Origin of the sequence: Bradyrhizobium sp. CCBAU 65884, assembly GCF_028128835.1 — a bacterium.
Taxonomy (GTDB): Bacteria; Pseudomonadota; Alphaproteobacteria; order Rhizobiales; family Xanthobacteraceae; genus Bradyrhizobium; species Bradyrhizobium ottawaense.
Genome location: NZ_LBJU01000125.1, coordinates 115,344 through 169,826, shown reverse-complemented (window position 1 = coordinate 169,826; position 54,483 = coordinate 115,344). Strand labels below are relative to the sequence as shown.

The window sequence follows — 54,483 nt, the reverse complement described above, 5'->3', positions numbered from 1 at the left end:
GCGGCAAGCCGCAGTCCGAGGCCACCCGTCCGTTCTGCTCGTCGCGCTGCCGCGACGTCGACCTGAACCGCTGGCTGAAAGGCTCCTACGTCATCCCCGGCCGCGACGACGATTTGGATGACGTGGAATAAGAAGTGATATCAATAATTTAGCGGGTCGCGCGCGCCGCCGCGCGCCAACCGCGGCAGCTTGTGCACAGCCGGGCCGCGCCCGGCGAAGCCACTTGGCGAAGCCGGGTGGACAGGCCGCCCCTAGCCCACTATAAACCGCCCGCTCGATGGGCTTTGGCCCCTCTCTTGGAGCACGCCCAGGTAGCTCAGTTGGTAGAGCATGCGACTGAAAATCGCAGTGTCGGTGGTTCGATTCCGCCCCTGGGCACCATTTTTTGGCGTTGAAACAATACCTTAGACCCGTCGTTCGGCCTGACGTGACGACCCCAACCGCCCTGGGGACGCGCGGGGGACGTATCGCGTGCAGCTGCTCGCTATGGTCCGTAGTCGCCTGGTCGTTCGAGCTTCTTTCGGCATGGGGGTACCCACGCCAAACGTGGCGGCTCGCTGACGCCTTTTTCCCAGACGATCCAAGCATATCCCGTGGCGGTCGACGCCTTCGCGTCGAGGCGCCCCTTCACCATCGGAACGCGCTCGGTGAACTGAGCGAACTTGGTAGGCGGGGTGTGCTCGAATATCTCGCGGTATCGTCCAACGCTTTCGATGAACACAGTACGGGCTAGGATCGCCACGCCGCAGCGAGCCGCAATGAGCGCCCGCTTGATGAAGTCTTCGGCAAGCCTGAAAGGCGGATTGGTGATGACCCAATCGACCGAGCCCGCCTGCAATGGCGTGCTGAGGAAGTCGGCGACAGAACCATAACCGTATGGATGGATGTCGGAGGCCTTTACCTTCCCGAAGTATTCTCTGAGAGGCTTGGCCATGTGCCCAGCCCCACACGCCGGCTCAAGGCAACTCAGCTTCCGAAAAGGACCGGCATCCGCAATCACATGCTCTAGGAGGGCCCTTGTCGCCCAGGGCGGTGTCGGAAAATTATCGAGACTGTCCGCCGCCTCGACCCGCTGAGCCATCACAGCATGCGACGTGTTTTGCATTTCGCCCCTCAGATCCGCTCTAGTAGGTCATGTAACTTCTGGCGGAAGTAAGCATTTGCCGTCTCAACCAGATCGTACACTCCGAAGCCGAAGTGATCGTTAAGCTCGGCCCCAATCAAAGAGTACGGGCGCGGCAGAGACCGAATCCCATAGTAGAAGATAACACGCGCCTCTGCCTTTACGGGGTTCAACTTGAAGGTTTCCCCGTAGCTTTTCAGGAGCATCTGCGTAACTGTGAGGTCGCGGCGGATCGATCGAATCTTCCCGGCGTCGAACGCGCCGTTTCCTCGCTTGATTTCATAGGCCCGTAACGTCTTGTCGGCCTCATCAAATGCGATCATGTCAATCTGCAGCGTGCGAACTGCCTCGCCGTACGGAAGCGTTGTGGAGGAATATGCCTCGTCGGATTGCTGGCCAACAATCTGGTCAGCAGCGCGAGAGACTTTGAAGGCATCCTCCCGCCAAACCTGATGCCTGTTGCTCTCCCGCAGGCTTTCTCTGATGGCCACCTCTAGGATGGCGCCATGTCGCTTGTAGGCTGATGAGATTATGCTCGTCTGTCGGGAGAATTTCTCGCCGGAGATCGGGTCAACTAAGAAGCGCTGCGATGCCAACCTCGAGATTGTCAGGTCGACGACTGGCGTAACTCTATCGAGATATGTCATGGGTAATGAGCAATGGAAATAACGCCACGATACAACGGAAGGTGGCTACCCGCCTCGATTTCTTAAGCGATGGTTAACGCCGTGCCGCCTGGGCGCTTCACCTCCTATGGCTCAGGCCAAGGGCCCTAGGATCACAGGCAACGTCTCCTTGGGCGTTAGACGTTCGTACAACCCTCGATCCGCGCTGGGTGGACTCCTCCCGCTTCTATCGGTCATGATCGCGGCCCTTGGGGGGGCTAATGCTGGGAAGTGTGATTGCATTGGAGTACGTGCGCCAAATGGGCGCCGGTCGCACTTGTCCGCTCCTGCTCAATTGCGAGAAGCCAGACGGATCGATCGTCTCCGTCGTCGCCAAGTTCTCAGATTTTTGTGATCAACGCGAAACCCACCTGGCGCGGGAAATTGTTGGGGCGTGCTTGGCCAGTGACCTCGGCTTGCCGGTGCCCGAACCCGTGCTGATTGACGTCCCAGCCGGCTGGAGCGATGTCATCCCGGACGCCACCATACGGGCACGGGTGGCAGCAAGCAGCCCTATAGCTTTCGGCTCCACGCTGATGACGGGCGGCTTTTCAACTTGGACCCCGGATACCCGGGTCAGAGAAGCAATGTACGACACGGCCACCGCCATCTTTGCCTTTGATGCAATCATTCAAAACCCGGATCGCCGTGCCACTAACCCTAATTGCCTTGTTCGAGGCGAGGACATCCGGATTATTGACCATGAACTGGCCTTCGCCCACCGAGTTGTACTAGGGTGGAGACCTCCTTGGCTCCCGGGAGGGCTTAACTGGTTGGAGAAGAAGGGAAGTCATATTTTCCTAGCCGATTTGAAGCGTTCTGCCTTGGATTTCGCCCCGGTTCGGCAGAGTTGGAGTACGCTTGCTGATAGTCGGCTAGTCGAGTACCGAGCAGCTATTCCCGCTCCATGGGCTCACGTAGCGGCCGACGTAGATTCTGCGGTGACGCTCATACGAGATGCCCGGGACAACATCGACGCCTGTATAACGGAAATTCGACGGGTACTGTCATGAAGGACAAGCAGCAATATGGCTTCGTAATCCTTCGCTACGTTCACGACGTGCTGACGGCTGAGTTTATCAACGTTGGCGTTGTTATGTACGTACCGTCCGAAGGTCGCGTTTTAGCCAAGACCAGAAACACTATGGGCCGCCTTCGGGGGGTTTTCCCTGATCTGGATCGCGCCGCGTTTAATTCGGCAATGTCGAGCGTCAGACGCGGCTTTCAAAAGATTGCCAAGCGCAAATCCACCGCCGGTTTATTCAAGTCGCATGACTCGGTTTTGGCAATCGCAAAAGAAGCAGTGCCTCACGACGATAGTTCGCTGCAATGGTCGCCCGTCGGCGGCGGTCTTACAGGAAACACTCAAGAGACCTTCGATCGTCTCTACAATCAGTTTGTAGCTCGGTATGACCATAAGTCTTCCCACCGCAGAACCGACGATGAAATTTGGCGTCCCGTGCTTGCCAAGCTCGAAGAGCGAAATTTGGCGACAAAACTGCACGAAAAGGTAATAGCAGGATCTTTAGATGACGTGACTTTCAAGCACGCTTGGAAGAACGGCCAGTGGCACGTCTATGAGCCGGTTTCGTTCGATCTCGCCGAAGCGGACAGCATTAAGGGGAAGGCTCGGGAGTGGCTCGGGCATCTCGCGGCCGTCGTGGCCGATGGCAAAACTGAACCGTTCAAGCCGCACTTCTTTGTCGGAGCTCCGTCCGACCCTCGCCTGAACTCAGCTTATGAGGTGGCGAAGAAGATACTGAGCCAGGCCCCCAACAGTCCTGAGGTGTTCGAGGAGGCGCAACTGGACGAATTTGTTGCTCAGATAGAAGACGAGGTTCGAGCACACGACGCTCAGCAGTCCCCAGGACCGAGGGCATAAAACTCTCGGGTCGTCTAACTACTCTATCCCCGCCCACTGCGCTCAGGCGAAGTCCGATTCTTGCGCAGTTAGATTTCCACATCCACGATGCGCAGTGCCTAGCTCATGATCCGAGCCACTAGGGATTGATAATTTGACTCTCGCCCGTCTCGCGCTTCGATGGAGCCATGACGAAGGCAGAGAACCGAGCGGCCGCAAAGGTATGGCGTGAGTATCGCCGGCAACAACGCCGCGATGCCGAACGCGCTGCTGACGTTGCAGCAGATCTCGCCGAGCTGGACCGGTTGCGGCGCTACCTGATTTTCGGTCGCCGCGCCCCCGGGGCCGACGCCGAGAAGCTTTGTAGCGCGATCGACGACTATGTCGAACAGCTGACCGGAGACCGAAGTGCGCTGCACGCCAGGTCATCGAGTATCGGATAAACGGAGGATGATTGTGACAACTGATATCACTTGCCGGGTTGCTGCTTCCAATGATCTCGTCGGGATTCTCAAGGTCTTCGAGGAGGTGGCCCCCGAGGTCCCCACTAGAGTTTATCCTGAAACGAAGGGATATATCGACGCATGGGTCGGAACGGGCAAGTCGTGGGTTGCGACTGATGCCAACGGCACCATCGTTGGGTATGCGCTTGCTGAGGGGGACGACAAGGCGCTTTCGCTTATCTACCTTGGCGTCTCCAAAGCGGCGCGAGGTCAGGGCGTCTGTTCTTCGCTCATTTCAAAATTGAAGGGGGCTCGTGTCTCCATAAACACCGACGTCCGTTCCGACAATAAGAGTTCGATGGTCGATCGCTTCCTGCACTTTGGGTTTGTAAAAGGCAATATCGACAAGGACCGCACAAAGCTGCACTGGATAAGCCAATAGCCCCGCAAGGTTGAGTTGAGCTTCAGGAGAGCGGGACATACGTGAGACTTCTGACGAGAGAGTGATGCAATTAAGCCTACCCGATTATGCGACCCGCTTTGATCCGCTGTCGCTATCCGCATGCTTTCTCAAGCTGAAAGGAGTTGGCAACGAGCCACGACAGGCGACCGGCTTCTTCTGGCGCCTGGACGGCAAAGTGTTTCTGTTTACGAACTGGCACGTTGTAACCGGCATCAACATGATGGATGGCAAGCCGATCGGCAACGGGTGGGTACCTGAGCGAATTGAGCTGAGCTACTTCGAGCGCCCCGTAGCCAACAATCCTGACATCCCTGCTGACCCTTCGATGCGGACCGCACTAGCTCCGACGGTGACCGTCCCGCTCTATGAGGATTTTCACAGCCCATTCTGGATTCAGCACCAGATGGCGTTCGAATGGAACGTTGATCTTATCGCACTGGAACTCACCAATCTACGCGAACCGAGCCGGGCATTCTGTGTAAACGACATGACCTATGAGAAGCACCTGCATTTTGCAGGTAGCGATGTGTTTGTCCTGGGTCACGCCCTGCCGGAAAGCATCAGTGCATATCCTGTACCGTTTCCGATCTGGAAGCGTGGAAGCATTGCCAGTGAAGTTATTGTACCTTGGAATATGAGGCCCGCTTTCTTAATCGACAGTCGAACCTCAAAAGGGATGTCAGGCTCGCCTGTGTTTGCGCGAATATTTGGGCCTGCGGCAATGGCGGATACGACGATTCGAACCGAAAATATCCTCACATCGGAATTTTTGGGCATCTACTCTGGCCGCCTCTTCGACGACGAGAACAACGCCAGTATTGGGCTCGTCTGGCATCGCCATCTCATCGACGAGTGCTTGCGGTCTCCAGCGCAGGGTTCGAGAGATTGGATTCCGAGCCACTCCATCAAACTTTTTGCTCCTCTCAAGAAATCAGAGGAGGGCGGCCCGCCAGCGTGAGCCGGCAGGCCTTTCGCGTTCTCGAACCATCGTCAGGCGAGATCGAGCTTTTTTTGGAGAGCCCTGATCATATCAACTACGTGCTCAACGGCGAACAGAGCCCGCGCGACGCCATCCGGCGTCAGGTCGTGTTGGATGACCTCGAACACTTGGCCATCCTCACCGCTGCGGCTGAATTCCGTATCTCCCACGACTTCGAACACCGTCAAGGATGCAATGCGCGCCATTTGCGCGATTTCTGAGAGGTCGTTCTCGAGATCGAGCGGGCTGATCGGCCGGCGTCGATCCTCGACTATGGGCGTCGAGCTGGCCAAATCTGCGCTCTTCAGCATCATATTCATGGTCGCACTCCCGTTCATTTGATTCCTGGCAAGTGATAGTTCGGCTTGAGGTCAGCTGGGGTCGCCAGCTTGCACCCGCGACCCGCTTGTGCTCACGAGAAAGAAGGCTCATCGAGTCCCATCGTCAGGGCAACGGTGATGTTCTCGAGGAGAAACGTCTGCCACGAGCGCGTCCGCTTCCCGTCATCGCTGAACAAGTCCTGCGGCCAGCCTTGGCCATCGGTATCGTAAACCAGCGCATGATTGAGGAGGGCCAGCAGGCCAGCCATTGTGGTTGGCCGGACATTCACAAGGTCGCACGCGGCCTCTTCTTCGGCATCTGAGGTGCGGCTCAGTTCGCGCTCGGCTTCAATCCATCGTGGGTCATCGCTCGATACAATTTCATTGTCCCAGACGTTGACGCTAGACTTGCGCTTGTCCTTGGGCAACTCCGCCTCAAGAGCCATGTGGCGATCGACCCAACCTATCCAGGTTGCTCGCGCGGCTTTGTGCGCTTCAATGGCTGCGAATATTGGATCTACGACCGGATCTGCTGCGATGGCTTCCTGCGGGATTGCTTCCCCGGCGAGAGCGGCGCCGACTAGCATATTCATAACTGACCTCCTGCTGATCTGTGCCCCGGGCTCAGGAATGTTTGAGTGGGCGATTAGTTCTGACCTCGCTTGTCCGGGCTGACATGCGCTTGGCCCGCTTTCCTGCTTCCGGGAAGATGTTGAAAATAGTCCGGCGCCTGTGGCGCCAATAGCTACCGCGTTGCTCATGTCGTTCTCTCAAGTTTGAGATTTGCTATTGTCCGAGCGTGGTCCGCCCTTGCTCGGCTGGTTGTGCAGGTAAGCCTTAAATTGCTTCACCCCCTCTCCGGCTTGCTGAGCGCTCCGTCAAGTCAACGCGACGGCTCGCTGGACTGAAGACATGTGTTGCGAGGCTGATTGCCTCCGTCAGGGCCGCCTGCTCCCGCGCATGCAGCCGTCCGGACTGCGCGGCGGTTTCGGCCGCCGTCAGCAAGTTCGAGACCGCCAGCAATTGGGTGAGTGTCGGTGCCATGGTCAGAATGCGGAGCGGCGTACACCATCACGCGCGGTGCCGAAGGGGGTGACAAGAGTGGTTGCTACCGGCAGACCGTGACGCTGGCGCCAGGCGCACTGCATCTCGGGGATCATGTCGGCAACTTGGCGGAGGGCTGAGCGCAGGGACCGCGGGGTGATTTCACCCCAGGTGCGCATCGCCTCCCGGCGTGCGAGGCCCTTGAGGACCCAGACTTTCACTTCGCCGGTTTCCTCGTCGATCAGGTTGCGAACCGTGAGGGTGGCTGCAGGCATAGCTCCGCCGCTCACCGGGAAGGTGCTCTTGCTCATCTGGGTTGCCTTCAGGAGTCAGTCTTGATACAAAAGGATCATACACGATGATCTAAAAGGATCAAGAGGCTTGGTGGATTTTTCTCAACTTCGGGCCGCGCGCGCCCTGACTGGCTTGTCTCAGCCCGAAGTCGCTGAGGCGGCGGGCGTATCTGTGCCGACGTTGAAACGCGCAGAAGCTGGCGGTCCGATCAAGGTCGCAGACGAGACCATCGATGCGATAGCCAAAGCCCTGGAAAGAGCCGGCGTCGAGTTCATTCCAGAGAATGGCGGCGGCGCCGGTGTGAGGATGAAGAAGCGGAAGCGCTGATTTTTTATTCAGAAGTACCCACCCCTTTTGGGGCCCCAGCCAGCCTGCTTGCGAGCACCAAAAAGAGCCTTTTCTCGCCAGGCGCGGATGGGAAATCGGATGAACTTACACACTCCATAAAAGGGCGAATATTTTCGCGCCGAAGATGCTCAATCCACCTGTTTCCATAGGTCAGAAAATCATCTCGAAAATCGAAATAAATGGAACTTTCGGGTTCGTGTTGGCCATTTGCCTTCTTCCGGCTCTCCCAGTCCGTGCAGACGACCTGGTTGGCCAAGCCAGTGTAATTGATGGAGATACGATCGAGATCCACGGTACTCGCATCAGGCTCTGGGGGATCGACGCTCCCGAAAGCACACAGCTCTGCAGGAACGACGACAGTAACCTCTATCAGTGCGGACGAGCCGCCGCGACGGCACTGGCCGGACTGCTATGGGCCATCAAGAGGCCCGTCCAATGCACCCCCGTTGATAGAGATCAATTCGGGCGGACCGTGGCAACGTGCCAGCTCGGGATGCTGGGACCTGACATTGGGCATTGGTTGGTCACTAATGGTCATGCGCTCGACTGGCCGCGGTACTCAAAAGGCAAGTATGAGGACGCCCAGCGGGGAGCAGAAAAGGCCAACCGTGGCATGTGGGCCGGCAGTTTCGTCGAACCGAGTCTGTGTGAAAAACGGCGGCAGGCCGTCCGCGTGCTCCGACGACGCGGACGCGCAGCGCTAATCCGAATTGCTGGAACTCCGCAACTAGCCAGCGTCAATGTTGGCTTGAGTGACGTAGATCTGATGGTACTCGCGCTTGATGCCAGTGTGCTTGCGCTCCCACACGCAGATTCTGCGATGCCAAGAAAAGTAGGTCAGAGCACACTAATCACGCATTGCAGTAGGCTCACGACAACGGCCTTCGCAGCGGGAAGCCGGTAATAAATTTCATCGCGTGTCGCCTTGTCCAGCGTGGGTGCATCGCGACGCCCGTCAGCGTCCATAAATGCAAGCATCCGTTCGTTCATCTCCCCAAGCCTCGACAGCACCACGACAAGGTAACGCGCCAAATCCTTGCCCGAGGCATTCTTGGCCGCATCGAGATTATCCAGCGCGACTTGTGCATCGTCGTGAAACTGCAGGGCGCGAAAGTATCGGCGGTTGGCCACCGCGTTGTAACGGGCGGAATTGCGCTGATCCAAGGCCTTTTGGGCTTCCGAGCGAATGTAGGCCGCCTCGTCGGGAGGAACCATTTCCACAAAATCGCGCAAGGCCACGACATTTTTGCGGATCGCCTCGACGCGCTGCGAGGTATGAGTCTGATCTCGACATTTGGGATCCCCGATCATCTGCGAAAAACCGGCTTTACAGCTCAGGCAGAGTATGCCCGTGACGGCAAGCAGCCGACAAACGATCAGTGTGACTCCAGAGCTGCGTAACATCGTCATTTTATTCTCTCACTTCACCGGCAACGCCACGCTTCCGTTTCCACAATGCCGAATCCTTAGGTGCCATAGCAATGGCGCTCCTCGACTTTCCCTTGCCGACTAGGCTTGTGGCAGGTTAGTCCTCGGATCTAGGCTTTCCAATCTTCGCCGTCAGTTCGGCTATTCGCTTGTCGTCCTTCGCCTTGATCGCTTTGCGAAGCTCTTTCAGATCGGCCTGGTTAAATCCAGTACTCCGGCTTGCCGCGCTTCGGTGGGAAGCATCAATTGCTGCAGCAAGCCGCTCCCCCAATCTCCGTTGCGGGGTCTTCGGTGGCCCTACCACGTCGTCCCAACTGGCCGCCAATTCTTTCTTCGGTTGACGAGGTGGCGGCGGAGGACGCTTCGATTCCTCGATCGACTTAATTCCTCGCTCGATTACCCTTTCAGAATGCATGCCGCCAAACGCTGGCTCCTCGCCGAGAATCTTATGTGCCGCCAGGCGGAGCGCGCCTTTCACAATATCGTCGATGCCGTCCTCGCGGCGCCAGCGGCGGTAGCGCCAATCATCGCCCGCCGAATAATCCATTTCGGCCTGAGGCAGGTGCAGCGCTTCCTGCAGCTCTGCAGCCGACATCCCCCGATCCGCCTGTTTCTCGAATTTGTTAATCGCCTCCACGACGAGAGCCAGTCGACGGATGAGGTAGGCCGCTTCTGTGTCGTTGCCTGTCATTGTACGAAGCAGGGCGGCGGCGAATTGGGATAGTGCGCGCTGCGCCTCGTCCTTGGCCCATTCGATTTGTCGATCGGCCCGAGCATTCGGGTTTTCGCTAACGACCCTCAGCTTAGGAGGCTTCTCGTCGTCTTCCCCGTCATCGTCGCGGCCCGCCATTCTTAGACCTAATGCACCTTGGAAGCGTGGATCGGGCCATGCGTCCTCACCAGACCCTCCATAGGATCAGGCCAAGAAGCACAGTTTGCAGGACGAGAACTGCAAGAATTACCCCGAACCTGGCACCCGCCTCGGATTCGATCTCATCAAGGTTCTCGCATACGTACCGACGGAAGTTCTCCTCGCTTTGGAGCACCGCATATTGATCGTTGAAGGACCAGCGCAGGAAATTCGATCGTGTCATAGCTTCAAAACCGTAGATGTGAGACGCTCCTGGACCTCCACGGACCCGGGCCAAGACCCAGGATTCGCTAGTCATCGTCGCCCTGAATAGACAGGCCGTTGCCATATGGGTTCGTCGGACTGTCCGCCGAATACGGGTTACCGGCTCCGTATGGATTGTTGATGCTGTCCGGTGAGTAGCGGCTGCCATATCGGCCGTAGGGGTTTGAAACGGAGTCCGGGTCGTAAGGATTGCTGCTCAGGCGCCCTCGATAATTGCCATCGGAATCGTATAGCTTCGGCGCGTTCGTAGCATACGGGTTGGTTGCCGAGTCGTTGCTGTACTGACTGCCATAGCGCCCGTAGGGATTGTTGATGCTGTTTTGACCATACGGGCTTCCAACACCGTAAGGATTACCTGTTGAGTTAGGAGCGTACGGATTGGCGGAGTAATTCCCCAGTTGTTGGGCGCTTGCGTCTGAAATGGCAAAGGCCACCAAACAGGCAAGTATCCATTTGACCATTCGCCCCTCCCTTGGTTTAGTCGACACTTTCATACAACCACGGGCAGGTTTGCCTGTCCATTGCTTGAACAATGGTTTGAGAAAACATGAGCAAATTGCCTGTCCGCGAGCCTCCGGCGCAGAAGAAATCGCCAATCCTCCAGTTCGTACAAGATTGGCTTCCAATTGCCGCGGTTTTGGCCGGAGCTGTATGGACGCTTTACGACTACTCGACCAAGAGGGTGGAGGCAGAGAAAGCGGCAGAGGCAACCCGGAGGATAGAGGCACAACGTCCCTTCCTCACCAAGAAGCTCGACTTGTACTTTGAGACCGCGCAGACCACGGGGCGCCTTCAGAATCTCAAGCCTGGTACTGATGACTGGAAAAAAGAGACGGCGAGGTTTTGGGCGCTTCGTTGGAGTGAGATGGAAATGGTTGGTAACCGGCGCATTCGAGAAACAATGCGCTTGGTCGGGGACCGCCTTGCTCAAGTCGAAGCCGCTGACAACGAGACAACAAGGCACGGCCTTCGGTGGATGACCGAATGCCTCGCTGATGAACTTCGGTTCTCTCTGGAGGAGTCGTGGGGGAACGCGGTGGCGTTCGAATTTGGTCCATTCAAGGGGAGTGCGTCAATTGGTGGCCTACCTTCCGGCTGTTATGCTGGGACGGCGCCCCCTAAGTTGAGTCTGCCTACCTCCGGAGATTCAGCGGCCCCGCCCGGAGAGGCGACATCTAGTGGGAGCAAACCTCGCACGTGAGGCTTCTGGCTCAGCTTTACCTGCCCATCGTAAGTACTGTCGGGCGCCAGGCCTGGAATGAAGGCCCGAACGTTTATCGCGTTATCCATCCTCAAACGGAAATAGTGGGCGCGGCTCTTGTGCGACCCCGAAAAAGCTGTCGATCAACGGCTGGTTTCCCGACCGGGATCTGGTGTACGCGAAGCGTCTCGCTTGGCTGACGACCTTCTTGTTCACCTCCCCGACAACCCTCGTCTGATCGGCCGACATTAGTCTCTGAAACACATGATCGGTATTGGCAGCTACGAAGAGCTTTCTTGGGCCAATAGGAAGAGAAATGAAGCCGTCATGGTCCTTTATTCTCCAATAGTGAGCCGGGCGATCGGATGTAAGGAACTCGTGCCTTGATTTTGGTAGGTCGAAAACCTTCCACTTCATACCATTGATATGCGTGCCGACCTCGACGACCTCAATGGCCCGCATGATCATGTTGATTGTGATCTTGTGCACAATATTCGGATCGCGGCGCGTCAAGAACGCCTCAAAGCTCTCTGGATCGCCGGGCTTTCGCAGCTTCTCGTATTCAACCTGAGACGGAGCATAGCTCCGTCCCCATAGCCGCGGGATTGCCCGCCGAAGCTCTTCCATGGCGTCTGGGTGCCGAACCTTTAAGCTGAGAAGGAAACGAGACCATCCGCTTCGTGCTTCCGCGGTCCAAGGGGAGGGATCTCGCATCAGAAATCGATGAAGCGCCTTAGCCCCTTCATCGTCGACGATCTGAAAGAATTTGCTCTCTAGGTGCTGATCGAAGCCCTCGGGCCCCAACTCGGGAAAGGCATAGAGGTCACGTTGAAAGCCGGTCGCTATGGCACTGACCGGCTTCCGAACTATTCTATTACCGTAAACTTTCTTATGCTCATAGAGCTGCCCCGCTCCGTCGTGCCACTGCCGAAGGTAGAAGACGGGAATGAAATGATGGTCTCTAGGCTGTCCCACCTATGTTGCCGCTCTTCCCATTAACGACGAAAGTCGACCCGCGGCCCGCCTACGCTTCCAGCCACTCAGGCCGGCGCTCTTTTGCTCTATCCATCACTTTAAAAACATATGAGTTACCGCGTCACTCGTACTGAACATTCCAATGAGAAACAGGACCAACGAAGTGATTGCAGCCAAGATTGCAGCGACGTGAAAAATGAGATTTACGCGGCGCCAAATCCCCGATTTGGGTGTGTCTACAAGATATGGATGTTCCCACGTACGCATCATTGAGCCGGCGTTTTCACCGTTGGCATAATGGGTCAGATAGGCGAGCGCCATCCCAGCAACGGCCAGGGCCACGCCGAACGCGAACCACTTGATCGTTGAAGCGACATCGCCGACCCGGGCGAAGTCAACGGAAGTTTTTGACGCTACCCCGCCAAGGAAGGTGAGCACGCCAATCGCAGCACCGCCGTTTATAAGCACGAGCGTGCGTAGCGTGAGGTTCGACGCCGAAACGGTCTCTTTGTTTATCTCGGTCCTGAAATCCTGATTCGCGTCGTGAGCCCGCTTAGCATCATCCCGCTTCAGCTCATGGGTCCACTTCCGCTCCTCAATTTGCTGCTCATGAGCCCATTTGACCTGCTCGAAGGGCGGCTCTTGCGGCTGATCAGGCATGTTTGCGCGAATCCAAATAGTAGAAACTATTGTCTCACAGCCTCGGGCCGAGGCAAGATGCCTGCGCAAGATGCTTGGGGAAGAGAAATGGCAGAGCTAAAAGGCGATATCGACTACACCGTAGAGGGCGACCAAGTCATCTTTCGCGCGAACACTCCGAAGGGTGAGGAATACCTTGAAGGCCCCGAATTGGCCGTACCCACTACCGATGCCAAGGAGTTTATCGAGGAGGCGCGCGCCGCTGGAATTGAGATAGTTTCATTCTTCTGACGGTTTCAGCATCCTGATTGTTTGCCGGTGAGGCAAAGAAACCCGTCACGACCGAGAACCGCACCCGCTGCGACAAGATTAGCCATCTGCCGGTGGGCGTCGTCCTGATCGGCCGCGATGACGATATGCACGCTCCTGGCTGTGTTATTTTTGCGGGCCTCTAATACTGCAAGGCGGCGAGAAATTGCTGCTTTCATGTCTGCACTCCGAGCAGCGCGTGGATCAGCTCCGCATCGCTCATCTGCCTCGTGCGATCCTCGGCGAAGCCTGGGACGACGGGCTCAAAGCCTCCCGTCCTGCCCGCAGCCCGGCTGGCGATGCAATCTACCGAGCGGTTCAGTTGTTCATATTCCGCGGCCGGCATGGCCTGACTCAGCTGTTCACCGTACCAACGCGGCTCTGGCAATGGACCATCCTCGAACCACTCGGCGCAGACCACCTTATCGCCGGGAGCGAAAGTTGCGCCTCTCAGCGCCGTGGCAACTTGCTCGCCCGATCGACGCCACACCACCAAGATTTCGTGAGGCCTCGCCGTGCGCACCTCGAGCTTGACGATACGGGATTCCAGACCGCGTCCCATCATTGCAGCACCTCCGGGCGACCATGAACCGCCAGCCACTCCTCTACAGTCGTGCACGGCCAAGGAGCGACGATGAAACTTTGCCCGCCGGACTTAGCCGCTTCGATCGCGGCCAGCTCTCCCGGGGTAGCCGGTTCGCTCACATGATAGACGTAAGACTGCCCGGCGTTCGCGTTCCGCCTTTCTTCCAGCCTGGTCACGCGAGACTTCAGATTCCGCCCCCTCATTGGTTCGTCATCCTCTCCAGGCGCTCCAAGCGCTCGCTGAGTTCGGCAGTCTCGAATGCCTTCACCCAAGTATCGATCAGCTTGCTGATCTCGCCAGCATCGGCCGGCGTGAGTTCACCATTGGCCACTGCTGCGAGCACAGCGGATGAAACCTGAGCTGCGTCTTGAGCGCTGCTGATCTTGGGAAGCTCGAACGTGACAGGCCGGTCCTTCCGAGCCGGCATGATCCGGTCGAGGCATAGACGAAGGGCGCCCATGTCGCCTGTAAGGGCAAGGTCGATCGCCTTCTGTGTCAGCGCCTCCGCCTGCCCGTCGAGGAGAGCTTCCATAGCCACGGTGGTGACGTTTCGGGCTCCCTTTGGACGGCCGCTAGGGTTGCCGGACTGTCCCTTGCGAAATGGCCTGCCGCGCTGTTTCTCGGCTGTTTTTTCAGGCATGGTAATCAGTTTAGCGAGCCCGGGTAGTCCGGAAACGGATCCATGGCCTTGTGGATAGCCTCGATCCGTCCCTGCAAAACCTTCATTTGATCCGGCAGCACGCGACCGCTGTCGACGATAGCTTCCAATCGTTGGACATAAGGTCCCGGTTCGTATCCGGGCGGGATCAATCCGCTCAAAGTCGGGTCTACGGGCTGTGTCGAATTTGCGTCTATCCTGCCGCTATTAGCGATCAAGTACGGCATGTACTCGGATTCAGCCATTGGCATTCTCGGGCGACGCTTCAACGATCAGTCGGAAGCTCTCGTCTAGGCCATAGCGCTGCGACTGTCCGACCTCGGTAGTGACAGCGCTGTCGGTCCATACGATCGAACCGTCAGCGTTGATGCCGGCCTTGCTCTGAAAGCGGACGACAAAGCGCTGTCCGGCGTCCGACGAGATGGTCAAGGTGATCATGCGGGCCTCACATTTTTATGTAGGTGGTGGCGAGGATGGTCGGCTGAACGATAGGGTGAGCGCCGCCACCACCGGTGCTGTAGGTCGTGTCCAGACCGTTAGAGCTATTCACCCGCACACCGGTCGCTGCAGCGCTAGTGCTGCTGCTAATTGGGGTGTTGCCAAATGCACCGCCGCCGCCCGTGTTGCCGCTGTTGCCCGGGATGGTGACTGGATGTGCGTGCGTTGGGTCGTAGATGCCAGCAGAGTGAAAATGCGATGGCATCTGCGCGATGGTCAGCGTTTGGCTTTCAGAACCGCCGGTGGCACCAAGCGTTGTCGCAGTCGCACCGAAATAGGACGACGTGAGACGTCCTGCTGCGCTGCTGCCCATGTCGTCGAGGTTGGCGACGACGCGGCCTCGACAATCTGGCAGCGCCAGCGTTTTGTTTGCACCGAAGTCAGCGGCTGCAGATGCCCCTCGACCTCCGGCGACTGCGAGGTTGCTGTCGGCGCCCCAGAGATAAGAATACAGTGCTTGGGTATCGGAATTGGCCCGCTCCGTCGCACCAGATGAGGCGTTGCCGATAGTGCGGCCATTGCAGCGAACCCAACCGGATAGAATGCCGGTGCCGTAGAATTGCATAAAGGCGCCGGTCTGGAAGATAGTCGTCGGGTCGATAACGCCGCCGCCGCCCCCACCGCCGCCGCTCGGACCGATGACCAGCAGATTGTCGCCGATAAAAATTTGAGCACCGTTCCTGTCGGTCAGGCGAAGCTTGATAAGCCCATCGGATACGAACCACTGGGGCAAGCGAGCCGCCGCGTCGCACGTCAACGGGTTCGGCAGAACCTGCGTCAATCCCGAGTCCGAATAGGCGTTCTGCGGCGTCGCGACCGTGCCAGCCGCAATCACGAAGAGCCGGCAACCCGGGGCGGGCTTCCCGGTCAGATCGAACTGCGGAACAAGGGAGAATCCTGGGACGGTGCCAGCGCCCGGCGCCAAGGACGTAGAGAGGAACAGCGAAGCAGCCGCAACAGCGACCAGCCCCATCAGCCGAGCCAATTTAATGCGCATTCCTCTCCTCACATGCATCTAACGTGCTGCGAGCCTAAGAGGCCGAGGCTTTGCCGGTCCACGCGAGGTCTGCGCCTTCTGCGATGATTGTTCGTCCTGGGAGGTTTGTTCATTTTGCTGATTTTGCGAGATGAGGCATTTGAGGCCAGCGCGCCCGAAATACATCGCCACAACTGGATGAACGCGGTTGCCTGTGTGGTACTCAAACAAGGCCTCAGCCTCTCCATCGAGCAGCATCTGCAGGGCGACACGGGATACGACCCAATTACCGCCAGCTATTCGCCGGCCGATGCCATGGACCTCGCACCAATTGCGCATCGTCGAGGGGGACCGGCCGGCGTGCTTGGCCGCGGCACTGAGGCTCATGCCCTCGCGTTTGTCGTAGGGCCGGAGAATGAAACGGGGATCATTCTCCATCGGTCACCACCTTCTTTAGAAGTGTCGCCAAGGGACCGGCGGAGCCGCCCGAGCGCGCCAAGGCGTGCTGGATGGTCTCAGCCGGGCAACCGTGTTGCAGCGCCAAGGACGCGACGATTGCCGCGTCCTGAGCGTTGGTCTCGGCAGCGGTGCCAACCTTCGTCCCGTTTATGAATACCTCGGCGATCCGTCCATCTTCGAACCGGCCGATGCCGCCGGTATAGGACTGGCCGTCGCATTCGAACCGGAAGAGCCAATGTGCTCTCCGGTCGTTCAGGCGAGTTCGGACGCCCGTCATTGCGGACCTCCAACCTCTCCATGGGCGCCCAAATCATCCATAGGCGCCCTTGTTTGGGAGGGGGCGCCCATGGGGTTTTTGGGCGCCCATGGTGCGTCCGGTAACTCCAACACGTACCGGGAGCCGGGGCCAAAGCCATCCCTGGTGGACTTGATGCCCAGCTCGGTCCTGGCATCGCGGAAGGCCTTGCTCTTGCTCAGCCGCTTGTCATCCTCCAGCAGCGCCGCCGCCCGCGCCTGACGCTCGACCTCCAGAACGTCTACCGGGCCGGCCGAGAGGATGTCCCTGAGGAAGTGCATGACGTCATCCTTGCCGCCGCCCGACTGGCCTTTCTTGGCTCCGCGGTTCTCCGACGCAGAGAGCGCTTCGTCGATCGATTCGCTGACGTGGTCGCCCTCGAACATGACATTCGATGACATGACGTCGTCGCCGACCAGGCGCTGCTCGAGCCGGAAGGCCAACCCCTTGCACTTCTTACCGAGGTTATTCTTAGCCTGGAGCAAGAACCGCCGCTCGTCGTCCTCCGGATCTTCGATCACAGCGAACGCAGCTCGGGCCGCAGCCACGAAAGCGATCGATCCGGCGAACCGGTTCAAGGCACTCTGGTTGCCGCCACCTCCGCCCTTGTTGAGGTGCGTCACGGCGACCACGGCGATGCGCAGGCGGTTAGCCATGTCGGCCAACGGCTCCAGGACTTCCCGGGTCTCCACGTTCCCGTTGCCGTCGCTGCCGCCCATGTACGCCGAGATCGGATCGACGATGATCAGCCTGACCGTGCCGATTTTCCTCGCCATCTCTTCCAGCAGATCGACGTCGGTTTTCAAGCTGAACGTCTTCCGACCGGTCCCGTCCGGCTTGGTCGCAGCCGAGACGATGTGAACACGGTCACAATCAGCTCCCGCCGCCATGAGGCGCGGGATGATGGTGTCCTGAACGCCATCCTCAGCGGACATGAAGATGACGTCGCCCGGAAGCGTCGAGCCCTCGCCACATGGCCAGTGACCACCGTTCGAAACGGTGGCCGACATGTATGCGGTGAGCTGGCTCTTGCCGAGCCCAGGCGGCCCACCCAACAGGACGAGCTTGCCTTCCGGAATGCGGCCGGGCCAGACCCACACCAACTTCTCCGGCGGGAGGTCGCTGGCGCGATGCGCGATCAATCGACGCTTTGGCGGCTTTGAGCCAGACCCTGCTTGTTCCGGCTTGTCCGTCCAGGCGGAAGCCCTGTCGGCATACTGACCGATCAGCTCTTCGATCTCACGTCGATCACGACCAAAGTGCCCGTGAGCGACGGCGATTTCAAACAGGCGATCGACCATCACGTTTTTGGGCACCCACTGGCTCGCCACGGCATCGGCCAGCGTCGCCGCCGCTTCAGTGAACACGGCCAGCTTGGCATCCTGAGATGCCAATGCCACGCTGCGCTTTACCTCGCGCAAGATTTTGGCGGCCGTGGGTCCATATTGCCGCTCGTCGCTCTCGGACGTGCCAGCAGCCTCGTCACCGGGCCGACCTTGATGGTCATCCAAGGCCTCGGCGTTCGCTGACAAAGCTTCGGCGCGGCGCTTCAATTCGTCCGGGGTCAGCGGGGCCCGTTGATGGAAATTCATCATGCAGCCTCCGCAACGACGACGACGGAAGTCTCGAGCCGGTAGCGGCCATGCATGCCCGGAAATGCTCCCGCATGCGGTTCGCTCGTGGTTGAGATGTTCAAGCCGGCCTTCCTGAGCATGTAGATGTAGTGTGAACACCTGGGGCCGGGGGTTTCCAGCAGGGTGATCCCGGCCGACCCGGCGTCGATCAGCCTTCGCAACATCCAAGCCTGGCGACCCGTGAAGGTGCGACGCGATCCGTCCGACTTCTGGATGGTGATGCTGCTCATTGCTCCACCCCCGATCCGATGCCGGCGAGGTTTGCGATCAGATCAGCAACCGCCGGGTGGACGCAATATCGACGGGCGACGTAGCTGCCGGCCCTCGTGCTGGGATGCACCACGACGATGCGCCAATTGAACAAGGGCAGATCGGAAACCGATTGTGCTTTGAGACGTCGTTTGCTACAGGTTTTCAAGTCTAGAGACTCCTAGAGAGCCCGGTGCGCACGACCTGATCCCCGCAAAGAGAGGATCGTGCCAGCCGGGTTTCGTTTGGGGGAAGGTAGGTTTAAGCCGCGCGCCGTTCGTCGTTCACCCGAGGCAGGCTTGATGCCCAGGCATTCAGATCGTCGGCGTTGATGAGGGTCCGCTTGCCGAGCTTCCTCGCAACGAGGCGCTTGGCTCTGATTTCCTCGCGAAGCTTGGTCAGGCCGATGCCGGCCGCTTTTGCAGCTTCGTGGACGCTGTAGGAGATTCGATCGACCATCTAGGTTCCTTTCGCTGTCGCCGCCCGCCGTCACGTTCATCGTGGTGCTGGACGTTCGATAGCGAAGAGATGCCCGGATTCTCTTCGGTCAATGAGATAGCCTTCGACAAATCCTCGTTCGGCCTAAGGTGCAGCTTAGGCTGAACGCCTGCCGACACTCACCAGCAAACGGAGGTCTTTCTCGGCGATCCCGATTGTTTCGTTGGCAAGCTGCTTCGCCTGTTCGCGCAAGGCTTCTTCGTCGCCGCCGGCGCTCTTGCGCGCCTCCTCGTATTCTTCCAACCCCGTTTTCCAAACGAACATCGCGGTTGGGTTCTTAGCTTTCCCACTGCTGATGTCGTTCCGCCAATTCTTTATCGATTTAACCGGATCTGCTCCTTGCTTGAGCAGCTTCTTAATTCCCTTGGTCTTAGCAACACGCTTCGCCGCTTCATTGAGCGGAACTCTCGCTCGTACTAAAAAGTCGAGAGCCACAGCCAAGGCGGCTCGAACTCGCCAAACATCGGTGCTTGCAGGAGCCGCATTCTTCAGTGGCGAGGGCTTCAAAATCGGATGAACTGTTCCGTCACTTAGGTCCATCAGAGCGGCAAAATACATCGTCACCTTATTGACCGCGTCCTCGGTGTCCTCAAATTTTCCCAGCATCCATGAAGTCAATCCGAGAAACTCCATAAATCGCTCTCGCTCTGCGAGCGGGCTGTCGTCCGGTGCGCCCTTGAGCAACAGTATCCTTTTAGCTTCAAGAACGTATTTGTTCGTGACCGCCTCTAGATGCTCAAGGTGCTCCAGACGCAAAGACTTGATTGAGCGAGTGTAGTCTCCTGCGGAGTTCTCATCTGGCATTTTCAACGGCATATCAGGATGGCTCCCTCAGTATTTGGTCCAAGGTCTTCGCCCAGGCGTCGAGGGCCCTTCGCTTCTCGGTGGCTCGATCGTACTGGTCGTAATGCCGCTTCCCCACGTCCGTTGGCGTGTGGTTGAAGATGGCATCTCGATCCTCTTTTGGAATGCCAAGCGCGGACAGCCGTGTTGAGACCGTGCGGCGCAAATCGTGAGGAGAGGGCGGGTCTGCCTTCCAGGTCTGAAGAGCTTCGCCTTTGATCTTCTCCTTCATCCGTCGCATGGCCACGGTCAGAGCGTGCCCAGTGATGGGCCCGGCAGCCTCGACCGGGGAAGGGAAAACAAAGTCGTCGTCGTCGGAGATCAGATCTATCGCTGATAAAAGAGTGGAGCGCGCTAGTTCCGAAAGGGGCACATAATGCGCTCGTCCGTTTTTCGACCGCTCCGACGGAAGGAGCCATCCCGCACCGTCGGCAACATTCAGATCTGTCAGTTCCTTCCTGTTGATTCCCGCGGCTTCCCCCGGACGGCAACCGGTCAGCAGTGTGAGCCTTAGGGCCAGTCCTACGCGCCGGGTCACGGGAGGCAGGACCGCCTGCCGCCAGAACTCTCGGATCTCGCTATCTGACAAAACCCTGGTTTCCCGGTTTTCGGCACCACGTTTTCTGAGGCGAGAGCAGGGATTGAACTCCATAAGGCCGGCGTCGATGGCGAAGCTGAACACCATCGAAATCAGAGCCTGCACTCGATTGGCCTGAACTGGAGAGCCGGCCTTGACGATGCTCTCGACCAATTCGATCACGTCCGCCCGTTCTATGTGGTCGTAGCGGCGCTTCGCCCACTTAGGCAGGACGTGGAGACGGAGGTTCCTCTCGTCGGCATCCGCCGAGCGCTTAAACCGCCTGGCGTGCTCCTCGAGATATCGGTCGGCGAGGGCCTGGAAAGTCTTGCTGCTGGCATCGCTTCGGTTCCGCCGCTTCTCCACGATCGGATTGACGCCCTCTGCGACCTTGCCCCGGAGCCCGTCCGCGGCTTTCCGTGCGTCGCCTAGCGAAATGTCTGGGTAGTGCCCGATTGTCGATCGCGCGTCCCGCCCGGACACCGGATCCCTGAACCGAAAGCTCCAGGACCTGACGCCTGCCGCCGTAATGCGAAAAGAAAGGCCAGCGCAACGGAGGTCGGCTATCTCGACCCGTCCGGACGCTGGGGCCTTTATGCCCTTGATTGTGGAATCGGTAAGAGCGCGGGCCAATGACAAGTCCGATTGCGTCCCCGGAAGCGGGCCGCTGTCCCTCAAAAGGCCGGGGACGCGCTGGGGACGGTGAAAGAGCCGATACATGACGACCGCAGGCGACCATGAGCGACCGTAAAAACCCTTATAAACGTAGGGTTTCGAGTAGCAAGAAGTTATCGCGTACGGTCGCTGAGAAACGCCCAAGACTTTAGTCAAACGACTGAAAATCGCAGTGTCGGTGGTTCGATTCCGCCCCTGGGCACCATTCCCCTGACGTCGGACATCCCCGAGATGTGGCTGCTCCCGAGGCACTACCCTCGTTCGCTATACGTGGCCGGCGGCCGCTGATATGATCGTTGGACGGTAAACGGCAGCTCGCCACCACACTTTTTCTGCGATGCCGGCCTTCTGATCGTACCTCGATCCCGCTCGCGCCTTTTCGCGTTGCCTCGACAAGAACGCTGAACAAATCGTCAATGGCTGCCGCGTCCCCGCTCACATTGGGAGATGTGCCATGGCTGCATCGGACTGGCGTCTCGAAGGCGAATGGATGAAGAACTGCACCTGCGCGTTTGGCTGTCCCTGCGATTTCAACGCACGGCCGACCCAAGGCTATTGCAAGGGAATGGTCGCCATGCGGATCGCCAGGGGACATTTCGAAGGGACCAGGCTCGATGGTCTCTGCTTTGCGATCACGGTCGACTTCCCTGGGCCGCTTCATGAGGGCAACGGGACAATCCAGCCCATCATCGACGAACGCGCCACGGCGGAGCAGCGTCAGGCGTTGTTCGATATCTTTTCCGGCAAGCATTCGGCCGAAGGCACGCTTTTCCAGATCGTCAGCATGATCGTTACCAGGATCCACGATCCGGTGTTTGCGCCGTTCGAGTTTTCCTTCGACAAGGAAGGACGCGTCGCAAAACTCGTCGCCAGGGGCGTGCTCGAGACCGATGTCGAGCCGATCAAGAACCCGGTCACCGGTGATCCGCACCGCATCCAGGTGGTCATGCCCGAGGGGTTCGAACATCGGGCGGCCGAGGTCGCATCCGCCAACATCCGCTCGACCGGGGCGATCCCGTTCGAGACCCGGGGTACGCATAGCTCGCTCGCCAATGTCGTGCAGACGCCCGAGGGGGTTGTCGCATGATGCGGCGCTGACACCGACATAAAACCTCGGTGTCAGCTCCTCATCGCTATGGACAAGTCGATGCAGGGGCGCTCGATACTGGAACACCTGCTCCACCGCGACCGGCTGATCGTCGCGATCGGGACTGCCGCAGTGGTGGCGCTCGCCTGGGCCTATCTCGCCGCGGGCGCCGGCATGGACACCGAGATGATGACCGACATGCCGGACATGGCGCCGATGCCGTGGACGCCATTCTATGGCGTGCTGCTGTTCGTGATGTGGTGGGTGATGATGGTCGCGATGATGGCGCCGAGCGCGGTGCCCACCGTTCTCTTGTATGCGACCGTCAAGCGCAAGCAGGAGACCGCCTCCCGCGCTGCAATCGATACCTGGATCTTTCTCGCCGGCTATCTCGTGACGTGGGCGGGGTTCAGTCTCGCTGCGGTCCTGGTGCAAGGAGCGTTCGAACGTTTCGGATTGCTGTCGATGGCGATGGCAAGCACCAGCGCGATTTTGGGCGGCGGCGTTCTGATTGCAGCAGGGCTTTATCAGTTCACGCCTCTCAAACAGGCGTGCCTGCGGTACTGCGAGAGCCCGCTGTTGTTTCTCAGCCGACATTGGCGGCCCGGCACACGCGGCGCATTGCGAATGGGACTTCGCCACGGCAGCTACTGCGTCGGCTGCTGCTGGTTTCTGATGGTATTGCTGTTCGTCGGCGGCGTGATGAACCTGGCCTGGATCATCGGCATCGCGCTCTATGTCGCCGGCGAGAAGCTGCTGCCGTTCGGCCGAAGATTGAGCTATGCGGCAGGCGGGGTCCTCATCCTGTCCGGCACGATCGTTCTTGCGCGGGCAATCTGAAAAGCAGGTCCAAAGGCGGCTGAAAATGTGCGGCTTTCGACATGCCCGTGTACCTGATTGCTCAAGGCCAGCCGACCTCCGTGATGATACGGATGCTTTAAGCTGAAGAATTGAGCTTTGCCCAAACACAAACTTAAGGCTGTTTCAGCTACCTTTGCGCTATGAGCAGCACCCGCGCGCCGCTTTCGGCCGCGGGTGTCCCTGTGCAGTCGAGGCGGAGACACGGCGATGCCAATACTGCGGGCGAGCGCAGTTCTGCCCTGGCGGCCGAAGCGGGGGTGCGCGTCGTGATTCCCGCAGGGGCAGTCCGCAAAGCCGGAAGAACGATCCTGCGGAATGGTCCGCTGCAGATCGCATTGTTCTTTCTGCCCCTGGCCTGGATCGGCTATTTCGCAATCACCGCGTCGGAGCGGATGGATGCGGTCGAGCAGGCGCGGTCGCACGGCGACAGCGTCGCCGAACTGTTCGAGGAAAACACCGAACGCATCTTCGAGCGCGTCGATCAGTCATTACTGGTGGTGCGAGCGCTCTACGCCCAGGATCCGCTCACCTTCAGCTTGAAGTCATGGTCGGACACGGCCCGCATTGCGACCGGCGACGTGGTTCAGTTCGCACTGATCGGATCGGACGGATACATGATCGACACGACCGCGGGCTATTCCGGTCCGCCGCTTTATCTTGGCGATCGCGAACACTTCATCAATGTCATGGCGCAAGCCGACGATCGCCTCTACGTTGCCAAGCCGGTGCTGGGACGGGCCTCGAACAAATGGACGATCCAGCTGGCAAGAAAGTTGTTCGACCTCGCGCGGAATCCGGCCGGGGTGATCGTCGGCTCGATCAGCGTCGACGTGGTCGGCAGGTTCTACGACACGGCAAAGCTCGGCGTCGGAGGAACGCTGGTGCTCAGAAATGCGAATTACGTCGTGCTCGCCGCCCGGGGCGTGGACCAGGGCTCCGTGCTGCGACAACGCACACCCAGCCGCGTCGAGGGCGAGCTCGGTGACGGCTTCTATGTGCAATATTGGAACGAGAACCGGCCGAACCGCAGCGACCGGCTGATCACGGCGCGCAGGTCGCGGGCGTTTCCGCTCATCTTCACCGTCGGCATTTCGGAGCAGGAGATTTATTCCCGCTCCGCCTTCAGGCAGAAGGTCTATCTCGGCGGCGCGCTGCTGCTGACGTTCATTATCCTCGCCGCGACGACATTCCATTGGCGACGGCAGCAGGCGCTGGATCGCGCTCACCGCGAGCGGCGCGATTTTGCCAGCAAGTTCGAGGATGCGCTCCGGAACCTTCCCCAGGGCTTGAGCATGTTCGATGGCCGTGACCGCCTGATCGCATTCAACCCGCAATGGCTCGAACTCTATGGCCTCCTGCCGGAAGACATTCGGATCGGCATGCATTTCCGGGATATATTCGCAAAACAGACCGCCGTTCTCGACGTCGAGGCCTATCTCGTCGATTTGAAGAACCGGCTCGCCCGGTCGGAGCAGATCTCGAACACCGTGCAGTTTCCCGATGGACGGGTCGTCTACATCTCCTACGGCCGGCGCGAGGGTGGCGGCTGGGTCGCTACTCATGAGGACATCACCGAGCGCAAGGCGTCGGCGGACCGCATCGAGCGGCTGGCGCATTACGACAGCCTGACCGGCCTTGCCAACCGCAACCTGTTCAAGGAGCGCATCGACGAGGCGCTAGCCAGCTCGCGCCGGCTGGAGCCTGCGTTCGCCGTCCTCCTGCTCGATCTCGACAAGTTCAAGTCCGTCAATGATGCGCTCGGCCATCAATGCGGCGACGCGTTGCTGAAGCAGGTTGCCGACCGGATCAAGGCGCAGATTCGTGATGCCGATACGGCGGCGCGAATTGGCGGCGACGAGTTTGCCGTGATCGTGGCCGCGATGCGCGACGGCGCTGCAAGCCTGGCCGAGCGGCTGGTCCAGGCCATTGCCGAGCCCTATCACATCGATGGCCATCCCGTCGTGATCGGCTGTAGCATTGGCCTTGCGCTCGTGCCCGAGCACGGCACGCGGGTCGATGAGATCCTCCGCAACGCCGATCTTGCGCTCTACAGGTCGAAGAATGCCGGCCGAAGCTGCTTCCACCTCTATTCAGCGGAGCTCAAGGCGGAAGCGGATCAGCGCAACGTGCTCGAGATCGAGCTGCGCGAAGCGATCTGGCGCGAGGAGATGGAGGTATTCTATCAGCCCGTGATCGAGCTCGGCACCGGCCGGGTAAAATCGGTCGAAGCGCTGGCGCGCTGGCATCACGGCACCAGGGGCTACATTCCTCCGGCTGAGTTCATTGCGGTTGCGGAGGCGGGGGGCTTGATCGTCGAGCTCGGCAATCAGGTGCTTGCCCGGGCCTGTCGCGATGCGATGAGCATGCCGGCCGACGTTAAGGTCGCCGTCAATCTCTCCGCCCTGCAATTTGCCGGCACCAATCTCGTCGACACCGTGACGTTTGCGTTGGCGCAAAGCGGCCTTCCGCAAACCCGGCTCGAGCTCGAGATCACCGAGAGCGTATTTCTCGCCGACACCGAGGAGAACCTCAAGACGCTCCAGCGCCTCAAGGCGCTCGGCGTCTCCATTGCCCTCGACGATTTCGGTGTCGGATACTCGTCTTTGTCCTATTTGACGGCCTTTCCTTTCGACAAGGTCAAGATCGACAAATCGTTCATCGACAGGATCGATCGCTGCGAGACCGTCGCCGTGCTGAAGTCCATCGTGCAGCTCGCGAAGACGTTGAAGCTCTCGATCGTCGCCGAGGGGGTCGAGTCCTTCGAGCAGGTTAAACGGCTCCAGTCACTCGGCATCCCGCTCGGCCAGGGATTTCACTTCAGCAAGCCCGTGCCGCTCGCCGGCCTCTCGTGGCAGGCCCCACCGGCGCGACGGAAACGGCGGGCGGCGTGAGCTGAATGCCTCCGGCGTTTGTCATTATCGCCCGCCGCCCAAGAGCAGGAAAGCTGAGCAGGTGAAGCCTCCCTAGGAATAGCTTGGAAGGGGGCAAGACCTGGTGGTCCCCTGGCAACGTTCAGCTTCCGCTGAGAGCCGAAGGACTGCACCGCGGAGCCAATTCCCGAGCCAAATCGCACCCGCCGATCCTGGCACTCCATTTGCTCAGTCTTGACCAAAGCCGGGCCTCGTCAGGGAGGCCCGTTTCAGGTTGAGGCAAGCGATGCAAGAAATGTCCCGTTCTGGTACTGCCGGAGAACTCCGGCTCGATGCGCTGATCGCCGATTTGTGGTGGCGCGTCCGGCTGTTGAATACCGACATTCTTGAGGAGGAAGCAAAAGCCGGCGTGTTCGACGTGCTTCAGCCGACATATCCGCTGCTTGCACTGAACCTCCGAGCGCGGCGCGACAATCTGGTCTCGACGATCGGCGTGCTCGAGGAGCGTGCGAAATCGGTGTCGGAAGCGGCTTGAGAGCGGCCTCCGGTGACACCGGAAGACGTCAGCGAGGTGGCTCTTCACGGTGCTGACGGACACGCCGAGCGTCGCGAAGATCGCTTCGCGCGTCTGTCCTTCGCAGGGGGGCTCGACGGACAAGCCGCCATGCGCTTCGTGCTGCGGATGACGCGTGGTTGCCGACGTCTCGATCGTCGCCGCGTGATCGCCGACACATATCATTCCAGCGGGTCGATCTAGCTTGGCGTCAGGTGGCTCGCAATGATCCACCGGGAAGAGGACAAGACTTATGCGCAATACCATCCTTGTGGCCTTCGCAGCGATCACCCTGGCAAGCGCGGTGACGCCCGCGAGCGCGCTGACCATCGTCCGCGATCATCGCGACCCGCCCATCGTGCGCGACCATCGCAATCAGACCATCGTCAGGGACCACCGCACGCAGCCCGAGGTCCGCGATCATCGCCACTAAACGTCCCGGCGGCGGAGCCGAACCGAACGGGTTCGGCTTCGTCGTCTTGTCGAAAAGCCCGACAATCGTCCCGCGCGCAACGCCGGTGTCCATTCGCGATTGTGAGGCCTGAGCACGCGCCACGCCCGCGCCGCCATGCTATTGCTGCCTCCGCAACTTTCCCGCGAGGTCGCCATGCTCCCCATTCCCGCCGATATCTTCACCGAGCCCGAGGACGTCTCGCCCGACGGCCTTGCCAATCTCGGCCCGCTTCGCCGTCTCGCAGGGCATTGGCAGGCGGACAAGGGCATCGACATCAATCCGAAGGCGGAGGGGCCGGAGCGGCGGACCTTCATCGAGCGCATCCGCATGGACCCGATCGATCCGCAGGCCAACGGGCCGCAGCTGCTGTACGGGCTGCGCTATCACATCCACATCAACACGCCCGAGGAAGACATCACCTTCCACGACCAGGTCGGCTATTGGCTGTGGGAGCCCGCGACCGGGTTGATCATGCAGACGCTGGCGATTCCGCGCGGGCAGGTGCTGCTGGCTTCGGGCAAGGCCGGGCCCGACGACAGGACGATCTCCGTCACCGCAAAGCGTGGCGATACCGCCTACGGGATCTGCTCGACCGACTTTCTGGAACAGGCGTTTCGCACCGACTCCTATCGCTGCGACATCACCTTCAACGACGACGGCAGCTGGACCTATCTGATCCAGACCGAGTTGTTCGTGCGCGGTGCGCCGTTCGACCATCGCGACACCAACACGCTGCAGCTGGTCGCGCCACCAAAGCTCAATCCGCTCGCGGTGATCGTCAACGATCGCGCCAGAAGCGATGAGAAGGGCGATGGGCCGGCAGCCTCGGCCTGAGTGATGCTCGGAGACTTTGCATGAAGCCCTATGTCATCTGTCTGATGCACTCCAGCCTCGATGGCCGCACGCATCCCAGCCGCTGGCGCCCGAAGGGGGCGGGCACGGACTGGTTCGAGAAGATTCATGACGAGCTCGGCGGCGATGCCTGGGTGATCGGCCGCGTCACCGGCTCGGAGTTCGCCAGGGGCCAGCCTTATCCTGCGACGACCAATGCGAAGCTGCCGCGTGAAAACTGGTTCGCGCGGCGGGACGCCAAGACCTATGGAATCGTGCTCGATGCGCAGGGCAAGATCGGCTGGGGCCGCTCGGACATCGGCGGCGATCCGATCGTCGTCGTGCTGACCGAGAGCGTGCCGGATTCGCATCTCGCAGGGCTCCGGGGCGAGAGCGTGTCCTACATCTTCGCGGGCAAGTCCGAGCTCGATCTGGCGCTGGTGCTGGACATTCTCAGCCGCGAGTTAGGGGTGAAGCGCCTGCTGGTGGAAGGCGGCGGCGTCGCCAACGGCGCGTTCCTGCGTGCCGGTCTGATCGACGAGTTCAACCTGATTCTCAGCCCCGCGATCGATGGCGCAGAGGGCGCGCCCTTCGTGTTCTCTTCAACGGAGGCGGACAGCGACAAGCGCGCGCCGATCACCGCGATGACGCTGGAGAGTACGCGCCAGCTCGGCGGCGGTGTCCTGCTGCTGCGCTATCTGATCAAGAACGATCCGCAAGCCGCGAGCCGGTAACGCGCGGCCATGCCCGAGACAACGGAACATATCGTCATCGTCGGCGCCGGCGCGGCCGGCCTGATGGCGGCGCGCGAGCTGGCGCGGTCCGGCCGCAAGGTGACGGTGCTGGAGGCGCGCGAGCGCTGCGGCGGCCGCATCCTTCCGCTGCCGGTTGAGGAGTTCGGCTACCCCGCCGCGGGCGGCGCCGAATTCGTCCATGGCGAGGCGCCGGTCACGCGCGAACTGCTGCGCGAGGCCGGGCTGTCCCTTCACGAGATCGCGGGCGAGCAGTGGAGCTTTGACGGAATGACGCTCTCGCGCGAGGAGCGCGACGATCCGCACGAGGCGGAGCTTCAGGCCGTGCTGAGGGACTTGAAGGACGATCTCTCCGTCGCCGAGTTCCTGCGCCGGCATTTCGCCGGGGATGACTATGCGCCGATGCGCCAATCGATCGAGCGGATGGTCGAGGGCTATGACGCGGCCGACCCCGAGCGCGCCTCGACGCTGGCGCTGCGTGAGGAATGGATGGATGGCGGGCACGCGCCGCAGGCGCGCATCGATGGCGGCTATGGCGCGCTGATCGACTTTCTGGCCGCCCATTGCCGCAGGTTCGGCGTGACCATCCATCTCGGCTGCGTGGTGTCGGCGATCGAGGAGGGCGGCGACACGGCGGCCGTTCGCTGCGCCGGCGGCGATGTCCACGTCTGTGATCGCGTGATCCTCACCGTGCCGCTGCCGCTGCTGCGCGAGATGGCCCTGCCGGCGAGCGCGCGCGCGAGGCTTGCTGCTGCGGGCGACATCGGCTTCGGCAACGTCATCAAGATCCTGCTGCGGTTTGCGCGGCCGTGGTGGCGCGAGCGGCACCAGGATCTCGCAGCCATGACCTTCCTGTTGTCCGACCGGACCATCCCGGTGTGGTGGACGCAATACCCGGGCGGGCAGGCCGTGCTCACCGGCTGGTTCGGCGGCCCGCGCACGGCGGAGCTGGACAACCTCGATCCGCGGGGACTGATCGAAGCCGGGCTCGATTCGCTCGCCGCCATTTTCAAGCTGTCGCGCGAGGACATCGCGCGCGAGCTCGTCGCGGCGGCGGCGACCAACTGGGCACACGATCCCTTTGCCCGCGGTGCCTATTCCTGGGCGACGCCGCGGACGCGTGCGGCACAAGCGATCCTCGCGCGTGCCGATGGCCTGGTGCTGTTTTCCGGCGAGGCTCTCTATCGCGGCCGTGACATGGGCACGGTAGAGGCGGCGCTGGCGAGCGGCCAGGAGACGGCAGGGATGATTTTGCGGGGGTAAGAAAAAGGCCCGCATCGCGGGCCTTTCCTTTTACCAGCGGCTGCCGCCGAAGCCGAACGTCACCGAGGGACCGCCGCCGCCGTAATACCCGTACGGCCCGCCGCCGTAATAGCCGTGATGCCGCGGGTAGTAACCGTAGCTCCGGTGGTGCGGACGATAGTAGCCATGATGGTGGTGATGATGACGCCAGTGATGATGGTGGCGATGGCCGTGGTGCCGGTGCTGCGCGCTGATGTCGGTCGATTGGCCGGCCTGCGCGTTCTGCTTCGCGCTTGAATTATTGGCCGCGTTCGCCGCCGATCCGCCGGCAAGCGCCGCAGCACCGACCGCCATCGCGACAATGAGATACTTCATGGTGTCATCACTCCAGTTGAATGTCGTGTGACAACAGATGGGCGCTTCCCGCGTTCCGGCCAGTGCGGGCGTCGAAACGACGCAGTATTGCGACGTCCGATTCGCTTCGCGCGCATGAGTGGGCTCGTGAGATTTATTGTCGCATCATCGGCATTGATCGCATTGCTGCCATCACTTGGCCGCGAACGAGGCGACCACGTCGTCGCTGGTGACGATGCGCGCGAACTCGCCGTTGAGGTTCGACAGCGTCATCGCATGGATCTCCTCGGCGGAATGCTTGTCGCCGTCGGGACCGATGCGGTCGAAGGTCCATGTCGCATCGCGCACGAGCTGCGCGTCGAAGCCGAGATTGCCGGCCATCCGCGTCGTCGTCTCCACGCAATGATTGGTGGTGGCACCGCAGATCACGAGGTTGCCGATGCCGGCCGCGCGCAGGCGCTGTTCCAGGTCGGTGCCGATGAAGGCGCTGTTGACGCGCTTGACGATGATCGTCTCGCCCGGCTGCTCGCGCGCCTCGTCCTTGACGGCGTAGCCGGAGCGCGACGGCAGGAACGATGAACTCGGCTTCGTACCCTCGTGGCGGATATGAAAGATCGGCGCGCCGCGCGCCCTGAACGTCTTCAGCAGACCCGCGATCCGCGCCACCGCATCCGGATTGTTGCGCCGCTGTCCCGCCGCCTCCCACTCGTCGAACGCGCGCTGGACGTCGACGACGATGAGGGCGGGGAGGGGGGCGGGCATGATCGGACCTTTCGCACGGGTTGTAAAAGCGAATATGCGAGGCGACTGGGACAGCGCGCAATGCCGATCTTCCCTCGTTTCGCGACAGCTTTCGTGCCCCGGACGCAGCGCAGCGTCTCTTCCCTGCATGGCCGCCTTGCTGAGGATCAAAGCGGCAAGGACTGGCCGGCCTAGTGTCGCGGCACCAAATTGCTGGGAATCGATGAGATGCGAGAGGATGCCATGCAGGGGCTGAGTCAACCGGACGGACTTGCCGGAATCAAGACGCTGCCGGAGCTGCTGCGCTGGCGCGTCAAGGCGACGCCGGCGGCGGAGGCCTATCGTCATTTCGATGCGACCGCGCAGCGCTGGGTCAGCCAGTCCTGGCGCGAGATCGATGCGGGATTCGAGCTGTGGCGGCGCGCGCTCGCCGCGGAGGAGTTCGCGCCGGGCGAACGCGTCGCCATCCTGATGCCGAACGGCATTGCGCATATCGCCATGGACCAGGCAGCGCTGTCGCGCGGCCTCGTGCCGGTGCCGATGCATGCCGTCGACAATCCCGACAGCATCGCCTACGTCCTTGTCGATTCCGGCGCGCTGCTCTTGTTCGTCGATACGCTGGAGCGCTGGCAGGCGATCGTGGCGACCGGCCAGCCGCTCGACCATCTCAAGCGCGTCGTCTGCGCGGATGCAAGCGGGCTCATCACGCCGAATGCCCGCATCGTCGGGCTCGACCATTGGCTCGCGCAAGCCCCCGGCGCGACCGCGCCGCTGCCAGATGTCGCGATCGAGCCGCACGATCTCGCCGCCATCGTCTACACCTCGGGCACCACCGGGCGGCCGAAGGGCGTGATGCTCTCGCATGGCAATGTCGTCGCCAATGTGAAGGCGATCGCGCACCGCATCGCCGCCGAACCCCATGACGTCTTCCTGTCCTTCCTGCCGCTCTCGCACACCTTCGAGCGCACCGGCGGCTACTACTATCCGATCGCGGCCGGCGCGTGCGTCGCCTATGCCCGCTCGGTGCCACAACTCTCGGAGGACCTGAAGCGTGTGCAGCCGACGGTGCTGGTCTCGGTACCGCGGATCTACGAGCGCATTTTCGCGCTGATCATGCAGCATCGCGCATCAGCAAGTTACATCGAGCGCTTGCTGCTCGACCTCACCATCGCCGTCGGCGGGCGGCGTTTCGATGCACGGCAGCGGCATGGCGTGCCGTCGCTGTTGGACCGGCTGGCCTGGCCGTTGCTCAAACGGCTCGTCGCCGACAAAGTGCTGGCGCGGCTCGGCGGCCGCCTGCGCGTCGCGATCTCCGGCGGCGCGCCGATCGCGGAGCCCGTCATTCGCCTGTTTCTCGCGCTCGGGCTGGACGTGCTCCAGGGCTACGGCATGACGGAGACCTCGCCGGTGGTCTCCGTCAACACCATCGAGGACAATGATCCGCACTCGGTCGGCCATGTCCTCGACGGCGTCGAGGTGAGGCTAGGCGAGAACGACGAATTGCTGGTGCGCGGCCCCAGCGTGATGCTCGGCTATTGGCACAAGCCGGAGGAGACACGCCGCGTCAAGGACGCCGACGGCTGGCTGCATACCGGCGATCAGGCCCGCATCGAGAACGGGCGCATCACCATCACCGGCCGCATCAAGGACATTCTGGTCACGTCCACCGGCGAGAAGATCGCGCCGGTGGATCTGGAGACCGCGATCCTCGCCGATCCCCTGTTCGAGCAGGCGCTGGTGGTCGGCGAACAGCGGCCGTTCCTCACTGCGCTGGTCGTGCTGAACGCCAAAGCCTGGGTGCAGGAGAAGGAAAGACTGGCGGCGAGCGGCAAGCAAGGCGGCGCGGCGGAACGGGCTGCGCTGCTGGCCAGGATCGCGGCGGCCGTGAAGGCCTATCCGTCCTACGCGACGCCGCGCGCGGTGTGGTGGACGCTGGACCCGTGGACCATCGCGAGCGGCCTGCTCACGCCGACGCTGAAGAACAAGCGACCCGCGCTCGAACGCCGCTTCGCAGACGAGATCGAGCACGTCTATGCGAAGAAGCCCGCGCCGATAACGCCGACGTGATTTCGCCTCTCCCCGCGGTTGATCCAGCGCAACTTCGGCCGCTGCCTCGCGATGCAATGTCGCCCGCGAATTCGAACGGCAATCGAGGCAAGTCATGAAGGCGTATTTCATCGGCGGTGGCATTGGATCGCTCGCGGGCGCGGCGTTCCTGATCCGCGATGCGCAGCAGGCCGGGCGCGACATCGTGATCTACGAGGCGCAGCCGCTGGTCGGCGGCAGCCTCGACGGCACGCTGCTCGCGAACGGCGCCTATTCGCTGCGCGGCGGGCGAATGCTGACCACCGATCACTACGAATGCACCTGGGATCTGCTCTCCAGCATCCCTTCGCTCGAGCATCCCGGCCTCAGCGTGCGCGAGGAGACCATCGCATTCAACCTGGAGAACCCGGCGCACTCGAAGGCGCGGCTGGTCGATCGCAACCGTTTCAAGGTCGACGTCTCGCATATGGGTTTCTCCGCGCGCGACCGGCTCGAGCTGCTGCGGCTCACCGAGGCCTCGGAGGAGACGCTCGGCAATAGCCGCATCACCGACTGGCTCTCGCCGAAATTCTTCGAGTCCAATTTCTGGTACATGTGGCAGACCACCTTCGCGTTCCAGCCCTGGCACAGCGCGGTCGAGCTGAAGCGCTATCTGCACCGCTTCATGAACGAGTTTCCGCGCATCGAGACGCTCGCCGGCGTCAAGCGCACCGTCTACAATCAGTACGATGCGATCGTGCGGCCGCTCGCCGACTGGCTGAAGCGGCAGGGCGTGCAATTCGTGCGCGGCACGCGCGTCACGGACATGGCGATCGAGCGCGAGGACGGACGCTTGCGGGTGCGCCAGCTCGTGCTCGATCGCGACGGCCGCATCGCCAATGTCCGGCTCGAGGACGGCGATCTCGTATTCTTCCAGAACGGCTCGATGACGGACGCCTCGAGCCTCGGCACCATGACCGAGCCGCCACCGCATCTGACCAAGAAAGACAGCCAGGGCTGGGCGCTGTGGGAGACGATCGCGAAGGAGCGTCCCGAATTCGGCAATCCCGCCGCCTTCAACAGCTCGATCCCCGAATCCTATTGGCTGTCCTTCACCGTCACCTGCCGCGATCCACTCTTCTTCGACCGGATGGAGGCGTTCTCCGGCAACCGTGCGGGCACCGGCGGCCTCGTCACGTTCAAGGATTCCAACTGGCTGATGTCGGTCGTGCTCTATCACCAGCCGCATTTCGCCGGACAGCCGAAGAATGTGCAGGTGTTCTGGGGCTATGCGCTGCATCCCGACCGCGTCGGCAATTTCGTTGCCAAGCCGATGTCCGATTGCGGCGGCGCGGAGATACTGAAGGAGCTGTGTGGCCATTTGAATTTCGATGCGGGCGTGTTCGAGGACGCAATCTGCGTGCCCTGCCGCATGCCCTACATCACCAGCATGTTCATGCCGCGCAACCTGACGGATCGGCCGCTGCCGGTGCCGAACAATTCGGTCAACCTCGCTTTCGTCAGCCAGTTCGTCGAAATCCCCGACGACGTCGTGTTCACCGTCGAATATTCGGTGCGCGCGGCGCAGATGGCGGTCTATCGACTGATGAAGATCGATCGCCCGGTGCCGCCGGTGACGCGGCACGACAAGTCGCTCGCGGTCATCTTCGCGACGCTGGAGAAGGCATTCGCGTGATCGCTACTTGAACGGGTTACTTGAAGGGATCTTGGATCGACGGCGCCGATTGCCGGATGCGGCGCACGCTGACTGGGGTGCCGTCGGAGACGAACAGCAATTCGTAGCGCCGGCCCTCACTGTCGGTGGCGGAGCAGGTGACGTCAGTCACCTTCCTGGCGGCGAAATTGCCGGTCTGGCGGCAGAGGCCGGTGGAGGTCTGCTCGGCCGGCACCGGAAGGCCGTCGACCCTGGGGCGGTCCTTGGAGTTGAGCAGCATGCGGTCGATCGGCAGCTCGTAGGAATTGTCGTCGGCGCGCTTGCCGTTTTCGCCGGAGAACGACACGACGTGGCTGTCGTCGGAGGGATCGTCGACCGCGACCGCGAAATTGACGCGGCCCTTGTCGCCATGGGCGTAGGCCACCGTCTTGCAGGCGAAGGTGCGCCCGGCGACCTTGAAGGTCTTGCAGTGGCCGGACATCAGCGCGAGCAGATCGATGAAGGCATTCTGCAGCGCCGGCGGATTGTTGACCGGGATCGGCTTGGAAGTCTCGGCAAAACAAGGACTTGCCAAAGCGGCAAGGGTGGCCGTGAAAACAAGGGTCGCGGCCAGCAGCGATCGGCAGAGGCGCATTGGAAGGCTCACGTGCCAGGGAACCACGGTCAGGTTCCGCACCATAACCATCGAACCGCAAATTGGTTGCGATCCCGTTTGTCCTGCAAGTCCCGCCTGGAATACCACCGCGCCACCCCGACGGCGTTTTGTCCAAATCGTCCAAACCGTCCGCCGCCACTTGCCGTCAGGCCGGTGTTTTTTTCGTGGCGGAACTCAGGCCATCGCCGCCTGCCAGCGCGTGTCGCGAAGTGAGGGCCGGCGGTGCAGGCGGGCGCCCAGCAGGGTGCGGGCGCGGGCGAGCTCGCCGCTGCGCATGAGTGCGACGATATAGGTGTCCTCGACCAATTCGCGCTGGGCGTGGCTGCCGCCGATCCGCACGACCTCGGCGAGCACGGGCGCCAGCGTTTGCGCGCATGACGCGTAATTCTCATCCGCAAAGGCCGCCAGCGCGCGGAAGATCGCCGGCACCACGGGGCCGGCCGGCAGCTTGCCCTCGGCGAGGCGCTGCTCGATGGCCGCAAGGCGCGTGGTGAGCGCCGGGTAGTTTTGCGTCGCCGCCGCGAACAGCGCCATGTGGATGTCGGCGAAGGACAGGCTCGACTTCGGAAACAGTTTTTGCGCGCTGGCGTCGGCTTCCAGCCACAGCGCCTTCGGCACGGAATGGCCATAAGCCGAGAGGCGCCACAGCAGCGAGGCGGCGTCGGTGATGACGTTGAGTGGTGGCGCCTGCGTGACTGACGGCTGGAGCACGTCGGCATAGATTGCGAGCGCGCGTGCCGCATCGCCTTGCTCGAGCGCGCCGAGCGCCTGGTGCCAGCGGATATGGCCGTGCAGGATTCCGGCGCGGTCGTAAGTCGGAATCCAGTCGTCGACGAGGCGGTCGGCAGCGTCGATCGAGCCGTCCTCGAACATCGCGTGCAGCACCGCATGCGCAGCGTGAGCATTGGCCCGGCGGAGGTCAAAACCGCGCTCGGTCATGGCGCGGCCGCGCGCGACGTCGCCATTCTCCGTCATCGCCCAGCCGGCCATGGTCAGGAACCACCAGTCTTCGTCATAGTGCTGCGCCACACGTCCGCACAGCTCGTGCCGTGCGCGGTCGTGGTCGGCCATGCCGGAGAAGGCGAACAGGCCGAACGCGCCGAGCGGCAGCGACAGCACCAATGCATCGCGCGGCCATGTGTCGATGTGCCTCAGCGTGGATGCGATGGCCTCGGCTAGCCGGCCCTCGATCGCCAGCGCCAGCGTCTCGACATGCGAGCGCTCGCGCTCGGTGCCGCGCCTGGCGACCAGCTCGCGTGCGAGCGCCGCCTTGCTTCGGGCGAGATCGCCCTGCTGGTAGAAAGCGTGCACGCGCGCGCGGGCGATATGGGGAAGCGCGAAGTCCGGATCGGCTGCGATGGCGCGCTCCAGCATCTCCGCCATGCCGGTCCAGCCCGCAAGCATGAGGTCGACACCCTCGCGATAGGCGCCAGCGGCCGCATCGGATATGGTGGAGAGCGGCAGGCCGTAGCGATCTTGATGCGCCATCGTGATCTCCCGATCTCACGCCGTCCGCGCGCGCCGGCCTTCGATCGGGTAGGCGGGATCGTTGTAGCCTGGCGTCGAGGGATGCCCCGGCACGACCAGTCGGTCGATCAGCGCCTCGTCATCCCCAGTGAAGCGGTAGTCGAGCGCGCTGATGTAGCCGTCCCATTGCTCCTCGGTGCGGGGCCCCGCGACGATCGAGGAAACGAAGGCGGAGTTGAGCACCCAGGCGACTGCGAACTGGCCGGCGGTGATGCCCTTTTTCCCGGCGTGAGTCTTGATCTCCTGCGCGAGCTGCAGCGATTCCGGTCGCCATTCGGTCTGCATCATGCGGGTGTCATTGCGGCCCGCGCGCGTCTCCTTGTCGGGGGCGGCATCGGGCTTGTACTTGCCGGTGAGCACGCCGCGCGCCAGCGGGCTGTAGGGCACGATGCCGAGTCCGTAATAGGAGCAGGCCGGAAAATGCTCGACCTCGGGCATGCGGTTCATCGCGTTGTAATAGGGCTGGCTCACCGCGGGCCGGTCGATGCCGAGCCGGTCGCAGATGTTGCAAATCTCGGCAACGCGCCAGGCGCGATAGTTCGAGACGCCGAAATAGCGCACCTTGCCCGATCGGATCAAATCGCCCATCGCGCGCACCGTCTCTTCCAGCGGTGTCGAATGGTCTTCCTTGTGCAGATAGTAGATGTCGATGTGGTCGGTGCCGAGCCGCCTCAGGCTGTCGTCGGCGGCCTGCAGCACCCAGCGCCGAGACAGGCCGCCGCAATTGGGATCGTCGCCCATGGGGTTGGCGAGTTTTGTGGCGAGCACCCAGGCGTTACGGTTGCTGGCAATGGCGCGGCCGACCACCTCCTCGGAGGCGCCTTTCGAATAGGCGTCCGCCGTGTCGATGAAGTTGATGCCGGCATCACGCGCTTTGTCGATGATCCGTTTTGACGTGGCTTCATCGGTCGGCCCGCCGAACATCATGGTGCCCAGACAAATCGGCGACACTTTCAGGCCGTTGCGGCCGAGCTGACGGTATTGCATGGGCGGGTCCTCGATATCTTTATGGAGCGCAGCATAGCCAGCTCCCGCCGTCATTGCGAGCGCAGCGAAGCAATCCAGCAATGCCGCTTCTCTCGTCGTCCCGGACAAGCGCGCCCCAAGCGCGCGCAGATCCGGGCCCATAACCACAGGGTTGCGTTCGGCGAAGACTCGGAGTTACGAGCTTCGTGCCACAACTGCTCCCTGTGGTTATGGGTCCCGGCCTGCGCCGGGACGACAGCGGAGTGTGTGGTTGCGGCAGTGGCAACCTGACCGAACAGCTACCCCGGGCCCTTCAGAATCTTGAACACGCCGTTCGCCATCACGATGCAGCGGCCATCTACGGTCACCTCCGTGCTCATGAAGATCAGGCTGCGCGTCGAGCGCACCACGCGCGGGCGGGAGATCAGGATGTCGCCGATCTGGCCGGCCTCGACGAAATGGGTGTCGAGCTGCACGGTTGCCATGAACTCCTTGCCGGAGACGTAACGGGCGGTCATGCCGCAGGTGCGGTCGGCAAAGGTCATCATCACGCCGCCCTGGACCATGCCGCGGCGGTTGTGGTGCTTGTCCTCGGTCGCGAGCGCGAATTCGTAATGGCCGTCGACCTTGCGCTCCCACAGGGGACCGATCAGGTGCATGAAGCCCGTGGTCTCCAGGATGCTCCAGCCGTCTGATTTGAGCCTTGCGGCGGCCTTGTTGGTCATCTCGTCGTCCATTCCGTGCGGGCCTTGCGATCCCGTTTCATCGGGGCCGGACGTGGTGTAGTCAAGCATCATGAGACCGTTCGATGATGCCACACGGCGGAATATCGCGAATGCCTGCGCGGCCTTCATGCGGCTGCCGGCGGGTGAAGTGCCGACGACGCTGAAGCGTGCCGCGGTGGCGGTCGCGCTGACCGCGAGCGAGGACGACGACACCGCATTCCTGCTCACGCTGCGCGCATCGCATCTGCGCGCCCATCGCGGCCAATGGGCGCTGCCGGGCGGCCGCTGCGACGCCGGCGAGACGCCGGTCGAGGCGGCGTTGCGCGAGCTCGACGAGGAGCTTGGCCTTCGCCTCACCGGCGCGCAGGTGCTCGGCACGCTCGACGATTATCCGACCCGCTCCGGATATCTGATCACGCCCGTCGTGGTCTGGGCCGCCGACAGTGCCGCGATCAGGCCGAACCCGGACGAGGTGGCTTCGGTCCATCGCATTGCGCTCGACACCATCGAGCGCGACGACGCCTTCGATTTCGTCGCGATCCCCGAGAGCGCGCGCCGCGTCATTCGCTTCCATCATCAGGAAAGCCTGATCCACGCGCCGACGGCGGCGCTGATCTACCAGTTCCGCGAGGTGCTCGCGGGCCGGCACACCCGCGTCACCGAGCTGGAACAGCCGGTGTTCGCCTGGAAGTGACGCAAGAGACGAAAAAAGAGGTAAACGGCGCGTTAACGTGACGGTTACCGGATGCCTGCTAAGAGGGCAGGATGCATCATTCGATTCGCAATAGCTTCGCGCTGGTTCCACTTGCGCTTGTCCTGCTCGCGCCCGCCGCGCGTGGCGGCGAGATCGACGCGCTGCCGCCCGCCGTTCGCGATGCCAACGCCCAGCTGCTGTCGCAGTTTTTTGCGCAGGGTGGCGCTTCGCCGGCGGTGCTCGAATATCGCCGCAAGCTCGCGGAGTATCAGGCGGCGCGCGCGGCCTTCGACGCTGAGGCCGGCGCCTATTGGAGCCAGATCTCGGAGAAGCGGAAAGGCCGCAACGCCAAGCGGCGCAGCGGGCAGCAGGTGACGCTCGATGATTACGTGCTGGAGCATCCGCCGCTCTATAACGGGCCGAAGAAGCCGGTGAATCCGGAGCCGGAGGAAACGCCGGACCGTCCCGCCAAAAAGCCGATCCCGGTGGTCGCCGATTTCCTGCGCGCGGCGCAGGAGCTCTACCAGTTCACGCCGCAGCGCCCGGCGAGCGAGATCGAGTTCAAGCGCGCCTATGCGCGCTATGCGCTGGCCTCCGGGCTGACGCGCGAGCAGGCCGTGCGGGTCTATTCGTTCGAGACCGGCGGCACCGGCAGCCACGACGTGCAGGCGGGAATCGAGCATGGCGGCAAGCGCGCGATCTCGACCGCGATGGGCTACAACCAGCTACTGACCACCAACAGTGTCGAGCTGCTCGCCGAGCAGGGGCACGAACTCATTCGCGCGCTCTCCGAGAAGGTCGCGCGGACATCAGGACCGGCGCGTCAGTCGCTCGAGCACAAGCTCGTCGTGCTGAAGAAAATGGTGGCGCATGCGAAGTCGGTGCCCGACACCTGGTCGGAGCACGAGAAGATCGGCAACACCGCGCAGGGCTGGGCCATGCATGCGATGGTGCTCGACATCGATGTCGGTCCGATGCTGCAGACCCACAAGCTCCTGACCTCGGTGCTGTTCGCCCGCGCCAAGGGCTACAGCCGTCCGCTGACCGCGGCCGAGCTCGAGATGATGAACCTCACCGGCGACGGCACCGGGCTCGACATGGTGACGATGCCGCAGGCGATGCGCGAGCAGGTGCCGACCTCGAACTTCTTCCAGCGCGGCGGCTACGAGCGCAACCCGGTCGCAATTCGCCACAACACGGTGGCCAAGCTGCTGGCGGTGACCGACGATCGGATGGATTCGAACAGCAGCAAACCCGGTGCAAGGGAATTGGCGGGGGCGTTTTAGCGCGCTGCCGTAGGTGGGCAAAGCGAAGCGTGCCCACCGTTGTCGATCAGGATGCACTGATAGTTGGTGGGCACGGCGCTAACGCGCCTTTGCCCACCCTACGGCAGCGCGCTTACTGATCCGGCCCGAACTTGAACTTGCCGTCGCCTTCCAGATAGGGGCCGCTGCGCATGTAGAGCTGGCCGTTGTGGCCGATGAAGAACAGCGTGCCCTTCGGGACCTTCTTGGCGCCCTTCAGGAGCTCGCCGGCGTTGCTGGTGCCCATCTTGTAGGAAAAGGTCTTGCCCTCCCTGTCATAGGCATAGCCGGTGTCGGGCTTGAGCTCCCACGGCGTTGCCGGGGCTTGCGCGAAAGCGGGCGCGGCGAATGCGCCGAGCACCGTTACGAGTGCAGCCGAAGCAAGTGCAAATGTCTTGGTTGAAAATGTCATCATCCATCCTCCCCGTCGCTGGGGTACCCGGCTTGAACAAATCACGAACGGCTTGTCCGGGTCAATTTGCGAAAGCGCCGCAGCGCATCACGTCTTGCCCAGCAGTTTGTGATTTTCCCTTCGTCCCCTCGCGACTATGTTCCGCTTTCCGTCTAGAACGCAACTCGACAAAATTATGGGTGGGGATGATTCGGATGCGCCATGTGATTAAACTTTGCTGGGCTGCTGCATTGTCGTTGACGGCGCTGGCACCGGCCGCCCGGGCCGATGATTACCAGCTCAGCCACAACCAGCGGATTTCGTGCAGCCGCGGCCTTGCCCCGGGCAAGCTGAACACGGCGACCTGCAAGTCCTACACCTATCTGTTCAACACCAAGACCTCGGAATATTTCCGCTGCCAGGTCTCGCTGGCGCTGACCCGCGACAACAAGGAAGTCATCAACGTCCAGACCGACGGCGGCTGCACCAAGAAGCCGCGCATCTTCGAGACCGACGGCAAGTATGATTTCGACGCGACCGAGACCGAGCCGCCGAACACCAATTCGTTCTTCGGCCCCGGCGGCTATTCGGTGTGGGCCGCCGATGTCGGCGCGCAGAAGGTGCGCGGCTGCATCATCATCTCCTCCGGCCTCGGTTCCGACATCTCCAAATGCCTGGACATGACGTTCCAGTGAGAGCTTGCCAGTAAAGCCTTTCCAGCAAAGCCTTGCCAGTAAAGCCGCGCCAGTGACGGCGCGCTCCCTCCCGCTTACGGGGAGGGCGATCGCGTATGCGCTTGGCGGGGCCTGAGCGAGCGCCTCGTCCTTCGAGATGACCGCTTCGCGGTCTCCTCAGAATGAGGCCGAGCGCCAGCTTTGCTGTTGAAATCGCTGTCACGTACTCCGTCCTCATCCTGAGGGCCGCCGCAGGCGGGCGTCTCGAAGGATGTGCCGCGGGCGACTGCGCCACCTCGCCGCACCGCGGGTTCCCGAAAGATTCAGCCGGATCGGCCGTTTACCGCAGTCCTGTTTTGTCTTTTGGATGGGTTGACCGGCATCCCTCATCCGGCCAATTTCGCCGCCGGTTTGGGGAGAACAACAACCATGAAACGGACCATTTTCGGCGCGGCCGCGGCTCTTGCTCTGGCGGCGTCGGCACCTTGCGCGCAGGCGCAATCCTTCATCAACGTGCTGACCGGCGGCACCTCCGGCGTCTATTATCCGCTCGGGGTCGCGATCGGGAAGATCTACGGCGACAAGATTCCGAACGTGAAGACGCAGGTGCAGGCCACCAAGGCGTCGGTCGAGAATTTGATCCTGCTGCAGCAAGGCCGCGGCGAGCTGGCGTTCACGCTCGGCGATTCGCTCAAGGCCGCCTGGGACGGCGAGGAGGAGGCGGGCTTCAAGACCAAGCTCGACAAGCTCAGGACCATCGGCGCGATCTATCCGAACTACATCCAGATCGTCGCGACCACCGAGTCCGGCATCAAGACGCTGGCCGACCTCAAGGGCAAGAGCCTCTCCGTCGGTGCGCCGAAGTCCGGCACCGAGCTGAATTCGCGTGCGATCCTGGCCGCCGCCGGCATGAGCTACAAGGATCTCGGCAAGGTCGAATATCTGCCGTTCGCCGAATCCGTCGACCTCATGAAGAACCGCCAGCTCAACGCCACGCTGCAATCGGCCGGTCTCGGCGTCGCCTCGCTGAAGGACCTTTCGACCTCGAGCCCGATCACGGTGGTGTCGGTGCCGAAGGAGACCGTCGACAAGATCGGCCCGCCCTTCGTCTCCGCGATCATTCCGGCCAACACCTATACCGGCCAGGACAAGGACGTGCCGACTGCGGCGGTGATCAACTATCTCGTCACGAGCTCCGCGGTGTCGGACGATCTCGCCTATCAGATGACCAAGCTGATCTACGAATCGCTGCCGGAATTGCAGAACGCACACGCGGCCGGCAAGGAGATCAAGCTCGAGACCGCCGCGACAGGCAGCCCGGTTCCGCTGCACCCCGGCGCGATCCGCTATTACAAGGAAAAAGAGCTGATCAAGTAAGGCGGGCTCTATCCGCGAACGTCATGCCCGGGCTTGTCCCGGGCATCCACGTTCTTGGAGACACCGTTAGACGTGGGTGGCCGGGACAAGCCCGGCCATGACGGTGTGGGTGAGCAATGCCTCGATGTTATATGCGCTACAGGGCTGAGGACGAATAAGATGCTGGAAAAGGCAGAGGCCACCGAGACCCCTATCAAGGTCGAGTTCGACAATTTCGAGCACGGTTTCCCGGACGGTTTCGGTCCGGGCTGGTGGGGGCAACTCGCCTATTGGATCGGCATCGCCTTCGCCACCTTCCAGCTCTATGTCGCCGCCTTCAACTATCTGCCGAGCCAGGTGGTGCGCGGCGTCCATGTCGGCTTCCTCGTTCTGCTCACCTTCGGCCTGATCGCCAACTTCACCGCGAAGAGCAATGCCGGCCGCGCGCTCGGCTGGATGATCGGTAGCGCCGGCTTCCTGTGCGGGCTCTACCAGTGGATCTTCTACGCCGATCTGATCGCGCGCGACGGCGACCCGACGCGGCTTGATCTCGTGGTCGGCACGGTGCTGGCGGTGCTGATCTTCGAGGGCACGCGACGCCTGATGGGCGCGGCGCTGCCGCTGATGTGCGGCGCCTGCCTCGTCTACTGGTTCTTCGGCCAGTACCTGCCGTCGCCGCTCAACCATCGCGGCTACGATTTCGACCAGATCGTCACGCATCTGTCGTTCGGCACCGAGGGCTTCTACGGCGTGCCGATCTACGTGTCGGCGACCTACATCTTCCTGTTCATCCTGTTCGGTTCGTTCCTGGAGCGCGCCGGCATGATCCAGCTGTTCACCGACGTTTCGCTCGGCCTGTTCGGCCGCACCCGCGGGGGACCTGCGAAAGTCGCGGTGTTCGCCTCGGGCATGATGGGCACGATCTCCGGCTCGGGCGTCGCCAATGTCGTGACCGTCGGCCAGTTCACGATTCCCTTGATGATCCGGTTCGGTTATCGCCGCGCGTTTGCCGCGGGCGTCGAGGCCACGGCCTCGATGGGCGGGCAGATCATGCCGCCGGTGATGGGCGCGGTCGCCTTCATCATGGCCGAGACGCTCGGCGTGCAATATTCCGAGATCGTCAAGGCGGCGGCCATTCCCGCGATCCTCTATTTCGCGTCCGCGTTCTGGATGGTGCATCTGGAAGCCGGCAAGCACGGCCTCGTCGGCATGAAGCGCTCGGAAATCCCGAGCGCCTGGAGGGCACTGGTGACGCGCTGGTACCTCGTGCTGCCGCTCGCCGCCCTCGTCTACATGCTGTTCGAGGGCTTTACGCCGCTCTATGCCGGCAGCATGGGCCTCGCGCTGACGGTGGCGCTGATCCTCGGCACCGCCATCACCACGGGCGCCTCCTCGAACGTGATCCGCACCATCTTCTGGATCGGCCTTGCGCTCGTCGTCGCCGCGCTCTCGCGGGACGGCCTCAAGATCGTGCCGGTCGCCAGCGTCGTAGTCGGGCTGATCGTGATCACCGCCTTCGTGCGCGGCGGCTTTGCGGCGCTGCGCGCCTGCCGCGACGCGCTGGCCGAAAGCGCCAAATCCGCCATCACCGTCGGCATGGCCTGCGCCATCGTCGGCGTCATCATCGGCATGATGTCGCAGACCGGCGTCGGCACCATCTTCGGCGGCTGGGTGATCGGGCTCGGCGAGAAGAGCCTGTTCCTGGCGCTGATCATGACCATGCTGCTGTCGATCCTGCTCGGCACCGGCATCCCGACCATCCCGACCTACATCATCACCGCCGCGCTCGCCGCGCCCGCTCTGGCCAAGTTAGGGGTGCCCTTGATCGCGAGCCACATGTTCGCGTTCTACTACGGCATCATGGCCGACCTCTCGCCGCCGGTGGCACTGGCGGCGCTCGCGGCGGCGCCGATCGCCAAGGAGAACCCGGACAAGATCGGCTGGGAGGCGATGCGCATCGCGCTGGCCGGCTACGTCATCCCCTTCATCTTCGTCTATTCACCAGCCCTGATGCTCCAGGCCGGCGACCCCATGGCGGCAAAACTCGGCTTCTATGGCGCGGTCGCGCTGGCGACCGTCAAGGCGTTGGTGGCTATCGGCCTGTTCGGCATGGTCGCGATCGGCTTCCTGTTCACCCGGCTGACGCTGATCGAGCGCCTGGTCGCCCTCGGCGCCGCGTTCTGCCTGCTCGGCGAATTCCCGTTCAGCGACACCGCGGGCTTCGTGCTCGCTGCGGCGCTCGCGCTGTGGCAATGGCGGCAGCGCCCGCCTGTAACGGTCGAGGCGGTGTGAGCCTCTGCTTCGCAACGGCTTTCGGCGTGAAGGCGCTGGCGCTGTCCGCCTTCACGCTGGTCTGGACGCATTCGATCGCGAAAGTCGACTGGCAGGAAGACTGGCGCGTCACCCCCGCCGGTCTCGAACTGGTGCAGGCCCGCGTCAAGGGCACCGGCCCCGGCATGGAGCCGCCGCCCGAGGCGCGGCTGGTCGACGGCTGGTTTCAGTGGCAGCCGAAGCGGGCAGCCCTGAAAGAGGTCGTGCTCGGCAATTCGGGCGCGGCCGGCGAATGGCGGCTGTGCCATGGTGGACAATGCCGGACGCTGTCGGAGATTGTCGGCCATCCCATTGGTGCTAACGTCACCACGATGAAGATCTGCAACGATCCGTAGCCCCGGATTACGCTTACGCCCCGTCCGGGCTACAAGAAGAACAACAACAAGGAGACACATGATGGATCGGCTCAAGGGCAAGGTTGCGATGGTGGTGGGGGCCGGCTCGATCGGACCGGGCTGGGGCAACGGCAAGGCGACCGCGGTGACCTTCGCGCGCGAGGGCGCGCAGGTGTTTTGCGTCGACCGCAACGGTGCCGCTGCCGAGGAGACCGCGAAGATCATCACCGGCGAAGGCGGCAAGGCGACCGCCTTCACCGCCGATGTGTCCCGCGCGAGCGAGGTCGAGGCGATGGTGGCGGCCTGCCTGAAGGCCTATGGCCGCATCGACGTGCTCGACAACAATGTCGGCATCGCAGAGATGGGCAGCGTGGTCGAGGTGACCGAGGAGAGCTGGGACCGCGTCTTCAGCGTCAATCTCAAGAGCGCCTATTTCGCCATGAAGCACGTCATTCCCGTCATGGTGAAGCAGGGCGGCGGCTCGATCATCAACATCTCCTCGATCGCCTCGATCCGCCACATGGGCATCTCCTACGTCACCTATGGCACCTCGAAGGCGGCGATGAACCAGATGACGCGCACCACCGCGATCGAGTTCGCGCGGCACCATGTCCGCGTCAACGCGATCCTGCCCGGCCTGATGAAGACGCCGATGGTAGAACACTCTGCCGGCCTTGCCGCCAGCTACGCCAAGGGCGATGTCGAGGCGATGTGGCGCGCGCGCGATGCGCAGGTGCCGATGGGTCACATGGGCGATGCCTTCGACGTGGCTAACGCCGCGCTGTTTCTGGCGTCCGACGAGTCGAAATATGTGACGGGGATCGAGCTCGTGGTCGACGGCGGGATCACGTGCAAGGCGGGGGCGTAGGCGCCGCCTGACGCTTCACTGTCGTCCCGGACAAGCGCAGCGCAGATCCGGGACCCATAACCACAGGACGTGGTTTGGCGAAGACTCGCGGTGACCAGCTCACCAAGGTAACTACTCCCTGTGGTTATGGGTCCCGGGTTCGCGCTTCGCGCGCCCCGGGACGACAATGGAGTGTTTGGCTACTCACTGCGCCAGCGCCAGTATCCCGCCGGCAAATGCGTGCCACGCAGCCGTCTCGCTGATCGGCCAGTTCAAGACCTTTACCGCCAGCAGCGCGAGCGTGCCATAGATGTAGACCGGATGCACGCGGCCTTCGGTGCGCCAGTCGCGCACCATGGCGACGACGAGCAGGAGCGATGCGACGACGGCGGGCGCGATCGTCACCGGCACCGGCGGCGGGCCGGGTGGCCCGGGAGGCGCCAGGAAGGTCAGGAACCAGCGCGCGATCGCGGCATCGAGGATCGAGACCGCGGCGAGCAGCATCAGGCGCTTGTGAATCTCTCCTCTGCGGGTGTTCATGATTGCGAGCACGAACACGATTGCGAAGAACGCAATCCCGCTCATCGGCACGATCGAGAAGCCGATGCCGGCCTCGCGTTGCCCGAGGGCTGCGGAATGCTGCATCACGTGCACGGAGGCGAGGAAGCCGAAGATCGTCATCGCGGTGGCGAGCGAGACGCCGGCGATGCCGAGCGAACGATGATTGACGAGGCGGCCCGAGGCCGCAAGCCAGGTCTGAAGCACGAAATAGACAGACCAGGTGAAGAACAGCAGTCCGTGAAAGTGAATCACGGGGCTTGCGGACAGCGTCCGGTTGGCGAGCGGAACCCAATAGGTCGGTGCGAAGCCGAGAAAAGCTGTGGCCGCGCAGGCCAGGGCCATGTGGAGATAAAAATATCGTGCAGGCGACGCATCACGCGCGCGTACACGACGGTCGTCGGTCAGGGTCGTCATCAGGAATGAGTCTGGAGAGGTGGGGTTTGGTTCAATGCCGGCCGTCGTCCCGGGGCGCGCGTAGCGCGAGCCCGGGACCCATAACCACAGGATTGTGTTTGGCGAAGATTTGGAGTTGCCAACCTCGTGTCACGACGACGTCCTGTGGTTATGGGTCCCGGATCTGCGCGCGCTTGGGGCGCGCTTGTCCGGGACGACACCGAGTTTGTGGCTGCGCTACCTCATCCCCCCGCGCTCAATTCTGCGCGATCGAGCTCCTCTTCGAGCCGGTGGAAGGCATCGTCGCCGATCACCTCGGTGGCGCGGAGCTCGAAGATCGATTTGCGCGCGGCCGCGATGGCGCGGCGGCGCAGGGGATCGGCTGGCAGTTCGCCACTGGCGATGCCGCCGTTGGGATCGCTCCCGGCTTGCATCAGGATGGCGCGATATTCCAGCCGCAGGATCTCGGCTTCCTCGGACGGATCGCTCTCGATCGCATCGAGCGCGGCACGATAGGCGACGGCGCGAGCGCGCGCGACCTCGTTGCCGACGGGATCGTCGTCCTTGAGGCCGAACGCCAGGATCAGCGGCCGCAGCGTCAGGCCCTGGATCACCAGCGATCCCAGCACCACCGCAAAGGCGATGAAGACGATGAAGTCGCGATAGGGAAAATTCTCCGGCAGCGCAAAAGCTGTGGCGAGCGTGACGAGGCCGCGCATGCCGCACCAGGAGATGATGAGGCCGCCCTTGGGCGAGGCGACGGCCCTCGGATCCTTCGGATGGTAGATCCCCTGCGCGACCAGCACCCGCAAGGTCGTGCGATAGAACGTCACCCAGGCGAGGCGCACCAGGATCACCGTCAGCAGGATCCAGCCAGCGGCCACGCAATATTCCCAGCGCACGTCCGCATCCAGCCGCGTCCAGATCGGCCGCATCTGCATGCCGATCAGCATGAAGGCGAGCACGTTGAGCACGAACACCATCGTTTCCCACACCGCATAGGACGGCACCCGCAGCCGTGCCGGCATGCGCGCCCCCGCCGTGCGCGCCATGGTGATGGCGTAGACGACGATGGTGAGGATGCCGGAGAGGCCGAGATGCTCCGCGGCGATCCAGACCATGAAGGTGGTGGCGAACTGCACGATGATCGCGCTGGGTGCTTCCTTGACCCGTTCCAGGAGCAACGGGATGATGTAGCCCGCGAGCAGGCCGGCGACGACGCTGCCGACCAGCGCGAGCGCCATCGTCGGCGCGACCTGGCTCCATGTCAGATGCTCGGTGGCCACCGCGCCGACCGCGATGCGGTAGATCAGGAGCGCGCTCGCGTCGTTGAGCAGGCTCTCGCCCTCCAGGACTTTCACCATGCGGTGGGGCAGCTTCACCTGGCTCAGGATCGCGACCGCAGCGGCCGCATCGGGCGGGGCCACGATGGCACCGAGCGCGACCGCGGCGGCCCACGGCATATCGGGCATCAGCCGGTGCGCGACGAAGGCGACGCCGGCCGTGGTCAAGCCGACCGCGGCGACGACCAGGGTCGAGACCGGAACCCAATTGTTGCGCAGATCGCGCAGCGAGGTGTCGAAGGCGGCATCGAGCAGCACCGGTGCGACAAAAAGCGCCAATGCCAGGTCCGGCTCCAGCGCCCAGGACGGACTGGACGGCACGAAGGCGATCAGCGCGCCGCCGATCGCCAGAAAGGTCGGGTAGGGGACCTTGATCCGCCGCGCCAGCGCCGATAAGGCAACGGCGCCGAGCAGAAGCGCGATGATCCATTCGAATGTCGACACGATGATCCCCGAAGCCGGTCCGAGCAGCGCCACAAGCTAGCACCAATCCGGCCGTATGATGGATAGTACGGCCCCGAGGCAAGACGTAAGGCAAGCCACAAAGCAAGACACCGACTGCAACGAGCATGTGTTTTCAAAAACTCATTCAACTCTCAGGTGCCGTATTGTTTTGCGCGCTGTCGCTGAATGCCGCCCGGGCTGCGACCGGCGGCGAACCGGCTGCGGTGATCCAGGTCGATGTGGCCTCATGCCTCGCGGCGACCGCGGCAGACGATGTGGACAAGGCTGCCACGGCCTGCGCCGGCGTGATCGACAATGAGAAGACGGCGAAGGGGGATCTGATCAAGGCGCTGATCGCGCGCGCGGCGCTCTATGCGCGGCACGACCAGGTCGACCGCGCCATCGCCGACGACAGCCGCGCTCTTTCGCTCGACCCTGCGCTCGCCGATATCTGGAACGCTCGCGGCGAGCTCTGGCTGAAGAAGGGCGACAAGCCCAAGGCGGTGCAGGATTTCGGCGCGGCGCTCAAGATCGACCCGAACCACGAGAAGGCCAAGGCCAATCACAAGGCAATGGCGCGCGAGCTGGAGCGGATCGGCGCGCAGATGGCGGTCGCCGGCAAGCCCAGCTTCAACTGCAGGCGTGCGGCCCGTGCCGTGGAGAAGGCGATCTGCGGCAACCGCGAACTCGCCGATCTCGACCGCGAGATCTTTGCATCGAATGCCCGGGTGATCCGGGAGGCGCGCAATCCGGCGGAAGCGAAGAACCTCCAGCGCGAGCAGGATGAGTTCATCGCCCGCCGCAATGCCGGGTACGGCCGGGCGGGGTATGATCTGAAGAAGGCGATGCAGGAGCGCTTGCTGCGACTCAACGGGGTAGACGGATATTAGGCCCGTTGCTGCACGAGAGCTCGTCATGCCCGGGCTTGTCCCGGGCATCCACGTTCTTTGTGCCGCGCGTGAGACCTGGATGGCCGGGACAAGCTCGGCCATGACGGCGTAGACAGAGCCGACTTGAACCCATTTCTTCCCTGCCGCGACAACGGTGAGAACCCGACGTCACGGAGCACTCTGCCATGTGCGGCACGCATCCTTCCGCGCAAGCGCTTTCGCTTGCCAAAATCTCGCTTCGCGCTTTTCTTCTCGGGGCGGCGATGAGCCTCGTCCTTGCAGCCCCCGCCTCGGCGGGCGCCGATTGCGTGATGGGCAGCAAGGCTGTTCCCGTGGAGCTGATCCCGGCGTGCACCGTCATCATCGACCAGGGCGCAAGTCCCGCGTCCGACCGCGCCGCGGCGCTGCTGGTTCGCGCCGACGCCAATGCCCGGACTTCTGGCGGCCTCACGCAAGCCCTGCGGGACATCGACCGCGCCATCGCAATCGACGGCAAGAATGCAAAGGCCTGGCGCCTGCGCGGCGACCTCTTGCGCGAGGCCGGCGGGGATCTCAACCGAGCGGCGGCGGATCTGAGCAAGGCGATCGAGCTCGATCCGCAGAATGCGGAGGCTTACGAGCTGCGCGGTGTCGTGTACACCACTCAGCGCAGGCTTGACCGCGCGCTCGCCGATTACGACCAGGCGATCAAGCTGAAGCCGGATGATGCACAGGCATGGTCCGACCGCGGCGTGAACTACTATCTCGGCGGCGACAACGAGAAGGCGATCAAGGATCTCAGCGAGGCGCTGCGGCTCGATCCCAACCGTCCGCGCACCTACACCAACCGCGGCGCCGCTTACAAGAAGCTCGGCCAGCTCGACAAGGCGGTGGCCGACGACGGCGAAGCGATCAGGCTCGATCCGAAGGTGCCCGAATATTTTGACAATCGCGGGCTCACCTATGCTGCCATGAAAGAGTACGACAAGGCGATCGCCGATTACGATCAGGCGCTGCGCCTCGCGCCCCGGCCGAACTTCTTCACCAACCGCGGCGATTCCTACCAGTTCAAGGGTGAGTTCGGAGCCGCGCTCGGTGACTACGAGGCTGCGCTGAAGATCGATCCGAATTTCGCGCTGACCTACAACAACCGCGCCGTGCTCTACAAGAAGATGGGCGAGCGCAGGAAGGCGCTGGCCGATTACGAGACGGCGCTCAAGCTCGATCCCGGCAACGAGAACGCTGCCAACGGCCGCCGCAGCATGATCGCGGAGATCGCGAAATTCGGCGATGAGCCGCCGCGGGCGCTGAATGCGGCGTCCGGCAATGGTCCGTCCTTCGCATGCGCGAGCGCCAAGCGCGAGGTCGAGAAGGTGATCTGCGCCGATCCGCAGCTGGGCGTGCTCGACCGCCAGATCGCCGAGACCTATGAGCGCGTGCTGAAATCGGCGGGCAAGCGCTCGGCTGGCGAGCTGCGCAAGACCCAGCGCGATTTCCTTAGCCTCCGCAACGCCAGCTTCGGCCGGCCGGGCTATGATCTGAGGAAGGTCATGCAGGAGCGGTTGCAGAAGCTGAACGCGACGGAGAGCTGAGGCGGACTCTTCGCCTCTCCCTGCCGTGAGCGGCAGGGCAATTGAACATCTAGCAGAGGTCGTCATGGCCGGGCTTGTCCCGGGCATCCACGTTCTCCGTGCGTTATGGAAAGGCGTGGATGGCCGGGACAAGCCCGGCCATGACGATGTGGGTACTGTCGTGCCCCCCTAGCCCATACCCCATATGCGATAGCCCTGCCGCAAGCGGGGAGAGGGAGAGATAACCCATCCTTTTCAGCTTGAACCGCGGCCCGTTCCCGGGAAAATACCTCTCAAACAAGGCCGACACTTGATCCGGGTCATGGCGGGGCGACCGCCGGGCCGCAAGGTTCGAGGTCAGGCCGATAAAGGTAACGGGAGCGCGGGAATGAACATCCAGGGCAAGAGCAGTTATCATGAGGTCCATGCGCGCTCGCTGGCCGATCCCGAAGGCTTCTGGGCCGAGGCCGCGAAAGAGATCGACTGGATCGAGCCGCCGAAGACCATCTTCGACCCCTCGCAAGGGACCTACGGCCGCTGGTTCGCCGGCGGCGTCGTCAATACCTGCTACAACGCGCTCGACCGCCATGTCGAAGGCGGGCGCGCCGACCAGGTCGCGCTGATCCACGATTCGCCGCTCACGGGCAGCGTCACCAAGCTCACCTATGCCGAACTGCTGAACGAGGTGCAGGCGCTTGGCGCCATCATGCAGGATTTCGGCGTCGCCAAGGGCGACCGCGTCATCCTCTATATGCCGATGGTGCCGGAGGCCGTGGTCGCGATGCTCGCCTGCGCGCGGATCGGGGCGGTGCACTCCGTGGTGTTCGGCGGCTTTGCAGCGAAGGAGCTCGCCACCCGCATCGACGACGCGCAGCCGAAACTCATTCTCTCCGCAAGCTGCGGGATCGAGCCCGGCCGCATCGTGCAGTACAAGCCGCTGCTCGACGAGGCGATCAGGCTTGCCGGCAGCAAGCCGAAGGCCTGCATCGTGCTGCAACGCCCGCAGCTCACTTGCGACCTGGCCCCGGGACGGGACTACGATTGGGCGAGCCTGCGCCGCAAGGCGATGAACGACGGCAAGAAGGCGCCCTGCGCGGCTGTTGCCGCGACCGATCCGCTCTACATCCTCTACACCTCGGGCACCACGGGTATCCCGAAGGGCGTCGTGCGCGACAATGGCGGCCATCTCGTCGCGGTGAAATGGTCGATGTTCAACCTCTATGGCGTCAAGCCGGGCGAGGTGTGGTGGTGCGGCTCCGACATCGGCTGGGTGGTCGGCCACAGCTACATCGTCTACGGGCCGCTGCTGCACGGCGCGACGACGATCATGTATGAGGGCAAGCCGGTCGGCACGCCCGACGCCGGCGCGTTCTGGCGCGTGATCGCCGAGCACAAGGCGGTCGCGTTCTTCACCGCGCCGACCGCGTTCCGCGCGATCCGGAAGGACGATCCGGAAGGAAAGTTCATCCGGCAATACGACCTGTCGAAGTTCCGCACGCTGTTCCTCGCCGGCGAGCGTGCCGATCCGCCGACGGTCGAATGGGCGGAGCAACAGCTGAAGGTGCCGGTGATCGACCATTGGTGGCAGACCGAGACCGGCTGGTGCATCGCCGGCAACCCGGTCGGGCTCGGCATGCTGCCGGTGAAGCACGGCTCGCCGACGGTGCCGATGCCGGGCTACCAGGTCGACGTGGTCGACGAGGCGGCAAAGCCGGTCGGGCCCAACACCATGGGCTCGATCGTCATCAAGCTGCCGATGCCGCCGGGCTGCCTGCCGACCCTGTGGAATCAGGATGCACGCTTCAGGGAGGCTTATCTCAGCGAATTCCCCGGCTATTACAAGACCTCGGATGCCGGCTACAAGGACGAGGACGGCTATGTCTTCGTCATGGGCCGCACCGACGACATCATCAACGTCGCCGGCCATCGGCTCTCCACCGGCGGCATGGAGGAGATCCTGGCCTCGCATCCCGATGTTGCCGAATGTGCCGTGCTCGGCGTCAAGGACGCGATCAAGGGCGAGGTGCCCTGCGGCTTCCTGGTGCTCAAGGCCGGCGTGAAGCGTGCGCCCGCCGAGATCGAGAAGGAGATCGTCGCGCTGGTGCGCGACAAGCTCGGCCCGGTCGCCGCCTTCAAGCTCGCGATCACCGTCGGCCGCCTGCCCAAGACACGCTCCGGCAAGATTCTGCGCGGCACCATCAAGAAGATCGCCGACGGCGAGTCCTGGACCATGCCGGCGACGATCGAGGATCCCAAGACGCTCGACGAGATCGGGGAGGCGCTGAAGGGGCGGGTGTGAGGCGAAGCTGGTCTGTCATTCCGGGTTCGATGCTTCGCATCGCCCCGGTATGACGGTGTTGCCGACTTACAATCTCCTCATTCCGCGCTAAACAGGGCCGGCCAATAGGGGACCTCGTATGCCATTCGCCGCCGCGCCGCGCCTGCTTGCAGCTGTGCTGCTTGCCATCGCTCTCTCCGCCTGCTCCGCGCGCTACCAGACGCCGGTAGCGGTGGGCGGCGACGATGACGATGCGGTCTGCCTGAGCCGGGGCAATGCGCAGGGCTCGCCGGAATACGTGGCCTGCCGCAAGGATCGCGACGTTCAGCGCAACGCCGCCACCGCCCGTGCAGATCGCCGCCAGCGCGACCTCGGCGAATACATGCTGAACCATCCCGAGCGGCCCTGATGTGAGGTGCGGCATTATCCTGCCGCGCCGCATTCGTGATTTCCGTGACAGATCTGCAACGCCGTGGCCAAATCGTGGCTGCGTCTGGCTGAATTGATCGAAGTCAAATCCTTCGGCGCCCCCCTTCTGCTCTGACGCTCATGTCGCGCAACGACGCGCGAGTGAAGGCTGAAGGGGATTGAAATGCAGA

At 62.4% G+C, this 54,483-nt stretch carries 62 protein-coding genes, 1 tRNA gene and 1 pseudogene (2 of these 64 running past the window's edge); 32 read left to right on the top strand and 32 right to left on the bottom strand.

What is annotated here, in order from left to right; all coding sequences use genetic code 11:
• Window positions 1–131 carry the 3' portion of a DNA gyrase inhibitor YacG gene (gene yacG, locus XI03_RS26780; RefSeq protein ID WP_038972203.1) on the top strand. 52 nt of this gene lie to the left of the window's left edge, so only the last 131 of its 183 coding nucleotides appear in the window; its start codon lies beyond the left edge, outside the window; the stop codon is at window positions 129–131.
• Window positions 132–305: 174 nt separating this feature from the next.
• Window positions 306–381 (top strand) — tRNA-Phe (locus XI03_RS26775).
• 103 nt (window positions 382–484) lie between these two features.
• On the opposite strand, the gene XI03_RS26770 is transcribed toward XI03_RS26775, so the two are convergent.
• The gene (locus XI03_RS26770; protein ID WP_271593765.1) at window positions 485–934 is read right to left on the bottom strand and encodes an SAM-dependent methyltransferase; all 450 of its coding nucleotides are present in this window, start codon (window positions 932–934) and stop codon (window positions 485–487) included.
• Between the two features lie 179 nt (window positions 935–1,113).
• The gene (locus tag XI03_RS26765; protein ID WP_271593764.1) at window positions 1,114–1,770 is read right to left on the bottom strand and encodes a hypothetical protein; all 657 of its coding nucleotides are present in this window, start codon (window positions 1,768–1,770) and stop codon (window positions 1,114–1,116) included.
• Window positions 1,771–2,009: 239 nt separating this feature from the next.
• Between XI03_RS26765 and XI03_RS26760 the strand changes: the two genes are divergently transcribed.
• From XI03_RS26760 to XI03_RS26740, 5 genes are all read left to right on the top strand, one after another.
• Window positions 2,010–2,801, top strand: a complete 792-nt coding sequence (locus XI03_RS26760) for a HipA family kinase (RefSeq protein ID WP_271593763.1) — start codon at window positions 2,010–2,012, stop codon at window positions 2,799–2,801.
• A complete protein-coding gene (locus XI03_RS26755) occupies window positions 2,798–3,670 on the top strand; it encodes a DUF3037 domain-containing protein (protein ID WP_271593762.1) in 873 nt (290 codons plus the stop codon). The genes XI03_RS26760 and XI03_RS26755 overlap by 4 nt, the downstream gene beginning before the upstream one ends.
• A 167-nt stretch (window positions 3,671–3,837) precedes the next feature.
• A complete protein-coding gene (locus XI03_RS26750) occupies window positions 3,838–4,092 on the top strand; it encodes a hypothetical protein (RefSeq protein WP_271593761.1) in 255 nt (84 codons plus the stop codon).
• Window positions 4,093–4,105: 13 nt separating this feature from the next.
• Window positions 4,106–4,534, top strand: coding sequence for a GNAT family N-acetyltransferase (locus tag XI03_RS26745; protein ID WP_271593760.1), 429 nt, complete (start codon window positions 4,106–4,108; stop codon window positions 4,532–4,534).
• Window positions 4,535–4,598: 64 nt separating this feature from the next.
• Window positions 4,599–5,513: a S1 family peptidase gene (locus XI03_RS26740; protein ID WP_271593759.1), complete on the top strand. Its 915-nt coding sequence runs from the start codon at window positions 4,599–4,601 to the stop codon at window positions 5,511–5,513.
• Between the two features lie 32 nt (window positions 5,514–5,545).
• On the opposite strand, the gene XI03_RS26735 is transcribed toward XI03_RS26740, so the two are convergent.
• From XI03_RS26735 to XI03_RS26725, 3 genes are all read right to left on the bottom strand, one after another.
• Entirely contained in the window at window positions 5,546–5,854 is a 309-nt protein-coding gene (locus XI03_RS26735; RefSeq protein ID WP_271593758.1) for a hypothetical protein, read from the bottom strand.
• A 92-nt stretch (window positions 5,855–5,946) separates the two neighbouring features.
• On the bottom strand, window positions 5,947–6,447 hold the full coding sequence (locus XI03_RS26730; protein WP_271593757.1) for a hypothetical protein: 501 nt from the start codon (window positions 6,445–6,447) through the stop codon (window positions 5,947–5,949).
• Between the two features lie 453 nt (window positions 6,448–6,900).
• On the bottom strand, window positions 6,901–7,209 hold the full coding sequence (locus XI03_RS26725) for a hypothetical protein (RefSeq protein WP_271593756.1): 309 nt from the start codon (window positions 7,207–7,209) through the stop codon (window positions 6,901–6,903).
• A 73-nt stretch (window positions 7,210–7,282) separates the two neighbouring features.
• Here XI03_RS26725 and XI03_RS26720 point away from each other — a divergent pair, with 73 nt between their 5' ends.
• Together XI03_RS26720 and XI03_RS26715 are read left to right on the top strand one after the other, a co-directional pair.
• Complete coding sequence (locus tag XI03_RS26720) at window positions 7,283–7,519, top strand: helix-turn-helix domain-containing protein (RefSeq protein ID WP_333936323.1); 237 nt, start codon at window positions 7,283–7,285, stop codon at window positions 7,517–7,519.
• A gap of 145 nt (window positions 7,520–7,664) precedes the next feature.
• On the top strand, window positions 7,665–8,444 hold the full coding sequence (locus tag XI03_RS26715) for a thermonuclease family protein (RefSeq protein WP_333936303.1): 780 nt from the start codon (window positions 7,665–7,667) through the stop codon (window positions 8,442–8,444).
• On the opposite strand, the gene XI03_RS26710 is transcribed toward XI03_RS26715, so the two are convergent.
• The 5 genes from XI03_RS26710 to XI03_RS26690 form a co-directional block, all read right to left on the bottom strand.
• Window positions 8,378–8,950, bottom strand: a complete 573-nt coding sequence (locus tag XI03_RS26710; protein ID WP_271593754.1) for a hypothetical protein — start codon at window positions 8,948–8,950, stop codon at window positions 8,378–8,380. The genes XI03_RS26715 and XI03_RS26710 overlap by 67 nt on opposite strands.
• Before the next feature lie 115 nt (window positions 8,951–9,065).
• On the bottom strand, window positions 9,066–9,818 hold the full coding sequence (locus XI03_RS26705) for a hypothetical protein (protein ID WP_271593753.1): 753 nt from the start codon (window positions 9,816–9,818) through the stop codon (window positions 9,066–9,068).
• Between the two features lie 311 nt (window positions 9,819–10,129).
• Window positions 10,130–10,564 (bottom strand): hypothetical protein, encoded by a 435-nt coding sequence (locus XI03_RS26700; protein WP_271593752.1) that lies wholly within the window; start codon window positions 10,562–10,564, stop codon window positions 10,130–10,132.
• Window positions 10,565–11,385: 821 nt separating this feature from the next.
• On the bottom strand, window positions 11,386–12,279 hold the full coding sequence (locus XI03_RS26695) for a DUF4238 domain-containing protein (RefSeq protein ID WP_271593751.1): 894 nt from the start codon (window positions 12,277–12,279) through the stop codon (window positions 11,386–11,388).
• 93 nt (window positions 12,280–12,372) lie between these two features.
• On the bottom strand, window positions 12,373–12,939 hold the full coding sequence (locus XI03_RS26690) for a hypothetical protein (protein ID WP_271593750.1): 567 nt from the start codon (window positions 12,937–12,939) through the stop codon (window positions 12,373–12,375).
• Between the two features lie 87 nt (window positions 12,940–13,026).
• On the opposite strand from XI03_RS26690, the gene XI03_RS26685 reads away from it, so the two are divergent.
• Entirely contained in the window at window positions 13,027–13,209 is a 183-nt protein-coding gene (locus XI03_RS26685; protein WP_271593749.1) for a hypothetical protein, read from the top strand.
• A 5-nt stretch (window positions 13,210–13,214) separates the two neighbouring features.
• Here the strand turns inward: XI03_RS26685 and XI03_RS26680 are convergent, their stop codons facing one another.
• The 13 genes from XI03_RS26680 to XI03_RS26620 form a co-directional block, all read right to left on the bottom strand.
• Window positions 13,215–13,406, bottom strand: coding sequence for a hypothetical protein (locus XI03_RS26680; protein WP_271593748.1), 192 nt, complete (start codon window positions 13,404–13,406; stop codon window positions 13,215–13,217).
• Window positions 13,403–13,792, bottom strand: coding sequence for a hypothetical protein (locus tag XI03_RS26675; protein ID WP_271593747.1), 390 nt, complete (start codon window positions 13,790–13,792; stop codon window positions 13,403–13,405). Before XI03_RS26675 ends, XI03_RS26680 begins: the two co-directional genes overlap by 4 nt.
• A 220-nt stretch (window positions 13,793–14,012) precedes the next feature.
• Window positions 14,013–14,453 carry a DUF5681 domain-containing protein gene (locus XI03_RS26670; protein ID WP_271593746.1) on the bottom strand — a complete coding sequence of 147 codons (441 nt, stop codon included), beginning with the start codon at window positions 14,451–14,453 and terminating at the stop codon, window positions 14,013–14,015.
• A 5-nt stretch (window positions 14,454–14,458) separates the two neighbouring features.
• Window positions 14,459–14,716 (bottom strand): hypothetical protein, encoded by a 258-nt coding sequence (locus tag XI03_RS26665; protein ID WP_271593745.1) that lies wholly within the window; start codon window positions 14,714–14,716, stop codon window positions 14,459–14,461.
• A complete protein-coding gene (locus tag XI03_RS26660; protein ID WP_271593744.1) occupies window positions 14,709–14,909 on the bottom strand; it encodes a hypothetical protein in 201 nt (66 codons plus the stop codon). Before XI03_RS26660 ends, XI03_RS26665 begins: the two co-directional genes overlap by 8 nt.
• 7 nt (window positions 14,910–14,916) lie before the next feature.
• A complete protein-coding gene (locus tag XI03_RS26655; RefSeq protein WP_271593743.1) occupies window positions 14,917–15,966 on the bottom strand; it encodes a hypothetical protein in 1,050 nt (349 codons plus the stop codon).
• An 18-nt stretch (window positions 15,967–15,984) separates the two neighbouring features.
• On the bottom strand, window positions 15,985–16,383 hold the full coding sequence (locus XI03_RS26650; protein ID WP_271593742.1) for a hypothetical protein: 399 nt from the start codon (window positions 16,381–16,383) through the stop codon (window positions 15,985–15,987).
• On the bottom strand, window positions 16,373–16,681 hold the full coding sequence (locus XI03_RS26645) for a TSCPD domain-containing protein (RefSeq protein ID WP_271593741.1): 309 nt from the start codon (window positions 16,679–16,681) through the stop codon (window positions 16,373–16,375). The genes XI03_RS26650 and XI03_RS26645 overlap by 11 nt, the downstream gene beginning before the upstream one ends.
• The gene (locus XI03_RS26640; RefSeq protein ID WP_271593740.1) at window positions 16,678–18,294 is read right to left on the bottom strand and encodes an AAA family ATPase; all 1,617 of its coding nucleotides are present in this window, start codon (window positions 18,292–18,294) and stop codon (window positions 16,678–16,680) included. Before XI03_RS26640 ends, XI03_RS26645 begins: the two co-directional genes overlap by 4 nt.
• Window positions 18,291–18,563 carry a winged helix domain-containing protein gene (locus XI03_RS26635; protein WP_271593739.1) on the bottom strand — a complete coding sequence of 91 codons (273 nt, stop codon included), beginning with the start codon at window positions 18,561–18,563 and terminating at the stop codon, window positions 18,291–18,293. Before XI03_RS26635 ends, XI03_RS26640 begins: the two co-directional genes overlap by 4 nt.
• A 280-nt stretch (window positions 18,564–18,843) precedes the next feature.
• A complete protein-coding gene (locus tag XI03_RS26630) occupies window positions 18,844–19,041 on the bottom strand; it encodes a helix-turn-helix domain-containing protein (RefSeq protein WP_271593738.1) in 198 nt (65 codons plus the stop codon).
• Window positions 19,042–19,176: 135 nt separating this feature from the next.
• Window positions 19,177–19,896 (bottom strand): hypothetical protein, encoded by a 720-nt coding sequence (locus XI03_RS26625; RefSeq protein ID WP_271593737.1) that lies wholly within the window; start codon window positions 19,894–19,896, stop codon window positions 19,177–19,179.
• A 1-nt stretch (window position 19,897) separates the two neighbouring features.
• Window positions 19,898–21,133, bottom strand: a complete 1,236-nt coding sequence (locus XI03_RS26620) for a tyrosine-type recombinase/integrase (RefSeq protein WP_271593736.1) — start codon at window positions 21,131–21,133, stop codon at window positions 19,898–19,900.
• Between the two features lie 496 nt (window positions 21,134–21,629).
• On the opposite strand from XI03_RS26620, the gene XI03_RS26615 reads away from it, so the two are divergent.
• The 8 genes from XI03_RS26615 (at window position 21,630) to XI03_RS26580 (ending at window position 29,846) form a co-directional block, all read left to right on the top strand.
• Complete coding sequence (locus XI03_RS26615; protein ID WP_271593735.1) at window positions 21,630–22,262, top strand: DUF1326 domain-containing protein; 633 nt, start codon at window positions 21,630–21,632, stop codon at window positions 22,260–22,262.
• 60 nt (window positions 22,263–22,322) lie between these two features.
• Complete coding sequence (locus XI03_RS26610) at window positions 22,323–23,102, top strand: DUF2182 domain-containing protein (RefSeq protein WP_038972200.1); 780 nt, start codon at window positions 22,323–22,325, stop codon at window positions 23,100–23,102.
• A gap of 356 nt (window positions 23,103–23,458) precedes the next feature.
• A complete protein-coding gene (locus tag XI03_RS26605; protein WP_271593734.1) occupies window positions 23,459–26,014 on the top strand; it encodes a bifunctional diguanylate cyclase/phosphodiesterase in 2,556 nt (851 codons plus the stop codon).
• A gap of 265 nt (window positions 26,015–26,279) precedes the next feature.
• Window positions 26,280–26,528 carry a hypothetical protein gene (locus XI03_RS26600; RefSeq protein WP_028140731.1) on the top strand — a complete coding sequence of 83 codons (249 nt, stop codon included), beginning with the start codon at window positions 26,280–26,282 and terminating at the stop codon, window positions 26,526–26,528.
• Between the two features lie 271 nt (window positions 26,529–26,799).
• Window positions 26,800–26,979 carry a hypothetical protein gene (locus tag XI03_RS26595; RefSeq protein WP_038972180.1) on the top strand — a complete coding sequence of 60 codons (180 nt, stop codon included), beginning with the start codon at window positions 26,800–26,802 and terminating at the stop codon, window positions 26,977–26,979.
• Between the two features lie 174 nt (window positions 26,980–27,153).
• A complete protein-coding gene (locus XI03_RS26590) occupies window positions 27,154–27,834 on the top strand; it encodes an FABP family protein (RefSeq protein ID WP_028140728.1) in 681 nt (226 codons plus the stop codon).
• A 20-nt stretch (window positions 27,835–27,854) separates the two neighbouring features.
• Complete coding sequence (locus XI03_RS26585; RefSeq protein ID WP_271593733.1) at window positions 27,855–28,565, top strand: RibD family protein; 711 nt, start codon at window positions 27,855–27,857, stop codon at window positions 28,563–28,565.
• Between the two features lie 9 nt (window positions 28,566–28,574).
• The gene (locus tag XI03_RS26580) at window positions 28,575–29,846 is read left to right on the top strand and encodes a flavin monoamine oxidase family protein (protein ID WP_271593732.1); all 1,272 of its coding nucleotides are present in this window, start codon (window positions 28,575–28,577) and stop codon (window positions 29,844–29,846) included.
• A 30-nt stretch (window positions 29,847–29,876) separates the two neighbouring features.
• On the opposite strand, the gene XI03_RS26575 is transcribed toward XI03_RS26580, so the two are convergent.
• On the bottom strand, window positions 29,877–30,200 hold the full coding sequence (locus tag XI03_RS26575) for a hypothetical protein (RefSeq protein ID WP_161966277.1): 324 nt from the start codon (window positions 30,198–30,200) through the stop codon (window positions 29,877–29,879).
• 171 nt (window positions 30,201–30,371) lie between these two features.
• The gene (locus tag XI03_RS26570; protein WP_038950697.1) at window positions 30,372–30,941 is read right to left on the bottom strand and encodes a cysteine hydrolase family protein; all 570 of its coding nucleotides are present in this window, start codon (window positions 30,939–30,941) and stop codon (window positions 30,372–30,374) included.
• Window positions 30,942–31,163: 222 nt separating this feature from the next.
• On the opposite strand from XI03_RS26570, the gene XI03_RS26565 reads away from it, so the two are divergent.
• Both XI03_RS26565 and XI03_RS26560 read left to right on the top strand, forming a co-directional pair.
• On the top strand, window positions 31,164–32,987 hold the full coding sequence (locus XI03_RS26565) for an AMP-dependent synthetase/ligase (protein ID WP_271593731.1): 1,824 nt from the start codon (window positions 31,164–31,166) through the stop codon (window positions 32,985–32,987).
• Between the two features lie 64 nt (window positions 32,988–33,051).
• Window positions 33,052–34,641, top strand: a pseudogene (locus XI03_RS26560) (oleate hydratase); the annotation flags it as partial.
• Window positions 34,642–34,657: 16 nt separating this feature from the next.
• Here XI03_RS26560 and XI03_RS26555 read toward each other — a convergent pair.
• The 4 genes from XI03_RS26555 to XI03_RS26540 all read right to left on the bottom strand — a co-directional run bounded on the left by XI03_RS26555 (window position 34,658) and on the right by XI03_RS26540 (window position 38,493).
• Window positions 34,658–35,254, bottom strand: a complete 597-nt coding sequence (locus XI03_RS26555) for a hypothetical protein (RefSeq protein ID WP_028140721.1) — start codon at window positions 35,252–35,254, stop codon at window positions 34,658–34,660.
• A 195-nt stretch (window positions 35,255–35,449) separates the two neighbouring features.
• Window positions 35,450–36,763, bottom strand: a complete 1,314-nt coding sequence (locus XI03_RS26550; RefSeq protein WP_271593730.1) for a tetratricopeptide repeat protein — start codon at window positions 36,761–36,763, stop codon at window positions 35,450–35,452.
• Window positions 36,764–36,778: 15 nt separating this feature from the next.
• Window positions 36,779–37,789 (bottom strand): aldo/keto reductase, encoded by a 1,011-nt coding sequence (locus tag XI03_RS26545; protein ID WP_271593729.1) that lies wholly within the window; start codon window positions 37,787–37,789, stop codon window positions 36,779–36,781.
• A 278-nt stretch (window positions 37,790–38,067) separates the two neighbouring features.
• Window positions 38,068–38,493, bottom strand: a complete 426-nt coding sequence (locus XI03_RS26540; RefSeq protein ID WP_028140718.1) for a PaaI family thioesterase — start codon at window positions 38,491–38,493, stop codon at window positions 38,068–38,070.
• Between the two features lie 70 nt (window positions 38,494–38,563).
• On the opposite strand from XI03_RS26540, the gene XI03_RS26535 reads away from it, so the two are divergent.
• Together XI03_RS26535 and XI03_RS26530 are read left to right on the top strand one after the other, a co-directional pair.
• The gene (locus XI03_RS26535) at window positions 38,564–39,187 is read left to right on the top strand and encodes an NUDIX hydrolase (RefSeq protein WP_212428819.1); all 624 of its coding nucleotides are present in this window, start codon (window positions 38,564–38,566) and stop codon (window positions 39,185–39,187) included.
• A gap of 71 nt (window positions 39,188–39,258) precedes the next feature.
• Window positions 39,259–40,473 (top strand): hypothetical protein, encoded by a 1,215-nt coding sequence (locus tag XI03_RS26530; protein ID WP_095426849.1) that lies wholly within the window; start codon window positions 39,259–39,261, stop codon window positions 40,471–40,473.
• Between the two features lie 112 nt (window positions 40,474–40,585).
• Here the strand turns inward: XI03_RS26530 and XI03_RS26525 are convergent, their stop codons facing one another.
• Window positions 40,586–40,903 carry a hypothetical protein gene (locus tag XI03_RS26525; RefSeq protein WP_271593820.1) on the bottom strand — a complete coding sequence of 106 codons (318 nt, stop codon included), beginning with the start codon at window positions 40,901–40,903 and terminating at the stop codon, window positions 40,586–40,588.
• Window positions 40,904–41,097: 194 nt separating this feature from the next.
• Between XI03_RS26525 and XI03_RS26520 the strand changes: the two genes are divergently transcribed.
• The 5 genes from XI03_RS26520 to XI03_RS26500 all read left to right on the top strand — a co-directional run bounded on the left by XI03_RS26520 (window position 41,098) and on the right by XI03_RS26500 (window position 46,446).
• Window positions 41,098–41,577, top strand: coding sequence for a hypothetical protein (locus tag XI03_RS26520; protein WP_038948879.1), 480 nt, complete (start codon window positions 41,098–41,100; stop codon window positions 41,575–41,577).
• A gap of 408 nt (window positions 41,578–41,985) precedes the next feature.
• Window positions 41,986–42,933, top strand: a complete 948-nt coding sequence (locus XI03_RS26515) for a TAXI family TRAP transporter solute-binding subunit (protein WP_028140713.1) — start codon at window positions 41,986–41,988, stop codon at window positions 42,931–42,933.
• Between the two features lie 159 nt (window positions 42,934–43,092).
• Window positions 43,093–45,204, top strand: coding sequence for a TRAP transporter permease (locus XI03_RS26510; protein WP_271593728.1), 2,112 nt, complete (start codon window positions 43,093–43,095; stop codon window positions 45,202–45,204).
• On the top strand, window positions 45,165–45,578 hold the full coding sequence (locus tag XI03_RS26505) for a DUF1850 domain-containing protein (RefSeq protein WP_271593727.1): 414 nt from the start codon (window positions 45,165–45,167) through the stop codon (window positions 45,576–45,578). Before XI03_RS26510 ends, XI03_RS26505 begins: the two co-directional genes overlap by 40 nt.
• Before the next feature lie 61 nt (window positions 45,579–45,639).
• A complete protein-coding gene (locus tag XI03_RS26500; RefSeq protein WP_028140710.1) occupies window positions 45,640–46,446 on the top strand; it encodes an SDR family NAD(P)-dependent oxidoreductase in 807 nt (268 codons plus the stop codon).
• 183 nt (window positions 46,447–46,629) lie between these two features.
• On the opposite strand, the gene XI03_RS26495 is transcribed toward XI03_RS26500, so the two are convergent.
• Together XI03_RS26495 and XI03_RS26490 are read right to left on the bottom strand one after the other, a co-directional pair.
• Window positions 46,630–47,400: a hypothetical protein gene (locus tag XI03_RS26495; RefSeq protein ID WP_095426851.1), complete on the bottom strand. Its 771-nt coding sequence runs from the start codon at window positions 47,398–47,400 to the stop codon at window positions 46,630–46,632.
• Window positions 47,401–47,621: 221 nt separating this feature from the next.
• Window positions 47,622–49,166, bottom strand: coding sequence for a cation:proton antiporter (locus XI03_RS26490; RefSeq protein ID WP_271593726.1), 1,545 nt, complete (start codon window positions 49,164–49,166; stop codon window positions 47,622–47,624).
• 125 nt (window positions 49,167–49,291) lie between these two features.
• Here XI03_RS26490 and XI03_RS26485 point away from each other — a divergent pair, with 125 nt between their 5' ends.
• From XI03_RS26485 to XI03_RS26465, 5 genes are all read left to right on the top strand, one after another.
• Window positions 49,292–50,056, top strand: coding sequence for a tetratricopeptide repeat protein (locus XI03_RS26485; protein ID WP_038974817.1), 765 nt, complete (start codon window positions 49,292–49,294; stop codon window positions 50,054–50,056).
• 185 nt (window positions 50,057–50,241) lie between these two features.
• Window positions 50,242–51,627, top strand: a complete 1,386-nt coding sequence (locus XI03_RS26480) for a tetratricopeptide repeat protein (RefSeq protein WP_271593725.1) — start codon at window positions 50,242–50,244, stop codon at window positions 51,625–51,627.
• Between the two features lie 367 nt (window positions 51,628–51,994).
• Window positions 51,995–53,905 (top strand): propionyl-CoA synthetase, encoded by a 1,911-nt coding sequence (locus XI03_RS26475; protein WP_028140704.1) that lies wholly within the window; start codon window positions 51,995–51,997, stop codon window positions 53,903–53,905.
• A 118-nt stretch (window positions 53,906–54,023) separates the two neighbouring features.
• Window positions 54,024–54,293, top strand: a complete 270-nt coding sequence (locus XI03_RS26470; RefSeq protein WP_038948868.1) for a hypothetical protein — start codon at window positions 54,024–54,026, stop codon at window positions 54,291–54,293.
• Window positions 54,294–54,476: 183 nt separating this feature from the next.
• Window positions 54,477–54,483: the 5' end (the start) of an OmpW/AlkL family protein gene (locus XI03_RS26465; protein ID WP_028140702.1), read on the top strand. It continues 740 nt past the right edge of the window; only the first 7 of its 747 coding nucleotides appear in the window; it begins with the start codon at window positions 54,477–54,479; its stop codon lies off the right edge, out of view.

Bases quoted from the DNA above. Each gene is read 5' to 3' on its own strand.
- XI03_RS26770 (WP_271593765.1), bottom strand. From the start codon at position 934: ATGGCCAAGCCTCTCAGAGAATACTTCGGGAAGGTAAAGGCCTCCGAC.
- XI03_RS26765 (WP_271593764.1), bottom strand. From the start codon at position 1,770: ATGACATATCTCGATAGAGTTACGCCAGTCGTCGACCTGACAATCTCG.
- XI03_RS26760 (WP_271593763.1), top strand. From the start codon at position 2,010: ATGCTGGGAAGTGTGATTGCATTGGAGTACGTGCGCCAAATGGGCGCC.
- XI03_RS26755 (WP_271593762.1), top strand. From the start codon at position 2,798: ATGAAGGACAAGCAGCAATATGGCTTCGTAATCCTTCGCTACGTTCAC.
- XI03_RS26750 (WP_271593761.1), top strand. From the start codon at position 3,838: ATGACGAAGGCAGAGAACCGAGCGGCCGCAAAGGTATGGCGTGAGTAT.
- XI03_RS26740 (WP_271593759.1), top strand. From the start codon at position 4,599: ATGCAATTAAGCCTACCCGATTATGCGACCCGCTTTGATCCGCTGTCG.
- XI03_RS26735 (WP_271593758.1), bottom strand. From the start codon at position 5,854: ATGAATATGATGCTGAAGAGCGCAGATTTGGCCAGCTCGACGCCCATA.
- XI03_RS26730 (WP_271593757.1), bottom strand. From the start codon at position 6,447: ATGAATATGCTAGTCGGCGCCGCTCTCGCCGGGGAAGCAATCCCGCAG.
- XI03_RS26725 (WP_271593756.1), bottom strand. From the start codon at position 7,209: ATGAGCAAGAGCACCTTCCCGGTGAGCGGCGGAGCTATGCCTGCAGCC.
- XI03_RS26715 (WP_333936303.1), top strand. From the start codon at position 7,665: ATGCTCAATCCACCTGTTTCCATAGGTCAGAAAATCATCTCGAAAATC.
- XI03_RS26710 (WP_271593754.1), bottom strand. From the start codon at position 8,950: ATGACGATGTTACGCAGCTCTGGAGTCACACTGATCGTTTGTCGGCTG.
- XI03_RS26705 (WP_271593753.1), bottom strand. From the start codon at position 9,818: ATGGCGGGCCGCGACGATGACGGGGAAGACGACGAGAAGCCTCCTAAG.
- XI03_RS26700 (WP_271593752.1), bottom strand. From the start codon at position 10,564: ATGGTCAAATGGATACTTGCCTGTTTGGTGGCCTTTGCCATTTCAGAC.
- XI03_RS26690 (WP_271593750.1), bottom strand. From the start codon at position 12,939: ATGCCTGATCAGCCGCAAGAGCCGCCCTTCGAGCAGGTCAAATGGGCT.
- XI03_RS26685 (WP_271593749.1), top strand. From the start codon at position 13,027: ATGGCAGAGCTAAAAGGCGATATCGACTACACCGTAGAGGGCGACCAA.
- XI03_RS26680 (WP_271593748.1), bottom strand. From the start codon at position 13,406: ATGAAAGCAGCAATTTCTCGCCGCCTTGCAGTATTAGAGGCCCGCAAA.
- XI03_RS26675 (WP_271593747.1), bottom strand. From the start codon at position 13,792: ATGATGGGACGCGGTCTGGAATCCCGTATCGTCAAGCTCGAGGTGCGC.
- XI03_RS26670 (WP_271593746.1), bottom strand. From the start codon at position 14,453: ATGCCTGAAAAAACAGCCGAGAAACAGCGCGGCAGGCCATTTCGCAAG.
- XI03_RS26665 (WP_271593745.1), bottom strand. From the start codon at position 14,716: ATGGCTGAATCCGAGTACATGCCGTACTTGATCGCTAATAGCGGCAGG.
- XI03_RS26660 (WP_271593744.1), bottom strand. From the start codon at position 14,909: ATGATCACCTTGACCATCTCGTCGGACGCCGGACAGCGCTTTGTCGTC.
- XI03_RS26655 (WP_271593743.1), bottom strand. From the start codon at position 15,966: ATGCGCATTAAATTGGCTCGGCTGATGGGGCTGGTCGCTGTTGCGGCT.
- XI03_RS26650 (WP_271593742.1), bottom strand. From the start codon at position 16,383: ATGGAGAATGATCCCCGTTTCATTCTCCGGCCCTACGACAAACGCGAG.
- XI03_RS26645 (WP_271593741.1), bottom strand. From the start codon at position 16,681: ATGACGGGCGTCCGAACTCGCCTGAACGACCGGAGAGCACATTGGCTC.
- XI03_RS26640 (WP_271593740.1), bottom strand. From the start codon at position 18,294: ATGATGAATTTCCATCAACGGGCCCCGCTGACCCCGGACGAATTGAAG.
- XI03_RS26635 (WP_271593739.1), bottom strand. From the start codon at position 18,563: ATGAGCAGCATCACCATCCAGAAGTCGGACGGATCGCGTCGCACCTTC.
- XI03_RS26630 (WP_271593738.1), bottom strand. From the start codon at position 19,041: ATGGTCGATCGAATCTCCTACAGCGTCCACGAAGCTGCAAAAGCGGCC.
- XI03_RS26625 (WP_271593737.1), bottom strand. From the start codon at position 19,896: ATGCCGTTGAAAATGCCAGATGAGAACTCCGCAGGAGACTACACTCGC.
- XI03_RS26615 (WP_271593735.1), top strand. From the start codon at position 21,630: ATGGCTGCATCGGACTGGCGTCTCGAAGGCGAATGGATGAAGAACTGC.
- XI03_RS26610 (WP_038972200.1), top strand. From the start codon at position 22,323: ATGCAGGGGCGCTCGATACTGGAACACCTGCTCCACCGCGACCGGCTG.
- XI03_RS26600 (WP_028140731.1), top strand. From the start codon at position 26,280: ATGCAAGAAATGTCCCGTTCTGGTACTGCCGGAGAACTCCGGCTCGAT.
- XI03_RS26595 (WP_038972180.1), top strand. From the start codon at position 26,800: ATGCGCAATACCATCCTTGTGGCCTTCGCAGCGATCACCCTGGCAAGC.
- XI03_RS26590 (WP_028140728.1), top strand. From the start codon at position 27,154: ATGCTCCCCATTCCCGCCGATATCTTCACCGAGCCCGAGGACGTCTCG.
- XI03_RS26585 (WP_271593733.1), top strand. From the start codon at position 27,855: ATGAAGCCCTATGTCATCTGTCTGATGCACTCCAGCCTCGATGGCCGC.
- XI03_RS26580 (WP_271593732.1), top strand. From the start codon at position 28,575: ATGCCCGAGACAACGGAACATATCGTCATCGTCGGCGCCGGCGCGGCC.
- XI03_RS26575 (WP_161966277.1), bottom strand. From the start codon at position 30,200: ATGAAGTATCTCATTGTCGCGATGGCGGTCGGTGCTGCGGCGCTTGCC.
- XI03_RS26570 (WP_038950697.1), bottom strand. From the start codon at position 30,941: ATGCCCGCCCCCCTCCCCGCCCTCATCGTCGTCGACGTCCAGCGCGCG.
- XI03_RS26565 (WP_271593731.1), top strand. From the start codon at position 31,164: ATGCAGGGGCTGAGTCAACCGGACGGACTTGCCGGAATCAAGACGCTG.
- XI03_RS26555 (WP_028140721.1), bottom strand. From the start codon at position 35,254: ATGCGCCTCTGCCGATCGCTGCTGGCCGCGACCCTTGTTTTCACGGCC.
- XI03_RS26550 (WP_271593730.1), bottom strand. From the start codon at position 36,763: ATGGCGCATCAAGATCGCTACGGCCTGCCGCTCTCCACCATATCCGAT.
- XI03_RS26545 (WP_271593729.1), bottom strand. From the start codon at position 37,789: ATGCAATACCGTCAGCTCGGCCGCAACGGCCTGAAAGTGTCGCCGATT.
- XI03_RS26540 (WP_028140718.1), bottom strand. From the start codon at position 38,493: ATGACCAACAAGGCCGCCGCAAGGCTCAAATCAGACGGCTGGAGCATC.
- XI03_RS26535 (WP_212428819.1), top strand. From the start codon at position 38,564: ATGAGACCGTTCGATGATGCCACACGGCGGAATATCGCGAATGCCTGC.
- XI03_RS26530 (WP_095426849.1), top strand. From the start codon at position 39,259: ATGCATCATTCGATTCGCAATAGCTTCGCGCTGGTTCCACTTGCGCTT.
- XI03_RS26525 (WP_271593820.1), bottom strand. From the start codon at position 40,903: ATGACATTTTCAACCAAGACATTTGCACTTGCTTCGGCTGCACTCGTA.
- XI03_RS26520 (WP_038948879.1), top strand. From the start codon at position 41,098: ATGCGCCATGTGATTAAACTTTGCTGGGCTGCTGCATTGTCGTTGACG.
- XI03_RS26515 (WP_028140713.1), top strand. From the start codon at position 41,986: ATGAAACGGACCATTTTCGGCGCGGCCGCGGCTCTTGCTCTGGCGGCG.
- XI03_RS26510 (WP_271593728.1), top strand. From the start codon at position 43,093: ATGCTGGAAAAGGCAGAGGCCACCGAGACCCCTATCAAGGTCGAGTTC.
- XI03_RS26505 (WP_271593727.1), top strand. From the start codon at position 45,165: ATGGCGGCAGCGCCCGCCTGTAACGGTCGAGGCGGTGTGAGCCTCTGC.
- XI03_RS26500 (WP_028140710.1), top strand. From the start codon at position 45,640: ATGGATCGGCTCAAGGGCAAGGTTGCGATGGTGGTGGGGGCCGGCTCG.
- XI03_RS26495 (WP_095426851.1), bottom strand. From the start codon at position 47,400: ATGACGACCCTGACCGACGACCGTCGTGTACGCGCGCGTGATGCGTCG.
- XI03_RS26485 (WP_038974817.1), top strand. From the start codon at position 49,292: ATGTGTTTTCAAAAACTCATTCAACTCTCAGGTGCCGTATTGTTTTGC.
- XI03_RS26480 (WP_271593725.1), top strand. From the start codon at position 50,242: ATGTGCGGCACGCATCCTTCCGCGCAAGCGCTTTCGCTTGCCAAAATC.
- XI03_RS26475 (WP_028140704.1), top strand. From the start codon at position 51,995: ATGAACATCCAGGGCAAGAGCAGTTATCATGAGGTCCATGCGCGCTCG.
- XI03_RS26470 (WP_038948868.1), top strand. From the start codon at position 54,024: ATGCCATTCGCCGCCGCGCCGCGCCTGCTTGCAGCTGTGCTGCTTGCC.